The sequence below is a fragment of the Streptomyces sp. NPDC055025 genome, from assembly GCF_053608565.1.
This window is the reverse complement of sequence record NZ_JBSGVS010000013.1, coordinates 1-57,671: the sequence shown is the minus strand read 5'-3', so window position 1 is coordinate 57,671 and position 57,671 is coordinate 1. Positions and strand designations below refer to the sequence as shown.

Annotated in this window: 41 protein-coding genes and 2 tRNA genes (1 of these 43 running past the window's edge); 18 read left to right on the top strand and 25 right to left on the bottom strand. The window is 70.8% G+C overall.

Annotated features, from left to right (window positions below):
- The 11 genes from ACWGDX_RS10795 to ACWGDX_RS10745 all read right to left on the bottom strand — a co-directional run.
- Positions 1 to 1,615, bottom strand: the 5' portion of a protein-coding gene (locus ACWGDX_RS10795; RefSeq protein WP_453624256.1) for a tetratricopeptide repeat protein. 1,343 nt of this gene lie to the left of the window's left edge; only the first 1,615 of its 2,958 coding nucleotides appear in the window; it begins with the start codon at positions 1,613 to 1,615; its stop codon lies beyond the left edge, outside the window.
- A 97-nt stretch (positions 1,616 to 1,712) separates the two neighbouring features.
- Positions 1,713 to 3,056, bottom strand: a complete 1,344-nt coding sequence (locus tag ACWGDX_RS10790) for a hypothetical protein (RefSeq protein WP_453624255.1) — start codon at positions 3,054 to 3,056, stop codon at positions 1,713 to 1,715.
- 99 nt (positions 3,057 to 3,155) lie between these two features.
- Entirely contained in the window at positions 3,156 to 4,217 is a 1,062-nt protein-coding gene (locus ACWGDX_RS10785; protein ID WP_453624384.1) for a glutamate ABC transporter substrate-binding protein, read from the bottom strand.
- Between the two features lie 29 nt (positions 4,218 to 4,246).
- Positions 4,247 to 5,650: a hypothetical protein gene (locus ACWGDX_RS10780; protein WP_453624253.1), complete on the bottom strand. Its 1,404-nt coding sequence runs from the start codon at positions 5,648 to 5,650 to the stop codon at positions 4,247 to 4,249.
- Positions 5,651 to 6,047: 397 nt separating this feature from the next.
- A complete protein-coding gene (locus ACWGDX_RS10775; protein WP_453624382.1) occupies positions 6,048 to 7,037 on the bottom strand; it encodes an N-acetylglucosamine kinase in 990 nt (329 codons plus the stop codon).
- A gap of 119 nt (positions 7,038 to 7,156) precedes the next feature.
- Positions 7,157 to 8,422 (bottom strand): 6-phospho-beta-glucosidase, encoded by a 1,266-nt coding sequence (locus ACWGDX_RS10770; protein ID WP_453624251.1) that lies wholly within the window; start codon positions 8,420 to 8,422, stop codon positions 7,157 to 7,159.
- Between the two features lie 5 nt (positions 8,423 to 8,427).
- On the bottom strand, positions 8,428 to 9,387 hold the full coding sequence (locus ACWGDX_RS10765) for a carbohydrate ABC transporter permease (protein WP_453624380.1): 960 nt from the start codon (positions 9,385 to 9,387) through the stop codon (positions 8,428 to 8,430).
- A 1-nt stretch (position 9,388) separates the two neighbouring features.
- Positions 9,389 to 10,330, bottom strand: coding sequence for a carbohydrate ABC transporter permease (locus ACWGDX_RS10760; RefSeq protein ID WP_453624249.1), 942 nt, complete (start codon positions 10,328 to 10,330; stop codon positions 9,389 to 9,391).
- A gap of 19 nt (positions 10,331 to 10,349) precedes the next feature.
- Positions 10,350 to 11,684 (bottom strand): ABC transporter substrate-binding protein, encoded by a 1,335-nt coding sequence (locus tag ACWGDX_RS10755; RefSeq protein WP_453624247.1) that lies wholly within the window; start codon positions 11,682 to 11,684, stop codon positions 10,350 to 10,352.
- A 165-nt stretch (positions 11,685 to 11,849) separates the two neighbouring features.
- Positions 11,850 to 13,067, bottom strand: a complete 1,218-nt coding sequence (locus ACWGDX_RS10750; RefSeq protein WP_453624245.1) for an ROK family transcriptional regulator — start codon at positions 13,065 to 13,067, stop codon at positions 11,850 to 11,852.
- A gap of 200 nt (positions 13,068 to 13,267) precedes the next feature.
- The gene (locus tag ACWGDX_RS10745; RefSeq protein ID WP_453624244.1) at positions 13,268 to 14,335 is read right to left on the bottom strand and encodes a mechanosensitive ion channel family protein; all 1,068 of its coding nucleotides are present in this window, start codon (positions 14,333 to 14,335) and stop codon (positions 13,268 to 13,270) included.
- A 270-nt stretch (positions 14,336 to 14,605) separates the two neighbouring features.
- Between ACWGDX_RS10745 and ACWGDX_RS10740 the strand changes: the two genes are divergently transcribed.
- A complete protein-coding gene (locus ACWGDX_RS10740) occupies positions 14,606 to 15,142 on the top strand; it encodes an HNH endonuclease (protein WP_453624242.1) in 537 nt (178 codons plus the stop codon).
- 259 nt (positions 15,143 to 15,401) lie between these two features.
- On the opposite strand, the gene ACWGDX_RS10735 is transcribed toward ACWGDX_RS10740, so the two are convergent.
- Positions 15,402 to 18,377: a beta-N-acetylglucosaminidase domain-containing protein gene (locus ACWGDX_RS10735; protein WP_453624240.1), complete on the bottom strand. Its 2,976-nt coding sequence runs from the start codon at positions 18,375 to 18,377 to the stop codon at positions 15,402 to 15,404.
- A 249-nt stretch (positions 18,378 to 18,626) separates the two neighbouring features.
- Here ACWGDX_RS10735 and ACWGDX_RS10730 point away from each other — a divergent pair, with 249 nt between their 5' ends.
- The 3 genes from ACWGDX_RS10730 to ACWGDX_RS10720 are packed head-to-tail and all read left to right on the top strand — an operon-like array spanning position 18,627 to position 21,298.
- Positions 18,627 to 18,818: a hypothetical protein gene (locus ACWGDX_RS10730; protein WP_365900861.1), complete on the top strand. Its 192-nt coding sequence runs from the start codon at positions 18,627 to 18,629 to the stop codon at positions 18,816 to 18,818.
- Positions 18,819 to 18,833: 15 nt separating this feature from the next.
- Entirely contained in the window at positions 18,834 to 21,044 is a 2,211-nt protein-coding gene (gene malQ, locus ACWGDX_RS10725; protein WP_453624238.1) for a 4-alpha-glucanotransferase, read from the top strand.
- A gap of 20 nt (positions 21,045 to 21,064) precedes the next feature.
- The gene (locus tag ACWGDX_RS10720) at positions 21,065 to 21,298 is read left to right on the top strand and encodes a hypothetical protein (protein WP_365900863.1); all 234 of its coding nucleotides are present in this window, start codon (positions 21,065 to 21,067) and stop codon (positions 21,296 to 21,298) included.
- 212 nt (positions 21,299 to 21,510) lie between these two features.
- Here the strand turns inward: ACWGDX_RS10720 and pepN (ACWGDX_RS10715) are convergent, their stop codons facing one another.
- The 3 genes from pepN (ACWGDX_RS10715) to ACWGDX_RS10705 all read right to left on the bottom strand — a co-directional run bounded on the left by pepN (ACWGDX_RS10715) (position 21,511) and on the right by ACWGDX_RS10705 (position 28,759).
- Positions 21,511 to 24,087 (bottom strand): aminopeptidase N, encoded by a 2,577-nt coding sequence (gene pepN, locus ACWGDX_RS10715; RefSeq protein WP_453624236.1) that lies wholly within the window; start codon positions 24,085 to 24,087, stop codon positions 21,511 to 21,513.
- A gap of 119 nt (positions 24,088 to 24,206) precedes the next feature.
- Positions 24,207 to 25,235, bottom strand: a complete 1,029-nt coding sequence (locus ACWGDX_RS10710) for an aspartate-semialdehyde dehydrogenase (protein WP_453624234.1) — start codon at positions 25,233 to 25,235, stop codon at positions 24,207 to 24,209.
- A gap of 215 nt (positions 25,236 to 25,450) precedes the next feature.
- The gene (locus ACWGDX_RS10705; protein WP_453624232.1) at positions 25,451 to 28,759 is read right to left on the bottom strand and encodes a S8 family serine peptidase; all 3,309 of its coding nucleotides are present in this window, start codon (positions 28,757 to 28,759) and stop codon (positions 25,451 to 25,453) included.
- A 207-nt stretch (positions 28,760 to 28,966) separates the two neighbouring features.
- Here ACWGDX_RS10705 and ACWGDX_RS10700 point away from each other — a divergent pair, with 207 nt between their 5' ends.
- Both ACWGDX_RS10700 and ACWGDX_RS10695 read left to right on the top strand, forming a co-directional pair.
- Entirely contained in the window at positions 28,967 to 29,422 is a 456-nt protein-coding gene (locus ACWGDX_RS10700; RefSeq protein WP_453624230.1) for an NUDIX hydrolase, read from the top strand.
- An 89-nt stretch (positions 29,423 to 29,511) separates the two neighbouring features.
- Positions 29,512 to 30,663, top strand: a complete 1,152-nt coding sequence (locus ACWGDX_RS10695) for a serine hydrolase domain-containing protein (protein ID WP_453624228.1) — start codon at positions 29,512 to 29,514, stop codon at positions 30,661 to 30,663.
- Positions 30,664 to 30,881: 218 nt separating this feature from the next.
- On the opposite strand, the gene ACWGDX_RS10690 is transcribed toward ACWGDX_RS10695, so the two are convergent.
- Positions 30,882 to 31,970, bottom strand: a complete 1,089-nt coding sequence (locus ACWGDX_RS10690; RefSeq protein WP_453624227.1) for a hypothetical protein — start codon at positions 31,968 to 31,970, stop codon at positions 30,882 to 30,884.
- A gap of 217 nt (positions 31,971 to 32,187) precedes the next feature.
- A complete protein-coding gene (gene pepN, locus ACWGDX_RS10685; RefSeq protein WP_453624225.1) occupies positions 32,188 to 34,860 on the bottom strand; it encodes an aminopeptidase N in 2,673 nt (890 codons plus the stop codon).
- A gap of 166 nt (positions 34,861 to 35,026) precedes the next feature.
- Between pepN (ACWGDX_RS10685) and ACWGDX_RS10680 the strand changes: the two genes are divergently transcribed.
- On the top strand, positions 35,027 to 35,650 hold the full coding sequence (locus ACWGDX_RS10680; protein ID WP_382853048.1) for a mycothiol-dependent nitroreductase Rv2466c family protein: 624 nt from the start codon (positions 35,027 to 35,029) through the stop codon (positions 35,648 to 35,650).
- A 201-nt stretch (positions 35,651 to 35,851) separates the two neighbouring features.
- On the opposite strand, the gene ACWGDX_RS10675 is transcribed toward ACWGDX_RS10680, so the two are convergent.
- Entirely contained in the window at positions 35,852 to 36,493 is a 642-nt protein-coding gene (locus ACWGDX_RS10675; RefSeq protein ID WP_365900873.1) for a superoxide dismutase, read from the bottom strand.
- Between the two features lie 295 nt (positions 36,494 to 36,788).
- Between ACWGDX_RS10675 and ACWGDX_RS10670 the strand changes: the two genes are divergently transcribed.
- Positions 36,789 to 37,373, top strand: a complete 585-nt coding sequence (locus ACWGDX_RS10670) for a biotin transporter BioY (protein WP_365900874.1) — start codon at positions 36,789 to 36,791, stop codon at positions 37,371 to 37,373.
- A 105-nt stretch (positions 37,374 to 37,478) separates the two neighbouring features.
- Here the strand turns inward: ACWGDX_RS10670 and ACWGDX_RS10665 are convergent, their stop codons facing one another.
- Complete coding sequence (locus ACWGDX_RS10665; protein ID WP_453624222.1) at positions 37,479 to 39,050, bottom strand: amino acid permease; 1,572 nt, start codon at positions 39,048 to 39,050, stop codon at positions 37,479 to 37,481.
- A 128-nt stretch (positions 39,051 to 39,178) separates the two neighbouring features.
- Between ACWGDX_RS10665 and ACWGDX_RS10660 the strand changes: the two genes are divergently transcribed.
- Both ACWGDX_RS10660 and ACWGDX_RS10655 read left to right on the top strand, forming a co-directional pair.
- Complete coding sequence (locus ACWGDX_RS10660; RefSeq protein ID WP_453624220.1) at positions 39,179 to 39,667, top strand: ribose-5-phosphate isomerase; 489 nt, start codon at positions 39,179 to 39,181, stop codon at positions 39,665 to 39,667.
- A gap of 162 nt (positions 39,668 to 39,829) precedes the next feature.
- A complete protein-coding gene (locus ACWGDX_RS10655; RefSeq protein ID WP_453624218.1) occupies positions 39,830 to 40,642 on the top strand; it encodes an Fpg/Nei family DNA glycosylase in 813 nt (270 codons plus the stop codon).
- 41 nt (positions 40,643 to 40,683) lie between these two features.
- On the opposite strand, the gene ACWGDX_RS10650 is transcribed toward ACWGDX_RS10655, so the two are convergent.
- Complete coding sequence (locus ACWGDX_RS10650) at positions 40,684 to 41,919, bottom strand: GNAT family N-acetyltransferase (RefSeq protein WP_453624216.1); 1,236 nt, start codon at positions 41,917 to 41,919, stop codon at positions 40,684 to 40,686.
- 104 nt (positions 41,920 to 42,023) lie between these two features.
- Between ACWGDX_RS10650 and ACWGDX_RS10645 the strand changes: the two genes are divergently transcribed.
- On the top strand, positions 42,024 to 43,169 hold the full coding sequence (locus tag ACWGDX_RS10645; RefSeq protein ID WP_453624214.1) for a PP2C family protein-serine/threonine phosphatase: 1,146 nt from the start codon (positions 42,024 to 42,026) through the stop codon (positions 43,167 to 43,169).
- Between the two features lie 89 nt (positions 43,170 to 43,258).
- Here the strand turns inward: ACWGDX_RS10645 and ACWGDX_RS10640 are convergent, their stop codons facing one another.
- The 3 genes from ACWGDX_RS10640 to ACWGDX_RS10630 form a co-directional block, all read right to left on the bottom strand.
- On the bottom strand, positions 43,259 to 44,116 hold the full coding sequence (locus tag ACWGDX_RS10640) for an oxidoreductase (RefSeq protein ID WP_453624212.1): 858 nt from the start codon (positions 44,114 to 44,116) through the stop codon (positions 43,259 to 43,261).
- Positions 44,117 to 44,226: 110 nt separating this feature from the next.
- The gene (locus ACWGDX_RS10635) at positions 44,227 to 44,799 is read right to left on the bottom strand and encodes a winged helix-turn-helix domain-containing protein (protein ID WP_405986140.1); all 573 of its coding nucleotides are present in this window, start codon (positions 44,797 to 44,799) and stop codon (positions 44,227 to 44,229) included.
- Positions 44,800 to 44,904: 105 nt separating this feature from the next.
- On the bottom strand, positions 44,905 to 46,083 hold the full coding sequence (locus ACWGDX_RS10630) for an MFS transporter (RefSeq protein WP_453624209.1): 1,179 nt from the start codon (positions 46,081 to 46,083) through the stop codon (positions 44,905 to 44,907).
- Between the two features lie 1,791 nt (positions 46,084 to 47,874).
- Here ACWGDX_RS10630 and pstS point away from each other — a divergent pair.
- Positions 47,875 to 50,190, top strand: coding sequence for a phosphate ABC transporter substrate-binding protein PstS (gene pstS, locus ACWGDX_RS10625; RefSeq protein WP_453624207.1), 2,316 nt, complete (start codon positions 47,875 to 47,877; stop codon positions 50,188 to 50,190).
- A gap of 177 nt (positions 50,191 to 50,367) precedes the next feature.
- Here pstS and ACWGDX_RS10620 read toward each other — a convergent pair whose 3' ends face one another.
- Positions 50,368 to 51,612 carry a cation:proton antiporter gene (locus ACWGDX_RS10620; protein WP_453624205.1) on the bottom strand — a complete coding sequence of 415 codons (1,245 nt, stop codon included), beginning with the start codon at positions 51,610 to 51,612 and terminating at the stop codon, positions 50,368 to 50,370.
- 458 nt (positions 51,613 to 52,070) lie between these two features.
- Between ACWGDX_RS10620 and ACWGDX_RS10615 the strand changes: the two genes are divergently transcribed.
- Positions 52,071 to 52,265 carry a hypothetical protein gene (locus ACWGDX_RS10615; RefSeq protein ID WP_363080975.1) on the top strand — a complete coding sequence of 65 codons (195 nt, stop codon included), beginning with the start codon at positions 52,071 to 52,073 and terminating at the stop codon, positions 52,263 to 52,265.
- A gap of 138 nt (positions 52,266 to 52,403) precedes the next feature.
- Here ACWGDX_RS10615 and ACWGDX_RS10610 read toward each other — a convergent pair.
- A tRNA-Gly gene (locus tag ACWGDX_RS10610) sits at positions 52,404 to 52,477 on the bottom strand.
- A gap of 207 nt (positions 52,478 to 52,684) precedes the next feature.
- On the opposite strand from ACWGDX_RS10610, the gene ACWGDX_RS10605 reads away from it, so the two are divergent.
- The 5 genes from ACWGDX_RS10605 (at position 52,685) to clpX (ending at position 57,637) form a co-directional block, all read left to right on the top strand.
- Positions 52,685 to 52,761: transfer RNA gene (locus ACWGDX_RS10605), tRNA-Pro, on the top strand.
- Between the two features lie 177 nt (positions 52,762 to 52,938).
- Positions 52,939 to 54,345, top strand: a complete 1,407-nt coding sequence (tig, locus tag ACWGDX_RS10600) for a trigger factor (RefSeq protein WP_453624203.1) — start codon at positions 52,939 to 52,941, stop codon at positions 54,343 to 54,345.
- A 462-nt stretch (positions 54,346 to 54,807) separates the two neighbouring features.
- Positions 54,808 to 55,413: an ATP-dependent Clp protease proteolytic subunit gene (locus tag ACWGDX_RS10595; protein WP_453624378.1), complete on the top strand. Its 606-nt coding sequence runs from the start codon at positions 54,808 to 54,810 to the stop codon at positions 55,411 to 55,413.
- A 49-nt stretch (positions 55,414 to 55,462) separates the two neighbouring features.
- Entirely contained in the window at positions 55,463 to 56,143 is a 681-nt protein-coding gene (locus ACWGDX_RS10590; RefSeq protein ID WP_363086095.1) for an ATP-dependent Clp protease proteolytic subunit, read from the top strand.
- Between the two features lie 201 nt (positions 56,144 to 56,344).
- On the top strand, positions 56,345 to 57,637 hold the full coding sequence (gene clpX, locus ACWGDX_RS10585; RefSeq protein ID WP_066949776.1) for an ATP-dependent Clp protease ATP-binding subunit ClpX: 1,293 nt from the start codon (positions 56,345 to 56,347) through the stop codon (positions 57,635 to 57,637).
- Positions 57,638 to 57,671 lie beyond the last annotated feature (34 nt).

The following is a 57,671-nucleotide window of genomic DNA, read 5'->3' as shown; positions in this document are numbered from 1 at the left end:
CGCTCGTCCCGATCGCCCTGCCGCGCCGGCCGGACCGGCCGCCACGGCCCGTCGGCGCCGCCCGTACACCCAGCCGTGAGACATCCTCCGTCAGCTCCGCGAACAGCTCCGTGTCCGTGACCCGCAGCTCGGGACCGAACAGTGTCGAGAGCGCGGGACGCGGCCGGCCCGTCTGGAGCGCGACCACCTCCCGCAGCACACCCGTGAGCTGTTCGGCCATCTCCTGCGCCGAGGAGAACCGCCGCCCCGGATCGGGGTCCGTCGCCCGTATCAGCAGCCGGTAGAAGGACTCGTACGTCCGGAACACCTCGATGTTGTCCGGGTCGGGCAGCGAGTCCACGAACACATTCGTGTAGCCCTGGAAGTCGAAGGTCAGCACCGCCAGGGTGCGGGCGACCGTGTACAGGTCCGACGCCACCGACGGGCCGGCCTCGGCGACCTCCGGGGCCTGGTAGCCGACGGTGCCGTAGATCGCCGACTCCTCGTCGTCCATCCTGCGCACCGCGCCCATGTCGATGAGCTTGAGCTGATCCTCGGTCTGTATCGCGTTGTCGACCTTGAAGTCGCAGTACAGCAGGTTTCTGCTGTGGAGATGGCCGAGCGCCTCCAGCGCCTCGATGCCGTACGCGCACGCCTGCTCCACCGGCAGCGGGTCGCGTCTGCCCCCTTGGGTCCGCCGCTCGTTGGCGATCTCCTTGAGCGACTTGCCGCCGACGTACTCCATGACGATATAGCCGTCCATGGAGCCGGTCCGCTGGTCGAGATGTTCCACGAAGTTGTAGATACGGACGATGTTGGAGTGCTCGATCTCGGCGAGGAAGCGGCGCTCGGAGATCGCCGCCTCCATGGCGTCCTGGTCGCCCGTGTCGAGCAGGCCCTTGAGCACCACCCAGCGGTCCGAGACGGCCCGGTCGATCGCGAGATAGACCCACCCCAGACCGCCGTGCGCCAGACAGCCCACGACCTCGTACTGCCCGTGCACGACATTGCCGGGGTGCAGCTTCGGTACGAACGAGTACGGGTGGCCGCACTTGGTGCAGAACCCCTCCGTCCTTCCGGGGCGGTCGCCGCGCGCGCGGCCCACCGGCGCCCCGCAGTCGGAACGCGAGCAGTACCGCTTGCGCTCGGGCACCTCCGGGCGCTCCATCACCGCGGACCGCGGGTCGGGACGCGGCACGTCCGGTACGGAGACCAGTCCCGCGCCCAGCCGGTTGCGCCCCGACGCGGCCGCGGACGAACCCGAACTGCGCACCGACACCGAACGGGACGAGATCCGCCCCGAGAGCGCGCGCGACAGCCGGCCCGAGACCGAGCGCCGGGAGGTCGAGGAGCGTGAGGTGGCGGACCGTGAGGAGCGCGCCGAGGAGCGGGACGAGGCCCCGGAGGAGGAGCGTGAGCCGGAACGCGAGGAACCGCTCCCCGACCGGCTGCCGCTCTCCCCGCCGCCGCTCCCGCCGCTCCCCCCGCGCGCGATGCCCGTGGGCGGTGAGGAGAGCGATCCGTTGGGCGAGACGACGGGGGCCAGACCGCAGGTGTCGCAGTACAGCTCGCCGCCGCCCATGTCCTCGTACGAGCCCTCGCAGCCTGGGCGCTGGCACGCGTTCGTCCCGCTCATCGGTCCCCCCGTTCCCCTTCTGTTCCCTTGCTCCCGGGTGCCGTTCCCCCGCTCACGGGCCCGGCCGCCGCGCGTCCCGTCGCCGCGCGTTCCGTCCTCACCCGGTGCTCCCGCCGTCGCCGGCGCTGTCGACGGGGGCCGGTCCGCGCGGGACCAGGACGTCCGCCGCCGCCCGCTGATAGCGCAGCACCGCCTGTTCGGCGACGCGCAGATCGCAGGGCGCGCTCCACAGCATCCGGCGCGCCGCGTCGTACCGCTCCATCAGCAGCGGGTCCTCGGCCATCCCGTGCCGGGCGACCTTCGCCTTGTACGCGTCGAGACGCCCGCGCAGTTCCGCCCGGACCGCGAGCGGCGCCGTGACCGCCGTCAAGGACTCGCGGGCCCGCAGCAGTTCGTCCTCGGCTTCGCGCTCCAGCGATTCGAGGAGCGGGGACAGCCGGTGCCACTGGGCGTGTCTGCGGTACTCGGCGGCGGTCGACAGCCGCTCCTGGAGCGCGGTCGGCGGACCGCTGACCGCGGGCACCTCGGACGCCGCGATCTTCGCCAGCACCTCGCCCCGGGCCGATCTGGCCTCCGTGAGCGTACGGTCCGCGCGGGACAGCACGTCACGCAGCCGCATCAGCCGCTCCTCCGAGTCCTGGCGCACCGCGAGGACCGCCTCGATCTCGCGCCGTACGTCCTCCAGCGCGCGGGCGGCCCTGTCGTACCGCTCGGTGTCGGGACGGCCGCCGCCCGGGGCCGAACTGCCCTGCGCGGGCCGCCAGAAGGCCAGCGGATCGGAGACCACCTGGGCGCGCAGGGTGCTCAGCTCATGGGTGATCGACTCCAGATCGTCCCCGGCCGGATGCTCGCCGGGGCGTACGCCGACGGAGTGCGCCAGTGAGCGGGTGCGCTGCAACTCCGCCGAGAGCAGATCGATCCGGGCCGGCAGCGCCGACCACACCGCGTCCGCGGCCACGACCATGTCGAGCGAGCTCGCGTACAGCTCGTTCATCCGGGTGACCAGCTCCGCGAGCGTGAAGTGCTCGGAGAGCCTGGCGGGCCCGGTGAGGGACGCGAGCCGGTGTCCGGGGGTGCCCGCCACGGTGACCCCGCGCCCGCGCAGCGTCTCCGTCAGCTCCACCAGATCGTCGCGGTTGAGCCAGCGCCTTCTGGCACGGGTCCCACGGGCGCCGGCCAGCGCCGCGGTGTAGCTGTCGAAGTAGGTCCACAGCAGGGTGATCGACTGTTCCGCGGTGGCCCAGCGGTCCTTGGTGACCCCGGTCAGCTCGGCCCCTTCGAGCAGTCTGCGGCCCGCGTGGTCCTGAAGGGCGAGCAGTGAGGTCTCGATCGCCTCGTGCTCCGCTTCGAGGCGCGCCAGCGCACGGTCCACCTCGTCCCGGTCCATCACCGGTCCCGGTGGCCTCCCCGTCGAGTCGGGAAAGGAGCCCGTGCCGCCCATCGATCACCTCTCCGCTCTCGCCTCGGCCTCGCCGGGCTGTTCGGTCCTGACCGGCCCGCGCCGGCCGTCCTCGTACCCGCGCCGGCCGTCCTCGTACCTCTAGCCGTTCTTGTATCTGGGGGTCGGCGGCGCGGTGATTCCCGGCAGACCGGCCTCCAGCCACTTCCTGTACGAGGTCATCCAGGGGCTGTCGGCCCCACCGGCGCGATACCCCACCAGCACCTGGTTCACCCGGCGTACCAGATCGTCATTGCCCAGTTTCGCCGCGACGCCGTAGTACTCCGTGGTGAACGGCTTGCCCCGCAGCTCGACCGCCGGGTCCTGGGCGGCCTGGCCGGCCGCGAGCGCGTTGTCCGTCACCACCGCGTCGACCTCGCCCAACTGGAGCCTGACCAGGCAGTCGAGCTGGTTGGGCACGGTCAACCGGTCCTCGTCCTCCGGCCGCTCGTCGTGCTTGTCCTTGAACTCCGCGCCGAACGACTTCTCCTTCAGCGCCTCGTACGCCGTCGAGCCCTCCGCCGTGCAGACCCGCTTTCCGGCGAGGGAGTCGTTGTACCCCGTCACCGACGAGTTCCTGGGCGCGAGCACCTGCTGCCCGGCCTGGAAGTAGGCGGTGGAGAAAGCGACCTGCTGTATCCGGTCGCAGTTGATCGTCATCGTCCTGACGACCAGGTCCACCGTGCCGTTCTCCAGCGCCCCGACCCGCTGATTGGTCGGTATGGCACGGAAGATGATGTCGTTCGGGTCGCCGAGTATGTCCTTGGCGATGGCGCGGGCGAGATCGATGTCGAAGCCTTCGAGATCGCCGGTCTCCGGATCGCGGTAACCCCAGCGGTAGCTGTTCTGGTCGACGCCGACGATCAGCTTCCTGTTCTCCCGGGCCTTGATCTTCTGGATGGTGGGTCCGTCGGCGCCCGAGGGCGGGAGGCTGGCTTCCGGGGTCTCGCACTCGTCGGCCTGGGCGGGCACGGCCGTGGCGGTCCGCTGCGCGGCCTTCCGCGCGCCCTGGTCGACCGTGTGGGACAGCGGGAGCAGGGTGAGCGAGGCCGTCAGCACACAGGCACCGGCCATGGCCGAGACGCCGCCCCAGCCGCGGAGCCTGCCGGACGGCCGGAGCCTGCCGGACCGCCGGGGCCCGCGGGGCGGGCGGAGCCCGTCCATGGAATCCACCGGATCCATCTCTCCCCCTCTCACCGGTACTCCGAAAGCCTGCGGCCTATGCCCAGGATCGCGCCCACCGCGGCCACCAGGGCCAGCGCGCCCGCGCCGATCGCCAGTCCCGTCAGCGCGTCCCGTCCGTCCGAGGCGGAACCGGTGAACTCCACCTGCTCCTGGGCGAGTGCCCGTTCCAGCGCGATGTCCACCTGGTCGAACGACTGACCGGTGGATTCCTTGTCGCCGATGACCTTGGCGAGCGCGCCCTCGTAGTCACCGGCCTTGTCCGTACCGCTGGCCGTCGCGTGGCGCTCGCGCCACTGGGTGACCGACGAGATCGCCTCGTCCACCGGTCTGCCGCCCGCGCTGTCGTCGGCGAGCTTCCTCGCCTCGCCGAGCGCGGCGCTGAGCCTGTCCATGCCCGTGTTGTAGTCCGTCTCGTACTTGTCGTTCTTGCCGTCCGGGGTGAGGACGGCGCCCCGGGCCACCAGGGTGAGATTCTCGTTCGCACGGGCCTTGAGGGAGTTGATCCGGGCCTCGTTGAGGACCTTCAGCGACGCCTGGCCGTGCTTCTGGGCGTTGTTCAGCTCGGTCCGCGCGACGGTCTGGCCGACGGCGAGCCAGAGCAGCAGCACGGTGGAAGCGGCGGTGGCCGCGAGCAGCCCCTGGTTGAACACCCGGTTCGTCCGCAGATAGTTGCGCCGCTGGGCCAGGAGCAGACCGCCGAACGCCAGCACCCCCATCACCAGCGAGACGAAGGGCCACAGCCGCGCGTCGTCGTTGTCCCGGGCGAGCCGGTCCGTCTCCGCCGCGTACAGCCTCTCGGCCGCGGGCAGCAGCTCATTGGTCATCTGCTGGTTCGCGTACCGCAGATAGGCGCCGCCGAGCGGGAGCCCCTGGCGGTTGTTGGCGCGGGCCCGCTCGATCAGACCGGTGTAGCGCGGCAGGCCTTCGTTGAGCGTGGCTATCTGGAGGCCCGACTCGCCTGCGCCGTCCGTATGGGCGGCGGCCTTGACCAGCAGCCTGGACGCCGTCTCGATGTCGTCCCGATAGCGCTGCTGCACCGCGCGCGGCTCCTCGGCACCCGCCAGGAAGCCGCTGGCCGCGGCGGTGTCCGCGTCGGCCAGTGAGCGGTAGATGTTCGCCGCGTCCGCGCTGAGCGGCTGACTGCGGCTCACCACGTCGTCCGCGGCGGAGAACCGGTCGGCCGCCTCCCACGCGGTGACCGCTCCGAACGCCACGACCAGCAGCGCCAGGGCGGCGCCGATGATCCTCAGCCGGCCCGGCTCCGTCGTCGCCGCGGTGCGCAGCCGCTCCGTGGTCTCGGCCCACGCGCCGTGCCGTGCGGGCGGCGCCGACGGCGGCGGTCCGGCCGGCGCCGCCGGCGCACGCGTCGGAGCCGATGGTGGCGCGGTGCGCACATTCGGCGGATATGTCACGTGACCTCCCCCTCGGTCATCTGACGACGACGGCCCGCCCCCGGCGGGTCGGGGGACAACTCCCGGCCGCCAGTATGGACGCGGGGACCGGCAACCACACCAGGCTTGACTGGATCTTGTACGTATCGCCCGCACCGCTCGCGCACATACCGAATCCGTCGATCCCGACACGGCCGTCCGGCCCCGTCACCCTGTCCCTGTTCCAGAGCCTTTCCGGGCCCTGTCCGATCTCCCCACCTTGAATACGCCGCAGACCCGTGATCGGTTCCCGTTCGGGGAGTGTTGCCACCCGATCGAGCGGGGGAGCGTGCCCACTCGATCGAGCGGGACCGGCCGGGGCCGAGGGGCTACCGGGCCGAGGGGCTACCGGACCGAGGGCCGGCCGGATCCCGAGGGGCTACCGGGGACGGGGCTCCCCCCGGCGCGCGTAGTGCGCGCCCAGCCGGGTGTGCGCCTCCGTGTCCGCCCGTACATGGTCGAGACCCAGCAGCGCCGCGCCCAGCACCGGCGGCGCCGTCACGACCTCGATGACGGCCTTCGGCGCCTTGGCCGCCAGCAGCTCCGCCATCCGCAGGTCGAGCTGCGGATGACGGGCCGCCAGCACGCTGCCGCCCAGCAGCACCGGCACCTCCTCGCCCAGCAGATCGAGCCTGCCGAGCGCGACCGTCGACAGCGCGACGACCTCCTCCGCCAGCCGGTCCACGATCGACCGGGCCACGGGGTCGCCCGCCGAGGCCGTGGCGAAGAGCACCGGCGTCAGTTCATGCCGGCGCTCGAACGCCAGCCGCCCCAGGTGCAGCGCCTCGATCAGCTCGTACATCGAGCGCAGACCGAAGTGGCCGGGCAGGGTCCGTACCAGCTCCGTGGGCTCGCCGCGGCCGTCCTCCGCGCGCGCCGCGAACCAGAGCGCCTCCTCGGAGAGTCCCGAACCGCCCCCCCAGTCACCGGAGATCCGCCCGATCGCGGGGAATCTGGCCGTCCGGCCGTCCGGCAGCATCCCCACGCAGTTGATGCCCGCGCCGCAGACGACGGCCACGCCCCGGGGCGCCTCGCCGCTCGGCAGACCGGCCCGCAGGATCGCGAAGGTGTCGTTGCGTACGTCGGTGGTACGGCCCCAGCCGCGCGCCTGCACCGCCTCGGCCAACTCCCGCTCCTCGACCGGGAGATCCGCGTTGGCCAGACAGGCGGACACATGCTCGGCGACGCCGTGCTCCGGCAGTCCGGCGGCCGAGGCGGCCTCGGCGACCGCCACCGCCAGGGCGTCGATCGCCGCCTCGATCCCGACGACCGGCGGCTGGAAGCCGCCGCCGCGGGCCGTGCCCAGCACCGAACCGTCGGCGCCGATCACGGCCACATCGGTCTTGCTGTTGCCGGCGTCGACGGCCAGGACGCTCGCGCGCCCCGCCGCCGCGCCGGCCGGTCCTCCCGCCGGGCTCTCCGCCGTCGTACCGGCCGGTCTTCCCGCCGGGCTCTCCGCCGCCGTGCCGGCCGTTCTCCCCGCCCCGCTCACACCCACGCGAGATGCTCCCGGTTGTGCGCGATCAGCTTGTCGGTGAGCGCCTCGGCGTACTCGATCTGACCGATCAGGGGGTGGGACAGCAGCGCCTCGAAGACCCGGTCCCGGCCGCCGTGCAGCGCGGCCTCCAGCGCCAGATCCTCGTACGCCGTGACATGGGCGATCAGACCGGCGTACAGCGGATCCAGCGCGGGCACCGCGAGCGGCACCGCGCCGGACGTACCCACCCGGGCCTGGACCTCGATCACCGCGTCGTCAGCCAGGAACGGCAGCGTGCCGTTGTTGTACGTGTTCACCACCTGGACCGGGCTGCCGCCGCCGCGCAGCAGCGAGGCCGCCAGATCCACCGCGGCCTCCGAGTAGAAGGCACCGCCGCGCTTGGACAGCAGCTCCGGCTTCTCGTCCAGGGCCGGGTCGCCGTACATCTCCAGGAGCCGCTTCTCCATCTCGGCCACCTCGGCGGCCCGTGACGGCTTCGTCCCCAGCTCCCGTACGACCTCGTCGTGCGCGTAGAAGTAGCGCAGATAGTACGAGGGCACCACCCCGAGGCGGTCGAGCACCTCACGCGGCAGCCGCAGCGAGTCGGCGAGCTCGCCGCCGTGCTCGGCCAGCAGCTTGGGCAGCATGTCGGCGCCGTCGGGCCCGCCGACGCGCACCCCGCGCTCCCAGGTCAGATGGTTGAGCCCGACATGCTCCAGATACACCTCGGCGGGGGCGACATCCAGCAGCTTCGCGAATCTGCGCTGGAAGCCGATCGCCACATTGCACAGCCCCACGGCCCGGTGGCCGGCCTGGAGCAGCGCGCGCGTCACGATCCCCACCGGGTTGGTGAAGTCGATGATCCACGCGTCGGGGTTGGCACGGCGGACCCGCTCCGCGATGTCCAGGACCACGGGGACGGTGCGCAGCGCCTTGGCCAGACCGCCGGCGCCCGTCGTCTCCTGCCCCACACAGCCGCACTCCAGCGGCCAGGTCTCGTCCTGGTTCCGCGCGGCCTGTCCGCCGACGCGCAGCTGGAGCAGCACCGCGTCGGCGCCGGCGACGCCCGCGTCCACGTCCGAGGTGGTGGTGATACGGCCCGGGTGGCCCTGCTTGGCGAAGATCCGCCGCGCGAGTCCTCCCACCAGGTCGAGCCGGTCGGGCGCGGGGTCGACCAGCACCAGTTCCGCGATCGGCAGGGTGTCCCTCAACCGGGCGAATCCGTCGATGAGTTCGGGTGTGTAGGTGGATCCTCCGCCTACCACTGCGAGCTTCACTTTTCTCAGCCCTTCACTCCGGTCAGTGTGACTCCCTCGACGAACGCCTTCTGGGCGAAGAAGAACACGAGGATCACAGGGGCCATGACCAGTACGGTCGCGGCCATGGTCAGATTCCAGTCGGTGTGGTGCGCGCCCTTGAAGGATTCGAGGCCGTAACTGAGCGTCCAGGCGGCCGGGTTCTCCGAGGCGTAGATCTGCGGTCCGAAGTAATCGTTCCAGGCGTAGAAGAACTGGAAGAGCGCGACGGCCGCGATCCCCGGCCTGGCCATCGGGAGTACCACCCTGATCAGGGTACGGAGTTCACCGCATCCGTCGACCTTCGCGGCGTCCAGGTACTCGTCGGGGATCGTCAGCAGGAACTGGCGCAGCAGGAAGATGGAGAACGCGTCTCCGAACGCCATCGGGATGATCAGCGGCCAGAGCGAGCCCGACAGATCGAGCTGCTTCGCCCAGAACAGATACATCGGAATGATGATCACCTGGGGCGGCAGCATCATCATCGAGATGACGAGCATGAGCGAGAGCTGTCTGCCGCGGAACCGGAACTTGGCGAGCGCGTACGCCACCGGTATCGAGGAGAGCACGGAGAGCACCGTGCCGAGCCCCGCGTACAGCAGGGTGTTCTTCCACCAGGTCAGAAAGCCGGGGGTGTCGAACACCTTGGCGTAGTTGCCCCACTCCCAGGTGTCGGGGGTGAGATCCCGGGTGAGTGCCTGATGGTCGCTCATCACCGAGGTCAGGAAGAGGAAGACGAACGGCAGCACGAAGAACAGCGCCGCCGCGACACCCAGGGAGTGCACACCGATCCAGTGCAGCAGCGCCCTGCGGCGCGCGGTACGGGCGGCGGGTGAGCTGTCCCGGGCGGACTTCCGGCCGGTGCCGCCGGAGCGGCCGGTGCCGGAGGAGCCGGTGCCGGAAGGGCCGGTGCCGGAACGGTCGGTGGTGCCGAGTACGGAGGCCATCTCAGTCACCCGCTCCGATCAGACCGCCGCGCCGCCGCATCAGCAGCGCGGTGAAGGCCATGGCCAGGACGAACAGGACCAGCGCGACCACACAGGCGGCGCCGTAGTCGAAGCGCTGGAACCCCAGGTTGTAGACGAGCTGGGGCAGGGTCAGCGTGGACTTGTCCGGGTAGCCGGGCTCGAACTGCTGGCCGGAGCCGCCGATGATGCCGGAGGCGACCTTGCCCGCGACCAGCGGCTGCGCGTAGTACTGCATCGCCGAGATCACCCCGGTCACCACCGCGAACATCACGATGGGCGAGATGTTCGGCAGGGTCACGAACCGGAACCGCTGCCAGGCCGACGCGCCGTCCAGCTCCGCCGCCTCGTACTGCTCCCTGGGCACGTCGAGCAGCGCGGCCATGAAGATCACCATCAGATCGCCGATGCCCCAGACGGCCAGCAGGGTGAGGGCCGGCTTGGACCAGGCCGGGTCGTTGAACCAGCCGGGGGTCGGCAGACCCAGATCCCCGAGGATCGTGTTGACCGGCCCCGTCCCCGGGTTGAGCAGAAAGACGAAGGCGAGGGTCGCGGCGACCGGCGGCGCGAGATACGGCAGATAGAAGAGGGTGCGGAAGATCCCCGTACCCGTCTTGATCTTGGTGATCAGCAGTCCGACGCCCAGTCCGAAGACCACCCGGCAGGCCACCATGATCACCACGAGCCAGAGGGTGTTGCGCAGGGACGGCCAGAACATCGGGTAGTCGCCGAAGACATACGACCAGTTCCCGAGACCGTTCCAGACGGGCGTGTTGAAACCGTCGTACTTCATGAAGGAGAAGTACACGGTCGAGATCAGCGGATACGCGAAGAAGACGGTGAAGCCGATCAACCAGGGCGACATGAACGCCGCCGTGCGAAGCGCCGACCTGCGGCGCTTCGAACGGAGGGTGTGCGTGGACATGGGGTGACGTCCCGGCCCGCTAGCTTGCCTGCTCGATGTCACGGTCGATCTGCTGGGCGGTCTTCTCCAGACCCGCCTGGAGATCCTTCACCTTGCCCTGCTCGTACTGGTACCCGAAGTCCTGGAGCGTCTGCTGGTACGTCGCGCCGTTGACCGCGGCCGGCGGTGTGCTGGACTCCGGGTGCCGCGCGATATCGAGGAAGGTCTTGAAGCGCGGGTCGAACGTGAGGTCCGGGGACGTGAGGGCCTCCAGCGTCGACGGCACATTGCGGATGCCGTTGGCGAACTGCACGACCGCCTTGGTGTCGGTGGTCATGTACTTCACCAGCTCCCACGCCGCGTTCTGCTTCTTGCTCTGCGGGGCGATGCCCATGATCGTGCCGGAGAGGAAGCCCTTGCCGTAGCTGTCCGCCTCGTCGTCCGCCACCGGCATCGGCGCGACCCCGATCTCGAACGGGACCTTGGCGTCCTCGGCCATGCCGAGCCGCCACTCGCCGTCGAGCTGCATCGCGACCTGGCCGGTCTGGAAGGGGTGCTTGGCGCCCCACTCGTCACCGAAGGTGCTGCGGAACCTCTCCAGCTTCTCGTAGCCGCCGAGATCGTCCACCAGCTTCTTCTGGAAGGTGAACATCTTCGCGAACGCCGGGTCCTTGGCGACGTTGGACTTGCCGTTCTCGTCGAAGTAGGCGTGGTTCCAGCTCGACATGTAGTGGTCGACGACCGTCTCGTAGCCGTGGTAGGTCGGCATCAGACCGACCCGCTCATAGCTGTCGCCCTTGGTCTTCGTGAGCTTCTTGGCGTCCTCGGCCAGCTCCGACATCGTCTTCGGCGGCGCGGCGATACCGGCCTCCTTGAAGGCGTCCTTGTTGTAGTACAGCCCGTACGCGTCGCTGAGCAGCGGCAGCGCGCAGCGCTTCCCCTCGAACTGGGTGTACTCCAGCAGCACCTTCGGGAAGGTCTTCGCCAGATCGAGCCGGGACTTCTCGATGAACGGCGTCAGATCGGCGAAGGCGCCCGACGAGCAGAACTTGCCGACGTTCGAGGTGGTGAAGGAGGACACCACGTCGGGACCCTTGGAACCGCCCGCGCGCAGCGCCTGGTTCAGCTTGTCGTCGTTGATGTTGCCGACGACGTTCACCTCGATGTTCGGGTGCGCGGTCTCGAACCGGTCGATGTTGTCCTGGATCGCCTTGACCTCGGCCGGCGCGCTCCAGCCGTGCCAGAACGTGATGGTCGTCCTGGCGTTCGGATCGTCGGAGGCGGCGGAGCCCGACTGGCCCGTACAGGCGGTGGCGACGACGGATATCGCGGCCACCGCCACGGCGGAGGCGGCGAGACGGCGGTTTCTGAGCATGGCGGTACTCCCGGGGGATGGTCGGGGTTCTGGGGATCGGGATGTGTGGGGAGGGTGCTGGTGTCCGTTCGTGCGGGCGGGACCCGCGGTGGGACTCGGCGGGACGTGCGGTCGGGCGCGGCGGGACTCGGCCCGGGACTTCGGGCGGGCCTGCTGGGACAGGCCCTAACGGGAGGTGTCGAAGACCTCGTCGCGCGTGGCGGACAGGGCGCTCTCCAGAGCGCCCCGCAGTACGGGATGGCGGTGCACCTCGCCGATGAGGAGCCGGGGGCGGGAGGCGGCCAGTTCGGCCAGCTCCGCCTGGACCAGGGCGCGCAGCGGCTCACCGCCGGCGGCGGTCAGTCCGCCCGCGAGGACGATCAGTTCGGGGTCGAGTACGGCCGTCACCGAGGCGAGGCCGGTGGCGAGCCGCTGGGCGAACAGCCGCAGCAGTCCCGCCAGCCGCTCGTCCCGCTCGTGCCCGGCCGCAGCGCGGGCCAGCAGTCCGGCCGCGACCTCGGCGTACGGCTGCTCCGGGGTGTCGATGCCCAGGGACCTGGCGAGCCGGGGCACGGACTGCGCGCCCGCCAGCTCCTGGAAGCCACCGCTGTTCGCCCGGACCACCTGGCGTACCAGCGGGGTGCCGGGGACCGGCAGGAAGCCGACCTCGCCCGCGCCGCCGGTGAAGCCGCGGTGCAGCCGTCCGCCGATGACGAGGGCGGCGCCGAGGCCGTCCTCGTTCCACAGCAGGACGAAGTCCTCATGGCCGCGTGCCGCGCCGAGACGCTGCTCGGCGACCGCCGCGAGGTTCACGTCGTTCTCGTACTCGACGGGCATCGGCAGCACCGCGGCCAGCTCGTCCAGGAGCGTGGTGGAGTGCCAGCCGGGCAGATGGGACGCGTACCGCAGCCGGCCGGTCGACGGATCGAAGGCGCCCGGGGTGCCGATCACCGTCCGGTGGATGTCACCGCGCGTGAGCCCCGCGGCCTTGACGGCCCCCTCCAGGGCGTCCGTCACCTGCCGTACGACACTCACGGCCCGGCGGCCGGGGGTCGGCAGTTCGAACTCCCCGACGGTGGTCCCGGTGATGTCGGCGACGGCCGCGCGTATCCGCTGCGGGTTCACATCGAGTCCCGCGGCGAACGCGGCGCGCGCGTTGACGGCGTAGAGCTGTGCGTTGGGTCCCGGCCGTCCCTCGGTGGTCCCGGTGGCGACGACCAGACCGGCGGCTTCGAGCCGGGCCAGCAACTGTGACGCGGTCGGCTTCGACAGACCGGTCAGCTTGCCTATCCTCGTACGGGAGAGCGGCCCATGGGCCAGCAGCAGATCGAGCGCGGCCCGGTCGTTCATGGCCCGCAGCACACGCGGCGTTCCCGGTGACGGAGGGGGCGGCACATCGCTCATGGACGCGGCACCTGCCTTTCGCTGCTCGTTCTCCCACACTGTTAGGAAAGTTTCCTATTGGGGTGCGAGGAAAGTAAGCCGGACGTCAGGAAGGCGTCAATACTCTCCGGCGCGACACACCCCCGAGGCAACCAAAGCGTTACCTGCGGGGGCGGGGGCGGGGGCGGGGGCGGGGATGGGGGCGCGGGTACCGGATCGCGCTACTTCGCGAGATTCGACTGCGGGTTGAGCGGGGACGCCGCCAGGGACTGCGGGGACGTGGGGCTGGCCAGGGCCGAGGGCGCGGACACACCCGCCGTCGGGTCCGGCGCGGGCGCCTCCTCCACGGCCAGCGGCAGACCGCCCACGATCCGGATGCCGGCCTCGTCGAACGCCCGCTTGATCCGCCAGCGCAGCTCCCGCTCCACGCCCAGCGACTTGCCCGGCATCGTCTTCGCCGAGAGCCGTACGGTCATCGAGTCCAGCAGCACCGAGTCCAGACCGAGAATCTCGACCGGGCCCCACAGCCGCTCGTTCCACGGGTCGTCCTTGGCCATCCGCTCGGTGACCCCGGCGATGACCGTACGGACCCGCTCCAGGTCCTCCGACGGCCGGACCATCACATCGACCCCGGCGGTGGCCCAGCCCTGGCTCAGATTGCCGATCCGCTTGACCTCGCCGTTGCGCACGTACCAGATCTCGCCGTTGTCACCGCGCAGCTTCGTCACCCGCAGACCGACCTCGATCACCTCGCCCGAGGCCACCCCCGCGTCGATGGTGTCCCCGACGCCGTACTGGTCCTCCAGGATCATGAAGACCCCGGAGAGGAAGTCGGTGACGAGATTGCGCGCGCCGAAGCCCAGCGCCACGCCCGCGACACCGGCGGAGGCCAGCAGCGGGGCGAGATTGATGTTCAGCGCGCCGAGCATCATCAGCGCCGCCGTACCCAGGATCAGGAACGAGGTGACCGACCGCAGCACCGAACCGATCGCCTCGGAGCGCTGACGGCGCCGCTCGGCGTTGACCAGCAGCCCGCCCAGCGCGGTGCCCTCGACCGACTGGACACTGCGGTTCATCCGCTCTATCAGCTTGGTCAGGGCCCGCCGGATCACATGGCGCAGCACCAGCGCGATGATCAGGATCAGCACGATCCGCAGACCGATGCCCAGCCAGGTCGCCCAGTTCTGCTCCACCCAGCCCGCCGCGTCCGTCGCCCGAGCGGCCGCTTCGTCGAGGGTGACGGGGTCGGACGACGAGGGGCCGGCGGCCGGCAGGGCGGACCAGGACACGACAGGGACCTCCAGGTGTGCGCGGGCGGTCCCACCACACTAACGGGGCAGTGCGGCGCCTCCGGTGATGTGATCGAGGGAGAGACACGGCTCACGCGGGTCCCGGGCGGTCGCCATGGGCCCGGGAATACGGGGGAAGTGTCCGGTGTGGTCGAAAACACTCCCAGCCCGTTACCGGGACGTGGTGGCGTTTCCACCAGGCATGAGGAGAGACTGAGAGCAGATCGTCCCGGCGCGAGCCACGCGCCGCCGGCGTAATAGGAGGCATCCGTGCCGCATGTCCTGGTCCTCAACGCGTCGTACGAGCCGCTCGGCGTCGTACCGCTCCGCCGCGCGCTCGTCCTCGTCCTGGAGAACAAGGCCCTCTGCCTCGAGGAATCCGGCGCCTTCATGCACAGTGAGACCCGAGTCATCCCAGCCCCCAGCGTCGTACGGCTGAAGCGCTTCGTACGGGTCCCTTACCGGGGGCCCGTTCCACTGACACGCCGTGCGCTCTTCGCCCGCGACGGCGGTCGCTGTATGTACTGCGGTGGTGTCGCAACCAGCGTCGACCACGTCATTCCGCGCAGCCGTGGCGGACAGCACGCGTGGGACAACGTGGTGGCGGCGTGCCGCCGGTGCAACCACGTCAAGGCCGACCGCCACCTGCGGGAGCTGGGCTGGAGACTCCACCAACAACCCGCCCCGCCGTCGGGCCTCGCCTGGCGGATCATCGGGACCGGACACCGGGATCCGCGCTGGTTGCCGTACTTGCAACCGTATGGCGCGGAGGACGCGATGGCTCGGATCGACGGCATTTCAGCCTGACGATCCGGGTCTCCTCTGTTTTTTGAGGCTCGGTTCGCCTCCGGGGCGCTTTTTGTCGATGCCGACGGTCGACCGTGCTCGGGTCCCTCGTTCCTCGGGACCCTGCGCGCGCTCTCCCTTTCGGCACCGACGCGCCCCTTCGGCTCACTCGCCGGCGGCCGTGCGGGACCGGCACGTCTCCGCGGCGCGGGGCCCGGTTCGGCGTGCGGGTTGTCCTCGATCGCCGGACGGGCTTGAGTGTGTCCCCCGCGCCGCACCCCTACTCGGCCACCCCGTACGCCTCCACCGCGAACAGTGAGTAGCCGAACCGCGTTCCCCTCGTCTCTCCCTGGACGCGGACGAAGCGTGTTTCCCTCGCGTCCATGCCGATCGCCTCGCGGCCCCCCTTGCCGTCCGCCACCGTCGCCGCCGTCCGCCAGTTCCGGCCGTCCGGCGAGACCTCGATGCGGTAGCGGCTCGCGTACGCGTCCTGCCAGTGCAGCACCACCTGGCCCAGCCGCGCGGGCCGTGCCAGTTCGAGCTGCCACCAGGCGCCGTCCTCCACGGGGGAGGACCAGCGGGTGACCGGGTCGCCGTCGAGCGCGGCGGAGGCCGGGAAGTCCGGGGTCTCATCGCCGGAGGACGAGGCCGTCCCCGTACGGGCGAGGTCCGGCCCGCCCGTGCGCGGCGAGGCCCGGACCGTCAGTGTGCGCTCCTCGCCCGCGAAGGCGAGCGGCACCTCGTACGTACCGGCGGGCGTCCCCTCGGGGACACTGACCTCGACGGGAACGTGCGTACGAGAGCCGCGCGGCAGCGTCGTCTCCTTGGGCACCGTCACCCGAATGCCCGAAGGCGCCTTCGCCGTCAGCGTGCCCCGTACCGCCCCCGGCCGCTGCGCCGCCAGCCGGGCCTGGACCCGCTGCGGCTTCCCGCCGATCTGCGCGTCCGCCTCACCGCGTACGAGATCCAGCCGGGCCCGCGGCTCGTCCGCGTACCAGGGCACCACATGGCGTACGGCCGGATTCGGCGCGCCGGGACCCGCGACACCCGAGCCGGAGCCCGCGCCGGGCGAGACGATCCGTACCGCGTCGATCCGCAGCCCCTTCGCGTCCGACTGGGTCCAGCCGCTCGTCGACAGCGGTCCCAGCGCCCGCCAGCCCTGGCCGGGGACATGCGCCTCGACGGTCGCGCCGGCGCCCGTGCCGGGCTCGGACATGGTGTTCACGGCCTCGACGGGCCTGGCCGCGCCGAGATCGACGGTGTACGAGCGCCCGTCCTTGGCGACCTTCTCGGCGTCCGGGGCCCGGTCCGCGCCCGTCCACGCCGACGACTCGTCCACGGCCCGGTCCAGGAAGGGCCCCAGCACGCCCTTGCCGACCGTGGCCCGGCTCGCGCGGGCCTCCTCGCGCAGCGGCTCCAGATCCAGCAGCCCCTGCCAGGCCGCCGCGCCGTCACCGCGGTCCTGCGCCTGGAGCATGTCGACGGCCACCTCACCCGCCCTGCCGTAGCGCGCGAGCTGGTCGAGCCAGGGCCGTACCTCGTCGTCGAGACGGCCGTCCGCGATCCCCGCCAGCCGCCGCGGAGCCTCGCGCATCACCGTGAAGGCGGCTCTGAGCCTGTCCGCCGCGACGGTCCTGGTCCCGCTGTCCGCGGTCGTACGGGACCGCCAGAAGCCGGCCAGCAGCGGCTGGAGATACGCGGACTCCGACGAGCTGAGGATCGACGACGCGTCATTGCCCGCGAGCGCGGCGAGCGCCTCGCGCGCCTCGGCGTCCCCGCCCGCGAGATCGTCCATCGCGGCCCGCCAGGACTCCCGCGGCTGGTATCCACGCGGATTCCAGGCGTAGTCCGCCGCGGTGAAGAGCGGGATACGGGACGCCGACGCCTGCTCCATGGCATTGGCGAGCAGGGCGACGGAGCCGGTGGCCACGGCCGGCTCGCGGCCGGTGTACGGGCCGAGGAAGATACGGCCCTGCTCGTAGTCGTTGACCGGGTAGTTGTCCATGGTGACCAGCGGACGCCCGAACGCGGCGCGCGCGCCGGCCAGTTCCAGGCCCGTGATCGTGCGCGGTACGACCCCGACCCCCGTCCACGCCACCTGCACGCCCGCGTCGAGTGTCCCGGCGAGCGCCTCGCGGTACTCCGTCGCGCCGTCCTGGTAGTACTCCGTCGGCATCACCGTGAGCGGCTCCGCGCCGGGGTGGCGCTCCGCGAGATGCTCCGCCACCGCGTTCGCCACCCGTGCCTGCGCCTTCGCGGCGGACGCCGGGCCCGAACCGAAGGTGTCCGCGTCCCGGCCGCAGTGCCATTCGCTGTAGCTGACGTCCTGGAACTGGAGCTGGACCGCGCGTACGCCCAGCGCCCACATCGCGTCGACCTTGCGGGTCAGATCCCTGAGATCCCGCCGCGAGGTCATGCACATGGACTGGGCGGGGGCGACGGCCCAGGCCACTGTCACATGATTGCGGCGGGCACGCTCGGCCAGCTCACGGAACTCCGTCCGCCGTTCGGCCGGGTACGGCTCGCGCCAGCGCGCCTGGCGGTACGGGTCGTCGCCGGGCGCGTACAGATAGCGGTTCTGTTTGGTACGGCCCATGAAGTCGAGCTGGGCCAGCCGCCGCGCGTGGTCCCAGGGCTGCCCGTAGAACCCCTCCGCCGTCCCCCGTACGGCCGTACCGGGCCAGTCGCGTACGAGCACCCCCGGCACGGAAGCACGGCCGTTCCGTTCCACGACGAGCTGGCGCAGCGTCTGCGCGGCGTGGAAGAGACCGTCCGCACCGACGCCGTCCAGCGCGACGGTGCCCCGCCCGGCCACGGTGCCCGCGGCGATCCGGTAGCCCCCGGAGGGAAGGTCGGCGGTGTCCGGCGCGCCCAGGGCACGCAGCGCCTCCCGCGCACGGCCGCCGCCCACGAGGACGAGCGGTCCGCCGCCGGTGGCGGACGCGGCGCGTACGGTACGGACCCCCGCCGCGCGCAGTACCTCCGCCAGTGCCTCGACGGCATACGGGTCGGCGCCCGGGTCCGCGACGACGGTCACCTCCGCGCCGAGCGGCACCGGCCGCCCGGCCGCCCTGATCGTCTGCGGCCGGGGCCACACGGCGGGGACCGCGGCCCCGCCCTCGCGGTCGGGCGTGGTGGCCGAGGGGGAGCCGGGCTCGTGGGGCGCGGCCAGCGCGCCGGGCGCGGTGCCGAGGAGACCGCCGATCACGGCGACCGCGACGGCGGTCGCGGTGCCCCTTCTCCGCCCGAGCCGCATCTCTGCTCCCCTCGTGCCTTCTGGTCCCGACCCACGCGGCAACGACCCCACCACCCGCGCGGTGAAGGTGTCAATGCGCGTGGCCGTTGTGTCGTATTTGCCGGTCTGTGATAGGCAGGACGTTCAACTGCCGCACAGGGAACGGACCGTGACTCGACACACGTTTACCGGCAGTACGCGTCTGCGGCCGCGCCCGCTGGGTAGGGCTGCTGTGACCTGTCCTGTTCCCTGTCCACGGGAGGCGCCGCCATGGACGCATCCGTACAGATCCTGCCGTCCGCCCGCTCCAAACAGACAGACCCGACCCCGTTGACCAGCGAGCCCCCGCTCGCCGACGCGGCCCCTCTCACCAGTGAGCCCCCGCTCGCCGATGCCGCCCCGCTGACCAGCGAGCCGACCGCGCCCGGCACGGCGGGCGGCACGGAGTCCCCCGGCATCTGATCCACAGGAGTGCGTATGGGCCTGGCCAGGCTCGCCGAGCTGCACGGTGTCGCCACCTCGTACGCGCCGTCGCCGGGCGTCGGTGTCGCCGTCCCCGGCGCGACCGTCGTCTCGGTGCTGGCCGCGCTGGGAGTCGACGCGTCCACCCCGGAGGCGGTGGACGAGGCGCTGAGCCGCGCCGAGTCCGCGGCCGCGGGCAGGCTGCTGCCGCCGACCCTGGTGCTGTGGTCCGCACGGGGCGCGGCGCAGGGCGCGGCCGGTACGGAGCTCGTGCTGCCGCCCGCCCTGGCCGCGCTCCCGGCCGGCTCGGCGCTCGAAGTGGAGACCGAGGACGGGGAGTCGCTGGAGCTGCCGCCGTCGGGACCCGGGGCGTCCGCCGCCTGGGCGGAGCTTCCGCTCGGGGTGCACCGGCTGACCGTCCGCGCGCCCGCCTCGGCCTCGGCCGCCGCCTCCGTATCCGTATCCGTATCCGACGGCCGTCGGGAGCGGACGGAACGGACCGTGCTCGTCGTCGCGCCCGACCGGGTGCCGGGTCCCGCCGGCCGCACCCACGGCTTTCTGGTGCAGCTCTACTCCCTGCTCTCCCGCCGCTCCTGGGGCATGGGCGACCTCGGGGACCTCGCCGAACTGGCCGCCTGGTCGGGGCGGTCGCTCGGCGCCGGGTTCGTCCAGATCAACCCGCTGCACGCCGCCGTACCGGGCACACCCACCGACCCCTCGCCGTACCGCCCCTCCTCGCGCCGCTTCCCCGACCCGGTCCATCTGCGGATCGAGGCCGTCCCGGAGTACGCGTACGTCCACGGCCCCGACCGCGAGCGGCTCGACGGGCTGGTGGAGCGGGCCGCGGCCCTGCGGGAGGCCGTCCTCGACAAGACCCCGGGCAAGGCCGCGCTGATCGACCGCGACGCCGTCTGGGCACTCAAGCGCGCGGCCCTGGAGATTCTGGACACCGTCGAGCTGGGCCCCGGCCGCCGCGCCGGGTACTGCGACTTCCTGGCCGCGCAGGGCCGGGCCCTGGAGGACCACGCCACCTGGAACGCCCTCGCCGAGGTGCACGGCCCGCGCTGGCGCGACTGGCCGGCCGGGCTGCGCGATCCGCGCTCCGCCGAGACGGCCGCGGCCCGGCGGGGGCTTCTCGACCGGGTCGACTTCCACTGCCGGCTCGCCTGGCTGACGGACGAGCAGCTCGCCGCCGCCGGCCGCGCGGCCGCGGACGCGGGCATGGCCGTCGGGATCGTCCATGACCTCGCCGTAGGCGTCCACCCCGACGGCGCCGACGCCTGGGCCCAGCAGGACGCCTTCGCGGCCGGTATGTCGGTCGGCGCCCCGCCGGACGCCTTCAACGCGCTCGGACAGGACTGGGGACTGCCCCCGTGGCGCCCCGATGTCCTGGCCGCGTCGGGCTACGCCCCGTACCGAGGCCTGCTCAAGGGGCTGCTGCGGCACGCCGGGGCGCTGCGGATCGATCATGTGATGGGCCTGTTCCGGCTCTGGTGGGTACCGGAGGGCCAGGACCCCACCCGGGGAACATATGTCCGGTACGACGCCGAGGCGATGCTCGCCGTCCTCGCCCTGGAGGCCCACCGCGCGGGCGCCGCCGTCATAGGGGAGGACCTGGGCACCGTCGAGCCCGGCGTACGGGAGGCGCTGGAGCGGCGCGGTGTGCTCGGCACCTCGGTGCTCTGGTTCGAGCGCGACTGGGACGGTACGGGACGGCCCCTGCCCCCCGAGAGCTGGCGCGAGGGCTGTGTGGCCACCGCCACCACCCACGATCTGCCGTCCACGGCGGCCCGGCTCACCGGGGAGCATGTGGAGCTGCGCCACCGGCTCGGGCTGCTCACCCGCCCGCTGGAGTGTGAGCAGTCGCGGGAGCAGGCCGAGGTCGCGGAGTGGCTCGGCTCCCTGACCCGCCTCGGACTGCTGCCCGGGGACAGCGAGGAGGAGCAGATCCGCGCGGTGTACCGGTTCCTGCTGCGCACCCCGGCGCGGCTGGTCGGGGTCTGGCTGCCGGACACGGTGGGCGACCGCCGGCCGCAGAACCTCCCGGGCACCTGGGACCAGTACCCCAACTGGCGCCTGCCCGTCGCGGACGCAGAAGGCCGTCCGATGACCCTGGAGGAGCTGGCCGCCTCGCCCCGGCTGCACGCGCTGATGGAGGTGTTCCGGAGCGGTACGGCAGCTCGTACACCACCCGGTACGGCACCCCCGCCCGCGCGGCCGGTGTAGGCGTTCGCTACGTTTGCACCGTGGACAAGAAGAACGCTCTGCGCGCCGGCGCCCTGGCGGCCGGTACGACGCTGATGATGCTGCTCATGTCGTCCCCGGCGCTCGCGCTCTCCCGGGACGACGGCGACGACCCCGGCCCCGGGCTGAGCATCGCCGAGACGCTCGGTCTGTATGTGGCGGCCCCGCTGGTGATCTTCGGGATCATCGCGGGCCTGGTCATGGTCCTCGACAAGTCCCACAAGCAGCACGTCTGACCCCCTGGGCCGACAAGGCGCCGCCCCGCACCGCAGAGTGCGCCGGGCGGCGCCTCCATGCGCGCAGTGCGTGCGGTATGTGCCTTGAGCGCCGTCCACCGTGCGTGCGGTACGTGCCGCGAGGGGACGCGGGGGACGTGAAAGCACGTGGGGGGACGGTCCGGGCCCTGTCGCTGCGCTCCAGGCCCGGACCGTCCCCCCACTCGCCGTTGTTACGCGGTGGCCGCCGCCTCGTCGGCCGCCTGCGCCCTCAGCGCGCGCTCGACACCCGACCTCGACTCCGAGATCAGCCGGCGCAGCGCCGCGTTCGGACCCGCCGAGGCGAGCCAGGCGTCCGTCGCGTCCAGCGTCTCCTGGGAGACCTGGAGGGACGGGTAGAGCCCGACCGCGATCTGCTGGGCCATCTCATGGGAGCGGGACTCCCAGACATCCGCGACCGCCGCGAAGAACTTCTCCGTGTACGGCGCCAGCAGCTCACGCTGGTCGGTCTGGACGAAGCCGCTGATCACCGCCTCCTGGAGGGCGTTGGGGAGCTTGTCACTCTCCACCACCGACGCCCAGGCCTCCGCCTTGGCCTCGGGCAGCGGACGCGCCGAGCGCGCCGCCGCCGCGTGCCGCTTGCCCGCGGCCGTCCTGTCGCGCTCGTACTCGGCCGCGATCTCCTCGTCGTCGTGCAGACCCACCGCGGCCAGCCGCTGGACGAACGCCCAGCGCAGCTCGGTGTCGACGGCCAGGCCCTCGATCGTCTCCGTACCGTCGAGCAGGTTCTGCAACAGATCGAGCTGTTGAGGGGTGCGCGCGGTCGCCGCGAACGCCCGCGCCCACGCGAGCTGGTGATCGCCGCCGGGCTCGGCCGCGCGCAGATGCGCCAGCGTCGCGTCCGTCCACCGCGTCAGTCCCGCCTCGCGCCACGCGGGCGCCGCGTACAGATCGAGCGCCAGCTTCACCTGGCGGTGCAGCGACTGCACCACACCGATGTCCGACTCCTTCGTGATGCCGGAGAGCACCAGCTCCAGGTAGTCGCGGGTCGCCAGCTCGCCGTCCCGGGTCATGTCCCATGCCGACGCCCAGCTCAGCGCGCGCGGCAGCGACTCCGTGAAGTCCCCGAGATGCTCGGTGACGACCCGCAGCGACTCCTCGTCCAGCCGGACCTTCGCATAGGTCAGATCGTCCTCGTTGAGCAGGATCACCGCGGGACGCGGGGTGTTCGCGGGGAACGGCACGTCCGTGCTCTCCCCGTCCACGTCCAGCTCGATCCGGCTCGTACGGACCAGCTTGCCGCTGCCGTCCAGGTCGTAGCAGCCGATCGCGATCCGGTGCGGGCGCAGCACCGGCTCGCCCTTGGCGCCCGCGGGCAGCGCCGGCGCCTCCTGCCGCACGGAGAACGACGTCACATGGCCCGCCGCGTCCAGCTCGATCTCCGGACGCAGGACATTGATGCCGGCCGTCTCCAGCCACGCCTTCGACCAGGTCTTCAGATCACGCCCGGAGGTCTCCTCCAGCGCGCCCAGCAGATCGGAGAGCCGGGTGTTCCCGTACGCGTGCGCCTTGAAGTACGCCTGGACGCCCCGGAAGAACTCGTCCTGCCCGACATACGCGACGAGCTGCTTCAGTACGGACGCGCCCTTGGCGTAGGTGATGCCGTCGAAGTTGACCAGCACGTCGTCCAGATCGCGGATGTCCGCCATGATCGGGTGCGTGGAGGGGAGCTGGTCCTGACGGTACGCCCAGGTCTTCATGGAGTTGGCGAACGTCGTCCAGGACTGCGGCCACCGCGAGCCCGGCGCGTCGGCCAGGCAGGCGATCGAGGTGTAGGTGGCGAACGACTCGTTCAGCCACAGGTCGTTCCACCACTCCATGGTGACCAGATCGCCGAACCACATGTGCGCCAGCTCGTGCAGGATCGTCTCGGCCCGCGTCTCGTACGCCGCGTCCGTCACCTTCGAGCGGAAGACGTACTGGTCGCGGATGGTCACCGCGCCCGCGTTCTCCATCGCGCCCGCGTTGAACTCCGGCACGAAGAGCTGGTCGTACTTGGCGAAGGGATAGGCGTAGTCGAACTTCTCCTGGAACCAGTCGAAGCCCTGCCGGGTGACCTCGAAGATCGCGTCCGAGTCCAGATACCCGGCGAGCGAGGGACGGCAGTAGATGCCCAGCGGCACGGACTGCCCGTCCTTCTCGTACGAGCTGTGCACCGAGTGGTACGGACCGACGATCAGCGCCGTGATGTACGACGAGATACGCGGGGTCGGCTCGAAGCTCCAGACGTTCTCCTTGGGCTCCGGCGTCGGCGAGTTGGAGACGACGGTCCAGCCCTCGGGGGCCCTCACGGTGAACTGGAAGGTCGCCTTGAGGTCCGGCTGCTCGAACGAGGCGAAGACGCGCCGCGCGTCCGGCACCTCGAACTGCGTGTAGAGATAGGCCTGCTGGTCGACCGGGTCGACGAAGCGGTGCAGCCCCTCGCCCGTGTTGGTGTACGCGCAGTCCGCGACGACCGTCAGCTCGTTCGGGCCCTCGTGCAGACGCGGCAGCGCGATGCGCGAGTCCCGGAAGACCGCGGCGACATCCAGCGCGGTGCCGTTCAGCACGACCTCGTGCACGGAGGGTGCCACCAGATCGATGAAGGTCTCCGCCCCGGCCTCCGCGCTCTCGAAGCGCACCGTGGTCACGGACCGGTAGGTGCCGCCCTCCTGCGCGCCGCTCAGATCGAGATCGATCCCGTACGAGTCAACGGTGAGCAGGTGCGCGCGCCGCTGCGCCTCTTCGCGGGTCAGATTTGTGCCTGGCACCCGGGTCATCTCCTCGGTATGTGACGTTTCCCGCCATCCTTCCATGCGGACCGGGCCGCACGCCTGGCAGTAAACCGCGGGGGACGGAGCGGGTGCCGGGCGGTGCCGCCGCCGTCCCGTCAGCCCCTGAGCTCGGCCGCCACCAGCTCCGCGATCTGGACGGCGTTGAGCGCCGCGCCCTTGCGGAGGTTGTCGTTGGACACGAAGAGTGACAGACCGTTCTCCACGGTCTCGTCGTCGCGGATCCGGCCGACGTACGAGGCGTCCTGGCCGGCCGCCTGGAGCGGGGTGGGGATCTCGGACAGCTCCACCCCCGGCGCGTCCTTGAGCAGCTCGTACGCGCGTGCCACGCTGAGCGGACGCGCGAAGCGGGCGTTGATCTGGAGCGAGTGGCCCGTGAAGACCGGCACCCGGACACAGGTACCGGAGACCTTCAGCTCCGGGATCTCCAGGATCTTGCGCGACTCGTTGCGGAGCTTCTGCTCCTCGTCGGTCTCGAAGGAGCCGTCGTCCACGAGACTGCCCGCGAGCGGCACCACGTTGAAGGCGATCGGCCGCCGGTAGACGGCGGGCTCGGGGAAGTCGACGGCCCCGCCGTCATGGGTGAGCCGGTCCGCCTCGGCGACGACCTTCTGCGCCTGGCCGTGCAGCTCGGCGACCCCGGAGAGACCGGAGCCGGAGACGGCCTGGTAGGTGGCGGTGACCAGCGCCGTCAGCCCGGCCTCCGCGTGCAGCGGGCGCAGCACGGGCATGGCGGCCATCGTGGTGCAGTTCGGATTGGCGATGATGCCCTTGGGGCGGTTCCTGATCGCGTGCGCGTTGACCTCGGAGACGACCAGCGGGACCTCGGGGTCACGGCGCCAGGCGGAGGAGTTGTCGATCACGACGGCGCCCTGGCCGGCGACCTTCTCGGCGAGCGCCTTCGAGGTGGCGCCACCGGCCGAGAAGAGCACGATGTCGAGCCCGCTGTAGTCGGCCGCGGAGGCGTCCTCGACCGTGATCGCCCGCCCCTGCCACTCGATGACGGAGCCCGCGGACCGGGCGGAGGCGAAGAGCCGCAGTTCGGTGGCGGGGAAGTCCCGCTCGGCCAGGACGCTGCGCATGACCGTGCCGACCTGACCGGTGGCTCCGACGATTCCGACCTTCACTGGGGCTCCTCACTCGTGACCGTCCCGGGGAACGCGTTCCCCCATCATGCGTCTGTCCCGGGCCGGGTTGTCCAATCCATTGTCCAAAGGACGGAATGGTCCGGGGGACGGAGGGTCCGGGGGACGGGATGCCCGGGGGACGGCCGGGCCCCGGCGGAGGAACGCCGAAGGGGCGGGCGTCCGCCTGGACACCCGCCCCTCCATTACCGCACGGGTTACGGGGTGACGCTCGCGATGATCACACTGCCGGTGCCCGCGGCCGTGCCGCGCGCGTTCAGCAGCTGCACCTCACCGAAGAACTGCCGGCCCTCCGGCGCGGCGCTGTTCACCAGCACCTCGGCCGCGGCCTGCGCCGAGGCCCCGCTGTCGAGCTTGACCGCGCCACTGGCGCTGATCGTGCCGAGCGAGTCGGAGTAGTAGACGTCGCGGTAGTCGTACGCCGTGGTCCCGGCCGGGACCGAGTAGGCGTCCACGACGGCCGTGTACGTACCGGCGGCCGGGTTGGTCAGGCTGACCGTCTCGTCCGCGCTGGCGCTCGTGGAGGAACCGATCAGCACGCCGTTGCGGTAGACCAGGAGGTCCAGGTCCGCGTTGTTGTCCGAGGCACCGCCGATGGTGAAGTCGAGCTTCTCGACCCCCGCGCCGATGGCGACCGTGGACTCGATCTGGTCGCCGTCCGAGATGGTCGGGCGGGTGACCTTCGCCGAGCCCAGCGAACCGCCGCCGAGCTTGCCGTCGATGGCGGCGGCGCTGTTGGTGACCGTCCAGGTCACCGGCGCCGGCGTACCGATCTTCGCCTCGGGCAGCGTGGTGACCGCAGGGTTGAAGACCGCGCCGAGGATCGACACGTCCAGCCGGTACGGGTTGTCGAGCAGAGGCGACGTACGGCGGGCCTCGACCTCGATCTCCCAGACGCCGGGCTGCGGGTTCTGGTACGACCGCAGATCCGGGCGGCAGGTGTTGCTCGGGTTGTTGTAGTTCGGGTAGCAGAAGATCGTGGAGCTGTCCTCCACGGCCACACCGTACGGGTGGATGGAGATGAACCGGGTCTGGCTGCCCGTGGCCAGCCCGCCCAGCGCCACCTCCAGCGTCTTCGCGCCCTGCGGGACCGTCAGGAAGTACGACGTCGAGCTGTTGCGCTGCACGGACTCGTTCGCCGAGAAGGCGTACGAGGGCGCCCCCAGCGGCTTGGAGACGACCACGGTGGTGAGGATCTGCTTGTCCACACCCTCCGAGTCACGGTCGTCCAGCTCCAGGATGGCGCTGTGCACCCCGGCGGAACCGGGCTTCGCCTCCACGGTGACCGTGACCGGGTGGTTGAGCGGCAGCTCGACGTTGTGGCTGCCGACCAGCGCGAAGGTGGCGTCGTCGTTGTACTTCCACTTCAGCCGGTGCTCCACGCGGTCCGCGGGGCCGGTGGTCCGGGTGATGGTGATGTCGTACTTCCTGCTCTGGCCGGCCTGGAGGCCGCCGTCGCGGTCGTACAGACCCGTGCCGAAGCCGGGCGTCTTCAGGAACTCGTCGATCGTGGTGTCGACCGGGGCCTTCACCGTGTACTCGTACGAGCTGGGGTCGCGCTGGATGGACTTCCACGCCGCCAGGACGTCGATCAGACCCGCGCCCTGCTCATGCGCCTGGAGACCGTCGATCTTCTCGGCGGTGCTGGTGAGCGCCGTCCGCAGCTTGGCGGGGGTGAGGTCGATGCCGTTCTGCTTGGCGGCCGAGATCAGCAGCGCGCTCGCGCCCGCGGCCTGCGGGGAGGCCATCGAGGTGCCCTGGAGCATCGAGTAGCCGGGCGGCAGCGAGTAGCCCGCCTCGGCGACCGGGCCGCCCGGCGCCCAGGTCTGGGTGCTGTTGATGGCGGCGCCCGGGGCGGTGATGGTCGGCGTGAAGCCGCCGTCCTCGCGCGGGCCGCGGGAGGAGAACGGGAGCAGCCCGTACTCCTTCGTCACACCGGAGCCGTAGTTGGCGGCCCAGGTCTCCTTGGAGATCGACGCGGCGACGGAGATGACCTTGTCGGCCAGGGCCGGGTCACTGATGGTGTTGGTACCGGGGCCGTCGTTGCCGGCGGAGATCACCAGCTGTACGCCGTAGGTGTCGATGAGCCGTGTGTACAGCTCGGAACGGGCGTTGTTGCCGTCGTTCAGCGGGGGCAGACCGCCGATCGACATGTTGACGATGTCGACACCGCGGTTGGCGACGAGGTCGATCATGCCCTCGGTGAGCGCGATGCTGGTGCAGCCGCCGCTCCAGGAGCAGGCGCGCGAGGAGACCAGCTTGGCGCCGGGGGCGGCGCCGTTCATCTTGCCGCCGAAGAGCCCGTTGGCGGCGGTGATACCGGCGACGTGCGAACCGTGCGCGCCCTCGATGACACCGATGCTGACGAAGTCGGAGGTCGCGCCCGCCGCGTTGTAGACGACGTCCTTGCGGATCTCGACGACGAACGGGATGCGCTCGGCCACCGGGGTGGCCGGGTTGTCCGTACCGAAGTAGCCGATCTGGAAGCCGTCCTTGTACGGCTTCATCGCCACGTCGTTCGTGAAGTCGCCGTCGTTGTTCAGATCGACGCGGACGGTTCCGGCGGCCGGGTCGTAGAGCACGCCCCACACATCGGTGGTGTCACCGTCGCGGTTGAGGTCGCCCGCCATCTCGCCGCCGAGCGTGGCGTTCTCGCGGAACAGGTTGAACTTGTACGAGCCGGCCGGCGCCGTCCACGTACGTCCGCCCGCCGTGAACGACGGGCCCGCCACCGCGGCGTTCATGATGCGCCAGGTGCTGTCGGCGTCGGCGACCGGGTCGGTGGCCGTCACCCAGTCGACGATCTTGCGCTCACCGGTGGTGGTCTTCTGGAGCGCCGGGTGGGCGAGGTCGACGCCCGAGTCCAGGATGCCGATGGTCACTCCGCGGCCGTCGGCCGTCGGGTTCTTCCGGACGAAGTCCACCGCACCGGTCTCGAAGGACGGGTTGTACGGGTTCTCCGCGGCGGTCCTGCTGTCCGGCGCCGGGTACTTCTCCACGTCCGCGGCCTTGGCGGAGCCCTTCGCGCCCTGGACCGCGTCACCCGCGGGCCTCGGGTCGTCGAGCTTGATCTCCTGGTTGAGATCGATGCCGTGCACGGACGAGAGCTTCTGGGCCGCCCTGATCGCCGCGTCCGCCTTGGCGGTGGGGAGCGTCGCCCGTACGTAACCGAGCTTGTCGTACGTCTTGCCGACCACGGCGCCGGGAACGGCGTCGAGCTGGCCGGCGACCTGCTCGGTCGCCCCGGGAGCGGTGGCGACCATCAGGGATATGTTCTTCTCGCCCGAGGCCTCGGCCTTGGCGAGCAGATCGGCGTCGGCCGACCCCAGCTTGTCTGAGGACGACTTGACGGGTACGGGGGCGGCCGGGTCGTCGGCGCCTGTCGCGGAGAACGCGGGCACCGCACCGGAGGCGATCAGCGCGGCCACCAGGCCGGCCGCCGCCGCGACCCTGGCCACGCGTCTCGGTCCGGATATGGAGCGCTCGGATTCGGAGGTCATCAGCATCCCTGCTTGTGAAAGAGACAGTCCGGATTTCGGTACCGGATGACCGCTCAGCTTTTCCTAAGTGACAGGGGTTTGTGGAGAGCTGTCAGGGACGCGTTTCGGTCATGGCGCACATCCGCCAGCGCGGTGGTTGCGCCATGAAGGATCAATCGGACAGATCCTCCGGAGCCCCGGATCCCGTCGCCGTCATGGTTCTACCCTCGCGGGATGAACCAGGAGCTACGAGTCGCCGCCTACGCCGTGTGCGTTCAGGGTGAACAGATCCTTCTCGCGCGGTGGGTGGCCCGTGACGGCACCAGACGCTGGACGCTCCCGGGCGGCGGTATGGACCACGGTGAGGACCCCGTCGACGCGGCGGTCCGCGAGGTCGAGGAGGAGACCGGCTACACCGCCGAGATGACGGCGCTGCTCGGTGTGGACTCGATCCGCCGCCGCTACCCGCGCAAACTCGGCAGCTTCGCGGACTTCCAGGGACTGCGCATCATCTACGAGGCCCGGATCAACGGAGGTTCACTGCGCCCCGAGGCCGACGGCTCCACCGATCTGGCCGCCTGGTTTCCCCTGGCCGAGGTCCGGGAACTGGACCGCGTCGAACTCGTCGACACCGGCCTGGGACTGTGGCGTGAGCGACCGGCGCTCGGCCGCCTCCCCGAGAACGGCTGAAAGCGGGTCAACCCGCCAGGAGCGGAAAACCCGACCGGCGCCACGGGCGTCCTGCCTGCCGACCGCATTCGCACAACAGGGGAGTTCGCATGGCAGTACATACGGTCAGGATCGCGTGGACGGGAGCCCTGGCGGCCGTGGTCGTCGCCGGCACCGCGCTCATCGGCCCGGCGGTGGCCGCCCCGGCCCCGGACCGGTCCGCTCCCGCCCACCGCGCCGCGCAGCGGGCCCTCGACGCCGCCGTCCGGGAGGGCGTGCCGGGAGCGCTGGCCCAGGTGACCGGCCGCGAGGGCGTCTGGAACGGGAACGCGGGCGTGGCGAACCGCGCCACCGGCCGTGAACGCCTTCCGCAGGACCGTTTCCGCGTCGGGTCCATCACCAAGACCTTCGTCGCCACGGTGCTGCTCCAGCTGGAGGCGGAGGGCCGGGTCGACCTGGACGACACCGTCGACAGCGTGCTGCCCGGACTGGTGCGCGGCAACGGCCACGACGGACGCGAAATCACCCTGCGCCAGCTCCTCAACCACACCAGCGGTATCTACAACTACACCTCCGACGCGGGGTTCATCGGCAAGATCTTCGGCGACGGCTTCTTCCAGCACCGCTACGACACCTGGAGCCCCCGTGACCTGGTCGGAGTCGCCCTCGCCCACCGGCCCGCGTTCGAGCCCGGCACGGACTGGAGCTACTCCAACACCAACTACGTCCTCGCCGGGCTGGTCATCGAGAAGCTGACGGGCCGTCCGTACGCCACCGAGATCGACCGCCGCATCCTGCGCCCGCTGGGCCTGCGCGCCACCAGCGTGCCCGGCACCGACGCCCGGATGCCCCGCCCGGCGGGCCGCGCCTACTCGATGTTCTCCCCGGACCCGGCGGCCCCGGTCCACGACGTCACCGAACTCAACCCGACGGTCGCGGGCGCGTCGGGCGCCATGATCTCCACCACCGGCGATCTGAACCGCTTCTACAGCGCGCTGCTCACGGGCGAGCTGCTGCCGAAGCGGCAACTCGACGAGATGAAGACCACCGTCCCGCTGAGCGACGGCTACGCCTACGGCCTCGGCCTCCAGTCCCACGAACTCCCCTGCGGCACGGAGGTCTGGGGCCACGACGGCGGCATCCACGGCTCCTCGTCCGCCGCCGCGACCACCGCGGACGGCAGGCACTCGATCGCCCTGAACTACAACGGCGACTGGACGGGCTCCACGGACGCGGTGGTCGAAGCGGAGTTCTGTGGTTAGGAACGGTGCGCCTCCGGGGCCGGAACGCTGCCCCCGCCCCGTCCCGTCCGGCGAGTGTGTCCTCAATCGCCGGACGGGCTTGATGCGGACCCGCGCCCACCACCGGCCCCCGCGCCGCCGGGCGCGTATGAAGGGCAGCGGGCGACCACCCGCACACGACAACCGGCCGCCGCCAAAACGCACCCCGAACCACGGTGCCCAGCCGGGAGGCGTAAGGGTTATCTCGGGAGTACCAGCACCCGCGCCGCCGGGTCCCGGTCGTCCGCCGCCATCAGGGCCGTGCGGACCACCGTCGCCTGTTGTTCCAGCGACTCCCGGAGCTTCCTCGGGGTCAGGTGGACGACCGTGATGCCGAGCCGCTCCAGGTGCTCGCGCTTGCGGACGGCCTCCGACCACTCCGCCTCCTCGTCCGCCGCGCCGGCGCCGCCGTTTTCCCGGTGCGGGGCCCTCGTGTCGAGTTCGACCGCGACCGCGAACTCCGGCCAGTACGCGTCCACACTGCCGAGCGCGGGCCCGCCGGGGAGGCGCAGGTCGACGTTCCATACCGGCTCGGACAGTTCGTACGTCCGCACCATCTCGTACAGCCGCCTCTCCGCCAGCGCCCGCCCCTCCGTGAGCAGCGAGTCGACCGCCTCCACCACATGGGGCCGTGCCAGCAGGCCGGACAGATTCAGTTCCCGCACCACCGCGGCCGGTTCGCACCGGCCGCCGCGTACCGCTTCGGTCAGCAGCTCGACCACCGTGCGCGCGTCGGTCAGTTCCGCGACCGCGTCGGCCACCGCACGGGCCACGGGCGCCACCGGCAGGCCGGTGACCTGCTCGGGCGGGGGCAGCGAGTGCGTACGGATCAGCCGGGCGCACCCCGTCGACCGCAGCCGCCGGGTGCGCGGGACCAGGACATCGATCTGTTCCAGCGAGAGCAGCCCCGGCGTGGCGGAGAAGCCGTACAGCGCCAGCGCCGCGAGTCCTGTGATCATCACGGAGTCGTACGGCGAGCAGGACGGAGCCGGGGACGGCGGCGACGACGGGCCCGGCTGCACCGGTACGGCCTTCGCGCTCGGCCGACCCGCGTACAGCAGTACCGCGTGCAGCCGCTCCTCGCTCGTCGGCGTCCCCGAGTGCAGCAGATAGACCCCCGGCAGCAGTTGCTGCCAGGGGCCGTCGGGGCGGGACTGCGCGGCGGCCCGGCCCGCCGCCACCCCGTGCTCGCGCAACTGCGCGAGCGAGAGCACGCGGTGCCGTACGTCACCGGAGCCGGCGAGGTCGCTGAGGGGGCAGGGGAAGAGGGGGGTGGTGTTGTTGTTCATGCCCCGGTCCTGCCCGCGCTCCGCCACCCCTCTAACCCCTGTTACGAGTTCGTCGACAAAATTGGACAAGCTCGGCCTAAAGTACGGGCGTTCGACTGCCGATTACGCGAGACTCTTCGTACGAATCACACAGGCAAAGCCGTGAGGCTCTTCGTATGATCGGCCCCGCGCATACGGGTGCGGCCCGCCCCCGACCGGCCCGCCCCAGCTCGACCGGTCAGCCCCGCCCCGGCCACACCGGGACCGAGTCGGGCCCCGTCCACCCGCCGCGCCCCGCCTCCGTGTCGCACGCCTGGCCGCGCAGCGCCCGCGCCAGATCGTCCCCCGCCTCCAGCACCAGCCTGCGCAGCGCCGGCGCCGCGTCCGGGTGCGCGTCGAGCCAGGCCTCCGTGGCGTCCAGGGTCGTACGGTCGCCCTGGAGCCCCGGATACAGCCCCCGCACCACATGCATGGCGATCTGGATCGAACGCTCCGCCCACACCCGCTCGATGACCTCGAAGTACTTCGCCGCGTACGGAGCGATCAGCTCCCGCTGCCCCGGCTGGGCGAAACCGGCGATCACCGCTTCGACGAGCGCGTTCGAGAGCGCGTCCGACTCGACGACCCGCGCCCAGTCCTGCGCCTTGACCGCCGCCGAGGGCCGCGCCGCCAGACACCGCACCTGGTGACGCTTGCCCGACGCCGTGTCGTCCAGGGCCAGTTCCGCGTCGATGACCGACTCGTCCGCCGCCCCGTGCGCGGCCAGCGGCTCCAGGAACGCCCAGCGCAGCTCCTGGTCGACATGGAGACCGTCGATCTTCGCCGTACCGTCCAGCAGCCCGCGCAGCAGCTGGAGATCCTCCTCCGCCGCCGCGACCGTGGCGAAGAACCGCGCCCAGGTGAGCTGGTGCTCACTGCCCGGCCCGGCCGCGCGCAGCTCCCGCAGCGCGTTCCCGGCCAGCAGCCACCGGCCGTGCTCACGCCAATCCGGCGCCGCGTAGTGGCTGAGCGCGGACCGTGCCCAGGCGTGCACCATCTGGAGCACACCGATGTCCGTCTCCCGGCCCGCGTGGGTGAGCACCAGCACGATGAAGTCCCGGGCGGGCATCAGCGCGTCCCGGGTGAGATTCCACGCCGCCGACCAGCACAGGGCGCGGGCGAGCGGGTCGGTGAGATCGCTGAGGCGGGCGCGCAGGGTGTCCAGCGACTCCGCGTCGAAGCGGATCTTGCAGTACGTCAGATCGTCGTCGTTGACCAGGATCAGATCGGGGTGCTCGGCCCCCGCCAGCTCGGTGACGACCGTACGCGGCCCGGCGACATCCGTCTCGGCGCGCGCGTACCGTACGAGTTCGCCCTCCGGCGTGCGCCGGTACAGGCCCACGGCCACCCGGTGCGGACGCAGCTCGGGGTGCGACTCCGGGGCGTCCTGCACCACGGCCAGCTCGACGATTCGCCCGTCGCCGCGATACGTCGCCTGCGGGGTGAGGGAGTTGACCCCGGCCGTCTGGAGCCAGGAGCGGGCCCAGCCCGCCATGTCGCGCCCGGACGTCTCCGCCAGCGCGGAGAGCAGATCGCCCAGCTCCGTGTTCCCGTACTCGTTCCGCTTGAAGTAGCGCCTGGCGCCCTCCAGGAACGCCTCCTGGCCGACGTACGCCACGAGCTGCTTGAGCACCGACGCGCCCTTGGCGTACGTGATGCCGTCGAAGTTCAGCTTGGCGTCCTCCAGGTCCCGGATGTCGGCCGTGACGGGATGGGTGGAGGGCAGCTGGTCGGCGCGGTACGCCCACGCCTTGCGGTTGTTGGCGAAGGTGATCCAGCCGTTGGTGAAACGGGTCGCCCCGACCAGCGAGAACGAGCCCATGAAGTCGGCGAAGGACTCCTTCAGCCAGAGGTCGTCCCACCACCGCATGGTGACCAGATCGCCGAACCACATGTGCGCCATCTCGTGCAGGATCGTGTTCGCCCTGCGCTCGTACGACGCCCGGGTCACATAGCCCCGGAAGATGTACTCCTCGCGGAAGGTCACCAGGCCCGGGTTCTCCATCGCGCCGAGGTTGTACTCGGGCACGAACGCCTGGTCGTACTTCCCGAACGGATACGGGTAGTCGACGTGGTCGTGGAAGAAGTCCAGGCCCTGCTTGGTGATCAGGAAGATGTCGTCCGCGTCGAAGTGCCGGGCGAGCCCCTTGCGGCACATCGCGCCGAGCGGGATCTCCAGCACCGTGCCGTCCTCGAACGTACGGCGGTAGGAGTCGGTCACATAGTGGTAAGGACCGGCGACGACGGCCGTGATGTACGTCGAGATCGGCTTCGTCTCCGCGAAGTGCCACACCCCGTCGGTCAGTGTGCCCTCGCCGTTGCTCCAGACCGTCCAGCCCTCGGGCGCGGTCACCTCGAAGCGGTACGGGGCCTTCAGATCGGGCTGCTCGAAGTTGACGAAGACACGGCGGGCGTCGGCCGGCTCGTACTGCGTGTAGAGATAGACCTCGCCGTCCTCCGGATCGACGAAGCGGTGCAGGCCCTCGCCGGTGCGGCTGTACGCGCATTGCGCGTCCACGGTCAGTACGTTCTCGGCCCGCAGGCCGCGCAGGGCGATCCGCGAGCCGTCGAAGACGGTGGCGGGGTCCAGCTCCGTCCCGTTGAGCGTCACCGCGTTCACGCCCGGCGCGATCAGATCCGCGAAGGTCGAGGCGCCCGGCCGCGCGCAGCGGAACCGGATCGTCGTCACGGAGCGGAAGGTCCGCGGGGAGGCCGGCGCGGCGGGCGCGTCCTGGGCGGCCTCCGGCGCGGGGAGCGCGTCCGGCGTCCCGTCCACCGCGGAGCGCAGGTCGAGGCGGACCTCGTACCCGTCTACGGACAGCAGTCCGGCCCGCTCACGGGCCTCGTCGCGGGACAGGTTCTCACCGGGCACGGTCACTCCTTCGTGGCTCGCCTCATGGCTGGTCTGGCTTGTCGGAATCGCAGCGATCCTCCCATGTGCCCACGAGGGACGGCATCGGGGAATGCTCCCGACCGTCCTGGACGTTGGTCCAATGAGGTGTGTCCGAGGTGTGTTCACCGCCCTTACGAGGAGAGTCATGTCCGACAAGACCCCCGTTGACTTCTGGTTCGACCCGCTGTGCCCCTGGGCCTGGATGACCTCGCGCTGGGTCCTCGAAGTCGAGAAGGTCCGCGACATCGAGGTGCGCTGGCATGTGATGAGCCTGGCTGTCCTCAACGAGGACAAGGACATTCCCGAGGAGTACCGCGAGGGCCTCGCCAAGGCCTGGGCCCCCGTCCGTGTGGTGATCGCCGCCCAGCAGAAGCACGGCGACGAGGTCATCGGCAAGCTCTACACGGCGCTCGGCACCCGCATCCACAACCGGGGCGAGGGCGCGACCCGCGAGGCGATCGCCGGTGCGCTGGACGAGGTCGGCCTGCCCGCGGATCTGATCGACTACGCCGACACCGACACGTACGACACGGAGCTGCGCGCCTCCCACAAGGAGGGCATCGACAAGGTCGGCCAGGAGGTGGGCACCCCCGTCATCGCCGTCCCCGGCGAGAACGGCGAGCAGGTCGCCTTCTTCGGCCCGGTCGTCACCCCGGCCCCCAAGGGCGAGGCGGCCGCGAAGCTCTGGGACGGCACGCTGCTGGTGGCGTCGATCCCCGGGTTCTACGAGATCAAGAGGACGCGGACCCAGGGCCCGATTTTCGACTGAGTTCGCTTTCGACTTTCGACTGAGTCCGATTTCGGCCGAGTCCGCGCGGAAGCGCGTCTCCGCGTGACACAGAAGGACCCCCGCGAGTCATGTCCTCGCGGGGGTCCTTCCTCTTTCCGCCCGCGCGTGAAGGGTGAGAAGACGATCACGAGCAGGACGCGTACGGCCCCGGCTGGGGGGGGAGGCTCGGGGCTCAGGGCGTCAGGGCGCGAGCAGCAGGTTGTTCGCGCGTTCCCTGGCCGCGGTGTAACGCTTCGCCACGTCCTGCCAGTTGACGACCCGCCACATCGCCTCGACGAAGTCCACCTTCTGGTTCTTGTACTGGAGGTAGAAGGCGTGCTCCCAGGCGTCGAAGACCAGGATCGGCACCGACCCCTGGCCCACATTGCCCTGGTGGTCGTAGATCTGCTCGACGATCAGCCGTCCGCCGACCGGCTCGTACGCGAGCACCCCCCACCCGGAGCCCTGGGTCGTCGCCGCGGCCTTGGTGAGCTGGGACTTGAAGCCGGCGAACGAGCCGAAGGACGCGGCCAGCGCGTCCGCCAGCTCACCGAGCCCGTCCTCGGCGAGCGGCTCACCGCCGCCGTCACCGGTCATGTTGTGCCAGTAGATCGAGTGCAGGATGTGGCCGGAGAGATGGAACGCGAGGCTCTTCTCCAGCCCGTTGATCGCACCCCAGGACTCCTTGTCGCGCGCTTCCGCGAGCTGCTCCAGGGTGTCGTTGGCGCCCTTGACGTAGGCGGCGTGGTGCTTGTCGTGGTGCAGCTCGACGATCTGCGGATTGATGACCGGTTCGAGCGCCGCGTAGTCGTACGGGAGTTCAGGAAGCGTGTACGTGGCCATGTGTCCGAGCCCTCCGACCTCTTATTGCAAGTCTTATGCAAGTGCACGCTAGCAGCAATACGGCACGTCCGTCGTTTTCGTCGCCGCCGCCGTCTTCCTCTGTCGTCCCCTCTGTCGTCCCCTTCGTCGTCCCGTCCGGCTCCCTGCGAGACATGGCACCATGTGCCACCTCCCACAAGCCTCTGACCTTCGCTTTGTGGACAGTCGACGGTGAAACGGCATGAACCTGCGGGTTACCGTCGGGCTGTCCCTGCGCTTCCTGTGTTTTCTGCGCCCCCTCGACCGCGGAGTCCCCATGACCACTGCCGCCGCAGCCCCCCGTACCGGAGCGGTCCTCGCCGATCTGCTCCCCGCCACCCGCGTCCGGGACATCGCCCTGGTCCTCGGCGGCGCCGTACTCACCGGTCTCGCGGCGCAGATCTCCGTACCGGTCCCCGGCTCCCCGGTCCCCGTCACCGGCCAGACCTTCGCCGCGCTGCTCGTGGGCACCTCCCTCGGCGCCCGGCGGGGCTTCCTCTCCCTCGCCGTCTACGCGCTGCTCGGATCGGCCGGGATGCCGTGGTTCTCGGCGGGCTCCTCCGGCCCCGGCGGCGCCTCCTTCGGCTATGTCCTGGGCATGCTGCTCGCCGCCACGGCGGTGGGTGCGCTGGCCCGCCGTGGCGGCGACCGTTCCGTACTCCGTACGGCGGGGACGATGGTGGCGGGCTCCGTGATCATCTACGCGGTCGGCGTCCCCTACCTGGCCGTCTACGCCGGGATGTCACCGGGTGCCGCGATCTCGGCGGGCCTGGTGCCCTTCCTGCTCGGTGACGCGCTCAAGGCCGCGCTGGCGATGGGCGCGCTGCCGGCGGCCTGGAAGCTCATCGGCCGTCGCGGCTGACCTGATCGCCGGGACCGGTCCGGCCGCCGGGGCCGATGTCACCGCCCCGGCCACCCGGCCACCGGGACTGGCGCGGCAGGCGCCGGCCGCGCCGCTCCCGCCGGCTCAGTCGGCCGTATCGGCCGCGTCGGCTGCCTCGCCCTTCGGGACACCCGCCGGTGTCCGCCGCCCGCGTGCGTTCCGTACCAGCGCGATGCCCACCACGACCGCCGCCACCAGCAGCGAGAGCAGCACCTGCTCCCGCGCGGTGTCGTCGGTGAGCATATAGACGAGCACGAACACGATCATCGCGATCGTCGCCCAGGTCAGATACGGGAAGAGCCACATCCGTACGACCAGTTTCCCGGGCGACTCGCGCAGGATGATCCCGCGCATCCTGAGCTGGGTGCAGCAGATGACCAGCCAGACGAACAGCGCCACCGCTCCGGACGAGTTGAGCAGGAACGCGAAGACCGTGTCCGGCCACCGGTAGTTGAAGAAGACGGCCACGAAGCCGAAGAGGACGGACGACAGGATCGCGGCGCGCGGCACGCCCCGCGCGTTCGTCCGCGCGAAGGACCTGGGCGCGTCGCCGCGCCGGCCGAGCGAGAACGCCATCCGGGACGCCGTGTAGAGACCGGAGTTGAGACAGGACAGCACGGCCGTCAGCACGATGACGTTCATCACCTGTCCGGCGTGCGGGATGCCGATCGAGTTCAGGGCCGCGACGTACGAGCCGTCCTTGACGATCGAGGGATCATTCCAGGGGAGCAGGGTCAGGACGACGAAGACCGAGCCGAGATAGAAGACGGCGATCCGCCAGATCACACTGTTGGTGGCCTTGGAGACGGCCCGCTGCGGATCGGCGGACTCACCGGCGGCGAGCGTGACGATCTCGCTGCCCATGAACGAGAAGACCACCATCAGCACACCGGTCAGGATCGCGCCGGGCCCCTCGGGCAGAAAGCCGCCGGTGTCACCGAGATGGGCGAAACCGGCGCCCGGGTTGTCGGAGCCGGGCAGCAGCCCGAACACGGCCAGCAGACCGACCACGACGAACGCCGCGATCGCCACCACCTTGATCCCGGCGAACCAGAACTCGAACTCCCCGTACGACGCGACGGAGACGAGGTTCGTGGCCGTCAGCACGACCATCACGATCAGCGCCCAGGCCCACTGCGGCACGGCCGGTACCCAGCCCTCCAGGATCCGCGCGCCCGCGGTGGCCTCGACCGCCAGCACCACGACCCAGAAGAACCAGTACAGCCAGCCGATCGAGAAACCCGCCCAGCGGCCGAGCGCGCGGTCCGCGTACGCCGAGAAGGAGCCGGACGTCGGCCGCGCCGCGGCCATCTCGCCGAGCATTCGCATCACGAGGACGACCATCAGGCCGACCAGCGCGTACGACAGCAGGATGGCGGGTCCGGCGGCGGCGATACCGGCACCGGAGCCCACGAAGAGCCCGGCGCCGATCACCCCGCCGATCGCGATCATGGAGAGATGGCGGTTCTTGAGTCCGGCCTGAAGGCCGTCCCCGCCCTCCCCGCCCTCTCCGGGTTCTCCGGGTTCTCCGGGTCCTCCTGCTTCTCCGGGGTCTCCGACTTCTCCGTTGTTGGCGTTGCCGGATGTGGGGGAGTGTGAGTTCCCAGGTTCACCGGGGTCTCCGCCTGCCTTTATGGGGGATGGCAGCGAGGTCATTCATCAATCCTTAAGGAAAGCCGCAGTTCCGGATCTTTCTCCGGATCTTCTGTCCGGGGACGCGGCACCGGTGCCGGGCCGCGACCCCGCTGACCGCTACCCGGCGTCGCGCGTGCCACACTCGGAGCATGCGCGTGTATCTCGGTTCCGACCATGCCGGCTTCGAACTCAAGAACCATCTCGTCGAGTGGCTCACCGCACACGGCCACGAGCCCGTCGACTGCGGTCCGCACATCTATGACGCCGAGGACGACTACCCGCCGTTCTGCCTGCGCGCCGCGGAGCGCACCGCCGCGGACCCGGACAGCCTCGGCATCGTCATCGGCGGTTCGGGCAACGGCGAGCAGATCGCCGCGAACAAGGTCAGGGGAGTACGGGCCGTGCTCGCCTGGAGCGAGCAGACGGCGGCGCTCGGCCGCGAGCACAACAACGCGAACGTGATCTCCGTCGGCGGGCGTATGCACACCCGCGACGAGGCGGTCTCGTTCATCGAGGTGTTCCTCAAGACGCCGTACTCGGGCGCGGAGCGGCACTCGCGCCGGATCGACATGCTCACGGAGTACGAGGCGACCCGCGAACTGCCGCCCATTCCGGCCCACCACCCGCAGCAGGACTGACCGACCGCGTGCCGCCGGGCGGATTCCGGCGGCACAGCCATGCCGTGGCTCGGTAGAGCCACGCAGTGGCCCCGTAGAGCCACGCGTGGACCCGCGCGGGGCGGGGTCCGCCCGGCCCCGCCGATCCCGTACCCGCCCGACCTGTACCGATCAGGAGAAACCGTGCCCGAGGGGCATACGATCCACCGTCTCGCCGAGGACCATCTCGACCGTTTCGGGGGCGCCGCGGTACGGGTCACCAGTCCGCAGGGCAAGTTCTCCGACAGCGCGGCCCTGCTCGACGGCGGGGTCTTCGAGGACGTGGACGCCCACGGCAAACACCTCTTCCTCGGCTTCGGCGAGGACGTCGGCTGGGTCCATATCCATCTCGGGCTCTTCGGCAAGGTCGCCTTCGGTGACGCGCCCGCCCCGCCGTCCACCGACACCGTCCGGCTCCGGATCGCCTCCGCCACGGCGTACATGGATCTGCGCGGTCCCACCACCTGCGCTCTGATCACCGCCCCGGAGAAGCGCGCGATACACGACCGCCTCGGCCCGGACCCGCTGCGCCCCGCCGACGACGGCGAGAAGGCCTGGGCCCGGATCTCCCGCTCGCGTACGACCGTCGCCGCCCTGCTCATGGATCAGAAGGTGATCGCCGGCGTCGGCAACGTCTATCGCGCGGAGGTCCTCTTCCGGCACGGCATCGACCCGTACCGCGCGGGCAGGGACGTCACCCGCCGCGAGTGGGACGCGATCTGGGCGGATCTGGTGGCCCTGATGCGCGAGGGCGTACGCGACAACCGCATCGACACCGTCCGCCCCGAACACACCCCCGAGGCGATGAACCGCCCCCCGCGCGTGGACGACCACGGCGGCGAGGTCTACGTCTACCGCCGCGCCCGGCTCCCCTGCCACCTCTGCGCCACCGAGATCCGCACGGCCCCCCTCGCCGCCCGCAATCTCTTCTGGTGCCCCACCTGCCAGCGGCGCTGAACAGACGGGCCCGGGAGGCACTCGGAAGCCGCCGGAGGCGCTCAGAAGCCGTGGGAGAGCCAGGGGGCCAGGTCCGAGGTGAAGGCCGTGGAGGCTTCCGCGAGGGCCCCGGGGCGGGCCTCGCGGACCCGGGCGGCGCGGGACAGGGACGCCAGGGAGACCCCGCCCAGATAGGCCGCGCCCAGTTCGGTGGATGTCAGGACCAGATCGGCTTCGTCGGCGGTGCGTTCGCAGGACGCGCCCTTGGTGTCGCCCGTCAGCCGCCAACGGCCCTCGTTCCAGGGGCAGAAGGCGTCCTCCACCTCCAGCACGACATCGACGGGCGTCCGGTATGTACGGGCCTCCAGCGCCGCCCCCACCTCCACCAGCCGTACGTACAGCGCGTCCCGCACCGCCAGACCGCAGCGGCGTACATCGGAGACGAGATGCTGGAACGGGTCGTCCACCGGGCGGTTGCGGACGCGGAGCGTCGACGTCAGATCGATCTCGGAGACGAAGCGCCAGAGCGAGGCGTACGCCAACGGGTCCGACGCGTACAGATCCTGGAGTTCAATCGTCCCCTTGGGTCCTGACTTATCCCATTCGGGGCGGTTTCGAAACAGTGTGAATCCCACCACCTCGCCGTCCCGTTCGGCCAGTACGCACTGGAGCGCCGACATCCCGTCCATCGCCTTCTCGCCGTCGATCACCGGCACCCGTTCCCAGCCGGGCCGGCGGGCCAGCATCCCCGGGCGCGTGGCGACCTCCGCCGCGTACACGGCCTCGCACGCCTCCTGTACGGCCGGATCGTGCGGCTCCGCCCGGCGAAGGCGTATCCCGTCGGCGCCCTCGGGCACCGAGATCCGCACCCGCGACGTGTCGATCTCGGCCCGCAGCTCCTGTGTGGCGGCGCCGTATCCGTACCGTCCGTAGATTGCCGGCTCGGACGCCGTCAACACGGCGAGTGATTCTCCCCACGTCCTCACATCGTCGAGCTGGCGCCGCATCATCGACGTGAGCGTCCCGCGCCTGCGGTGGGTCGCCGCGACGCTCACCATCGTGACCCCCGCCGCGGCCACCAGCGGGCCGCCGGGGACCGCCACTCGGAAACTGAACGCCCCTGCCGTACCTACGCATTGATCCCCGTCCCAGACGCCGAGCGACCGCTCGTGCTCGGTCAGCGACTCCATCAGCGCGCGCTTCTCCGGCGTCTCCAGGACACCACCGAAGGCGACCTCCAGCGTCCCGTACCAGTGGTCCCATTCGGCCGGGGTCAGCACCCGGAGATCAGTAGCCATATGCCATCAGTACCAGGGCGATGTCGACGAAGCGACCCGATTTCGAACGCAATGTCACGGGGTCCCCCTGCACGGTTGCCGACCGGATCGGTAGGGTCCACACGATGGCCGGTATCGCGCGAGCGGAGTCGTATTCGGCCCGGTTGCGCAGGAAGCTGCACCGGGTCCGCAACGGCGTGCGCAAATCCGGCGTCGACTACTTCCGCGGGGACGGCTCCGACTGGATCGCCCTCGCCGGTCTGCTGCTCACGATCCCGGCCATCGCGCTCACCACGATCGCCGTGCCGGTCTGGTGCTCGCCCTCCGCGCTGGTCCTGCCGATCGTGGCGGGCGGGCTGATCCTGCGGCCCTCCAGTCTGCTCAGCCTGTACGCCGCGGCCGCCGCGGCGCTGATCGTCGAGTCGATGGTCCTCGGCCCGTATCCGGACGGCCCGGCACGCGTCACCCCGGGCACGGTCCTGGTGGTGGCCGCCTGTGGCCTCTTCGGGCTCCTGATCGCCCAGTTCAGGGCGCGCGTCGGGGTGCCCTGGCGACGCGGCGGAACGATGCTCTTCGACCTGCGCGAACGCATCCGGGTGCAGAGCGCTTTGCCGCCTCTGCCCAAGGGGTGGCACCGTGAGATGGCGCTGCGCCCGGCGGGCGGCCAGTCGTTCTCCGGCGACTTCGTCGTGGCGGCCCGTACGAACGGCGGGCGCACCCTCGAAGTCGTCCTCACCGATGTCTCGGGCAAGGGCATGGACGCGGGCTCCCGCGCCCTGCTGCTCTCCGGCGCCTTCGGCGGACTGCTCGGCTCCCTCCCGCCGCACGGCTTCCTCCCGGCCGCCAACGGCTATCTGCTCCGCCAGGACTGGGACGAGGGCTTCGCCACCTCCATCCATCTCGTCCTCGACCTGGACTCGGGCGACTACGAACTTCTCTCCGCGGGCCACCTCCCCGCGCTCCAACTCCACGCGGGTAGCGGCCGCTGGGAGGAGAAGTCGGGCGAGGGCCCGCTGCTCGGGGTGTACGACGGGGCACAGTTCGATTCGGCCAAGGGATCGCTGCGGCCGGGCGATGTGCTGATGCTCTTCACGGACGGCCTGGTCGAGGCCCCGGGCCGCGATCTCGGCGAGGGCATCGACCGCCTGACGGGCGAGGCGGACCGGTATGTGGCACCGGGCTTCCAGGGCGCGGCGTGGCACCTCATCGAGGCGGTGGCGAAGGACGTGAACGACGACAGGGCGCTGCTGCTGATCTGCCGGGAGGGGTAGGGGGTAGGGAGGGCTGGGAAGAGGGCGGGCGTTGGGGATTTCCCGGGGCGCCGGGGGTTTCTCAGGGCGTCGGGGGCTTCCGGGAGGCGTTACGAGGTCCCGGTCCCGGTCCCGGTGTCCGCGTGGTCGGTCGCGAGCGCGACGGCGCGCCACTTGTCGAGGTCCTCCCGTACCTGGTCGAGCTTGGCGGAGACCCGCGTCACGGAGTCGGCCCCGAGCTGGAGCCGCATCGGCGGTTCGGCCGCCTCCGACAGATCCACGATCGCCGCCGCGGCCTTGGCCGGATCGCCGGGCTGGGCGTGGTTGTACGCGGCGGGAACCCCGCGGGTCGCGCCCGAGGTCGTCGCGTAGTCCTCGATCGTGTACGGCTCGGTGTGCAGGCTCGAAGGGTCGAGGAAGTCCGTACGGAACCCGCCCGGCTGAACGATGGTGACGCGAACACCGAGAGGCGCCAGTTCGGCCCGCAGCGACTCGGACATGCCCTCCAGGGCGAACTTCGTCGCCGCGTACAGGCCCCACCCCGGGGAGCCGGTGAAACCGCCCACCGAGCTGATGTTGATCACGTGCCCCGAGCGCTGGGCGCGCAGGACGGGCAGTACGGCCCGCTGGGTGGTGAGCACACCGAAGAAGTTGGTGTCGAACACCGCGCGGGCGGCCTCGTCCGACGCCTCCTCGACGGCTCCGATCAGCCCACGTCCCGCGTTGTTGACGAGAACGTCGATCCGCCCGAACCGGGCGAGGGCGGCGTCGACGGCGGCGCGGACGCTCGCCTCGTCGGTGACATCGGCGGCGAGGGGGAGCAGCGCGCCGACAGTGCCGGGGAAGGTCCGGTGGAGGGCGTCGAGGTCGCGTCCGGTGGCGACGACCTGGTGACCGCGCGCCAGCGCCGCCCGCGCGGTCTCGGCGCCGAGGCCCCGCGAGGCACCGGTGATGAACCACACGCTCATGTTCGTTTCTTCTTTCTGTCTGTCTGTTGGCGATTTGCCTGTTGACGATTTCTGTCGGTCGACGACCGGCCTGTCTGTTGGTGACCGGCCTCTTTGCTGACGGCCGGAGTTCAGGGTCGGCCGGGCACGGCGCGTGTGAAGGTGAAGACAGTGCCGCGCTCCTGGCCGTCGTCCGGTAGCTCGCGCTCGGCCCATCGGTCGACCACCGCGCCGATCTCGGCGGCGAACTGGGCGAGTTCGGCGTCGGTGACCCGCAGCCATGCCTCGTTCGAGAACGGTCCGAGCGGCCACCGCGCCTGCTCGGACTGCGGCCGGTCCGCCCAGCGCCGTACATGCCCGGTCTGCCGCTCCAGATTGAGCGAGTCGACGGCGTGGGCGACGGCCTCACCGGCGGCGTCCTCGGCGAAGTCGGCTGAGGACCAGCACAGCTTGGGCGTCGTACGCCGCCACCACCGCTCCCGCCGGTCCCGAGCCAGCTCGGGCGCCTCCTCGATCAGTCCGGCCTCGGCGAGCGCCCGCAGATGGTGACTGACATTCCCGACCGCCTCCTCCGTCTGCTGCGCCAGCACACTCGCGGTGGCGGGTCCGTCGAGCTTGAGCAGATCGAGCAGCCGCCGGCGCACGGGATGGGCCATGGCGGCGAGTACGCGGGAGTCGGTGATGGAACGGTCGTCGTCAGACATGCCGGCGAGACTATATCCACAAGAGATATTGCACAATGTTTCTTGTGCAATGACGGCGCGTCCTCCCCAGGGCCGTCGGTGGCCGAGCTGTCAGCGGCGGAGCTGTCAGCCGCGGCGGAGTCTGAGGGATAGCAGTGCCATCGCGGCCATCAGCGCCGGCAGAACGAGCATGGCGGCCCGCAGATGCACCGCCTCGGCGATGCCTCCGATGATGGGAGGCCCGGCCAGGAACCCGGCGTACCCGACCGCGGAGACCGCGGCGATCGCCGGACCGGGACGTTCCGGCCGGAGCTGGGCGGCGTGGCTGAAGATCACGGGGATGACGGCCGCCATGCCCAGCCCGAGCAGCGTGTAGCCGGCCAGCCCGCCACCGGTGGTGGGGACGGAGATCGAGACCACCGCGCCGAGGGCGGCGACGAGGGCGCAGCCGAGGGTGAAGCGTACGGTGCCGGTGCGGGCACGGATCCGGTCGGCCGAGAGCCGTCCGACGACCATCCCGGCGGAGAAGAGAGCGAATCCGGCACCTGCCGCGCCGGGCGATGCGCCGGTCACATCGTGGAGATAGACCGCGCCCCAGTCGTTCATGACGCCTTCTCCCATCAGGGCACAGAAGGCGACGAGTCCGGGGATCCACAACCCGGCGCTGGGGAGGGCGAAGAGGGGGGCCGGGTCTTCGGCGTCTGCGGCGTCTTTGGCCCGGCGGTCCGAGTCCTGGCTCAGGCGGTTCGATCGTTGGGCTCGGCCCGGCGGGTCGGGGATCAGGGCGGTCGTCGCCACAGCGGCCGCTACGTACAGGACCAGTGCGGTGATCACGAAGTGCGGGCCCGTACCCACGCCCGCGGAGGCCGCCAGACCGCTGGCCACCGCGCCCACGATCCCGCCGAGGCTGAACACGGCGTGGAATCCGCCCAATATGTTGCGTCCGTAGGCGCGTTCGACCAGCACGCCCTGGGTGTTCATAGCAACATCGATGGCGGTGTTGCCGCAGGCGAACAGTGCCAGGGTCACGGTCAGCATCGGGAGGCTGGGGGCGAACGCCAGGCCGGGCAGAGCCGCCAGATAGACGGTCATACCGGTGAACAGCACCGGCCGACTGCCGTATCTGGCGACCAGACCGCCGACGAGAGGAAGGCCGAGAAACGCTCCGCTGCTCAGACCTACCAGCGCCACGGCGAGCTGCCCCTCGGACAGTCCGAGCCGGTCCTGGATCGCTGGGACCCGCGCGGCCCAGGCGGCGAAGGCCGCTCCGGTGATGAAGAACATCGTGCACACGGCCACGCGCATGGAGCGAAGCCGCGCGGGTGTCCAGGAGGTGGGGGAGGCGGGGGATGGGGAAGTCGAAGGGGCGGAGGATGAGGCGGGGGAGGCGGACGAGGCGGGGGATGGAGGACCGGACCGCTCGGTCCGTGTCCCGGATGCCGCCGCTCGCGTACCGGGTCGCGCCGTCCCCGGGTCTGTCACGTCCGAGGCCCGGCCGTCTGCTGCATCCGGTGCATGCGGTGCGTGCGGTGCATCCGCTGCGTCCGCTGCATCCGGCTTGTTCCCCATGGATCCGTGAGTCCTTCCGTTCGGTTCCGATCGTTCCGGCCTACCTTCGGAAGTCTTCACCGCCGGGAGAGTCCCATGCGCCGGGGGAGTCCCGGTGCCGGTTCGCGTATGGAGGTGCGGGCCGGCGGGGTGTGCGCGGGAGTGGAGTGGGGTGGTGGCGGCACCGGCTCAGCGGCAGACCGTCCGCTGTCTGCTGGGGTTCAGTCCCGTGCTGGGGGTGGGGTTGTTGTCTGCGGGTGAGGGCCGAGGGGTAGTCGGGGTGGGCCGGGTGGTTTCGTGCCACGTGGGGGCCGCCCCTCTGGTTTGAGTTTCGCGGGGCCGTGCCGGGCGTCAAGGGCGCTCCTTCGTCGCGTCGGCAAGCCGATTCCGCTGCGCTCCACCCTTGACCCCCGTCCCGCCCCCGCAAGTGCGGGTGATGGGAGGGGCGGCCCGGGGGAAGGGGTCCCCGGGGGGCTCAGTTAGGGGTGTCTGTTTCTTGCCCGGCCTGTGGGCCGGTGGGCCCTGCGGGGCTGCGCGGCAGTGGAGTGGGGCGGTGGCGGCACCGGCTCGGCGGCTTTCTGTTCTTGCTTGTTGGGGTTCAGTCCCGTGCCTGGGCTGGGTGGTTGGTGGGGTGGGCGTGTCCGTGGCGGGTGCGGGTGGGCCGGTTGGAGGCCTGTTTGTGCTCTGGGACCCGCCTAGAGCAACTGAGGACACATGACCGCCGCATGGGACTCCCCAACATCCTTCCAAATGTGGGCATATAGGGCACCAGTGGGGGTTGGTGAGCGCCTTTTCCCGGGGGCCGGGCGGCGATGGGTCCTGCGATGTCCTTCGGACGTCTCTTGCGTCCTAGTGACGCAGGAAGTGTCCTCACAGGTCCCCGACCGGCAAAAAGGACACACGCATCGGCCCGTTCGGGCCCTTGAGGGGACGCCGGCTCGTCCGCCTCGCGCTTGGGGTGCCACGTGATCACGAATCCCAGAAACGGGACTGAACCCCAGCAAGCAACGGACGGTCTGTCGCTGAGCCGGTGTCGTCACCGCCCCATTCCACTGCCGCGCAGCCCCGCAGGGCCCACCAACCCGAGGCCGGGGAGGAAACCGGGACCCTCAACGGATCTCCCCGGGGACCCCTTCCCCCGGGCCGCCCCTCCCACTGATCCGCACTTGCGATGGAGGGACGGGAGTCAAGGGTGGAGCGCAGCGGAATCGGCTTGCCGACGCGACGAAGGAGCGCCCTTGACGCCCGGCCCGGAATCGCGAAACTCAAACCCAGAGGGGCGGCCCCCGCGTGGCACGGGACCTACCGGCCCACCCCGACTACCCCTCGGTCCTCACCCGCAGCCGACGGGAAATGACGAGATCCTCCAGGCCGGCTGCGCCCACGTTCTCGACCGAGGCGGCACGGACGCCCCGCCGGTACGCGGACGCCCCGCCCGGTATGCCGATGCCCCGCCTGGTGCGCGGGCGCCCCGGCCGGTACGCGGGCGCCTCGCCCGGTACGCTCTCGGGCGCAAGGGAGCGGCGAGTTGGGGGAGTGCGGGCTGTGATGAAGGCTCTGACGGCCGACGATCCGGAACAGGTCGGGCCGTACCGGATCACGGGCCGGCTGGGCGTCGGCGGGATGGGGCGGGTCTATCTCGCGGCCTCCCCCGGCGGGCGGCAGGTGGCCGTGAAGGTCATCCGGCCGGAGCTGGCCGACGAGCCGGGCTTCCGGGAACGGTTCGCCCGCGAGGCGTCCGCCGCGCGGGCCGTCAGCGGGGCCTTCACCGCCGCCGTCGTCGGCGTCGACGCGGACGGCGAGGCGCCCTGGCTGGCCACGCTGTACGTACCCGGCCTCTCGCTCGCCGAGGCGGTCGGGCAGCACGGCACCCTGCCCGAACGGTCGGTGTACGCCCTGGGCGCCGGGCTCGCCGAAGCCTTGCAGGCCATCCACGCCGCCGGGCTGATCCACCGTGACCTCAAGCCCTCGAATGTCCTGCTGGCCCCCGACGGACCCCGCGTCATCGACTTCGGCATCGCCATGGAGGCCGGCGCCGACGCCCTCACCAGTACCGGACTGATCATCGGCACCCCGGGCTTCATGGCGCCCGAACAGTTCACCCGCCGGACCGTCGGACCCGCCGCCGACGTGTTCTGCCTGGGCACGGTACTGGCCTTCGCGGCCACCGGGCACGGCCCCTTCGGGACCGGCTCCGCTCACGCCATGGGCTACCGCGTCGTCCACGAGGAACCGGATCTGGCCGGCCTCCCCGTACGCGTACGGGACATCGTGGCGCGCTGCCTGGCCAAGGACCCCGACGTCCGGCCGACCGTTCCCCAACTCCTCCATGAACTGGCCGCACTTGTCGCGGCGGACCCCCGGACCGGCCCGGACGCGGCGGCGACGGCGGCGGTGACCGCGGACGACCGCGCCCGGACGCTCGCCCTCGCCCTCAGACAGTCCCCCTGGCTCCCGTCCCCCCTCGCCGCCGCCGTCGGCCGCGTCGACCACTCGGTTACGGCCCCGGCCGGCCCCGGGCCCGAGGCCCCGGCCGACCCCAGGATCGTCCCGCCCGAGCCGGAGCCGGAGCCCGCCCCGGCCGGTCCCGAGCCCGTTCCAGCAGCTCCCGGGCCCGTCCGGCCCGCGCCCGCTTCCGCTGCCGTCCCCCACCCGCCCGCCACCCCGGCCCGCCCCCCGTCCTGGGCCCGCAAGCACCGCACCAAGATGCTGATCGGCGGCCTCGCCGTCGCCGCCGTCGCCTCCCTCACCCCGCTCGCCAACGACGCGATCTCCGGCCGGAACGACACCGACGAGCCCACCTTCAAGAACCCGGGCGCCCAGACCTCCGGTTCCGGCACCCCCGACGTCTCAGGGGCCCTGTCGTTCGCCCCCGTGTGCGACGACAGCGGCGGGAGTCTCGTGGCCTCCGGCTCGTCCGTCCAGCAGAACGCCATGGACATCTGGATCAAGAACTACACCGCGGACTGTCCCGACACCCGGATCACCTACACGCCTTCCGGCTCCGGAGCCGGTGTCTCCGACTTCGTCCGGGGCCTCACCGCCTTCTCGGGCTCCGACACCGCGCTCAAGCCGGCCGAGGTCGAGCAGTCCAGGAACATCTGCCAGGGCGGTGGCAGAGGCATCGATCTGCCCATGCTCGGCAACCCCGTCGCCCTTGTCCACAACCTCCCCGGCGTGGACGACCTCGTCCTCGACGCCCCGGCCGTCGCCAAGATCTACGCGGGGAAGATCACGCGGTGGAACGACGCCGCCATCAGGGAGTTGAACCCGGACGTCGACCTGCCCGCCACCTCCGTCCAGGCGTTCCACCGCTCCTCCGCCTCCGGCGTCAACCAGACACTCAGCAGATACCTGTCCGCCACCGCCGGGCCTGACGACTGGCCCTACACCCCCGGCGTCGACTGGCTCGCCCCCGGCGGCCTGGGGGCGCAGACTTCCTCCGCCGTGGTCGAACAGCTGAAGCAGGTGGACGGTTCGATCGGTTACGTCGAACTGACCTACGCGATCAGTGGCGGCCTGGACACCGTCAGTCTCCGCACCGGCGCCGCCCAGCCCGTCGAACCCACCGTGGACACCGCCTCCCAGGGCATCGCGGCTTCCCGAGAGGTCGGTACGGGCAAGGACCTGGCGATCGACCTCGACTACACGACCAGCGCCGAGGGCGCGTACCCCCTCCTGCTCGTCACGTACGAGATCGTCTGCGACAAGGGCAACCTGCCCGGCACGCTCGGCGCCCTGAAGTCCTTCCTGACCTACACCGCGGGCGAGGAGGGCCAGCAGGCCATCCGCGAAAGGGGATACGCCCCGCTGCCCGCCGAACTCGCCGCCAGGGTCAGGGAGACGGTCAGCACGATCGCCTGACGCGGAGGCCGGGCCCTGGGGGTCTTCGAGTCGCGTACGGCGACGGCGGCGCAGACCGAGCGCGGGCGGGGGCCGCTGCTGGTCGAGGCCATGACCGACCGGTGGGGGGTGACTCCGCGGACGGGCGGCGGGGAGACGGTCCGGTTCGCGCGCGAGGCGAAGGCGCGGGAGCCGGATTCAGCGCACGGCTGATGCCTCCGGGACCTCCGGGACCTCTTCCGAGCGGCCGGATTCCCCCGGCAGTCCACCGCCACGGCCACCGGCGCCGCCACGGCCCCCTGCACCCCGTCCGCCCGGCAGCACGCGGGCCAGCCAGTGCGAACGGCCGGCCGCCAGGGGGCCCAGTACCGCCAGGATCAGCACGTAACCCGCGATGAAGGGGGCGAGCCGCGCGTCGAGGCCCGCCCCGGCGGCCATGGTGGCGAGGATCAGGGCGAACTCGCCGCGCGCCAGCAGGGTGGTGGAGATATTGGCCGCCGGTCCGGCGCCGAATCCGTTGATCCTGGCGGCGGAGATGCCCGCCACGATGTTCATGACCAGCGTCACCGCCACGGCGGCCAGCACCGGCCACAGGACGGTCGGCAGATCGCCCGGGTTGATCGACAGGCCGAAGGCGAAGAAGAAGATCGCGCCGAAGGCGTCGCGCAGGGGGTGGACGAGTCCGCGTATCCGGTCGCCCGAGGTCGTACCGCCGAGCATCAGGCCGACCATGAACGCGCCGATGGCGTCCGCGACCCCGAACCACTCCGACACGCCCGCCACGAAGACCGCGATGCCGAGGAAGGAGATGACGAGCAGTTCGTCGTCCTTGGTGGCGATGAACCGGCCCACCAGCTTTGTGCCGTACCGCGCGGCGGCCGCGAGGGCGAGCAGGAAGCCGAAGGCCTTCGCGCCGTCCATCACCGCGGCCGAGAGGCTGTCGGCGCCCGACAGGATCGGTTGCAGGGCCGCGAGATAGAGCGCCAGGAAGATGTCCTCGACGACGATGATGCCGAGGATGGGCTTGGTCTCGGGGTTGCCGATCCGGCCGAGGTCGACCAGGACCTTGGTGACGATGGCGGACGAGGAGATACCGAGCACTCCGGCGAGGACCAGCGCCTCGCTCGTGCCCCAGCCGAGCGCGAAGCCGAAACCGAGGCCGGCGCCGACGTTCAGGGCCAGATAGGTGCCGCCGGCGAGGGCCATCTTCCGGCCACCCGCCTTGAGGTCGTCCAGATGGAATTCGAGGCCCAGGTAGAAGAGCAGCAGGACCAGGCCCAGGGCGCTGAGCATCTCCAGGTCGTGCGGGTCCGAGACCAGCACGATGCCGGGGGTGTGAGGGCCGAGGAGTATCCCGGCCAGGATGAACAGGGGGATCGTGGGCAGCTCGATCCGGCTGCCGAGGCGGGCGAGCACGGCGGCGGCCAGGAAGGCGCCGCCCATGGCTATGAGGGTCTCCGCGTGTCCGATGGGATCGCTCCTCCGTCTTCAGGTCCGTCTTGGGATCCGTCTTCGGTCGGTCAAGTAAGTGTCAAGAAATCGTCAGTAATTAGTTTACCAAACGATTTACTGAGCAACTTTTGGCTGCCGGTGGACGTCCGGAGGTGGTGGTTTGGCTGGTGATCGCCGGTCGGGTCTCGGCGTGTCGGCCACTGCGGACGGCGGGGTGTTTTGTTCCGGTGGTCCACCGTGAGCTGGGAATCCGGGTGGCGTGAGGGGCGGTACGAGTGCGACGCGCCAGGCGCGCGAATGGCGCGATTCCGATGGCGATGAACCGTCACCCGACGCCATCCATACGGAGGTTGATGGCACCATGGTCGGGCGGGTGTGAGGCGAGGTGTGAGGTGTCGCGCGCTCCCGCGCGGCAGGGCTAGGCGGACCGACCGAGGGTGTGATCAGTTGTGGCCATTTCGCTGTCAGTGGTGCTTCTCTTGGCGATCATCATGGTGGTGCTGATCCGCGGCGGCTCACTCAAGGCCGGCCCGGCGGTCGTGGCGATCCTCTTCGGCTTCTTCCTCGCGTCCACCAATATGGCGCCGTCGGTGAACCGGTTCCTCAACTCGATAGCCGACACGATCAACCAGATCAGCTTCTAGCGCCCCGAACGCCTCGCCCCGAACGCCTCGCGCCTGGCACGCACGTGATCCCGCGTACCCGTATCTGAAGCCCCGTCGTGCCCAAAAACGCCTCCGGCCCGACCGGTGGCGTACGCACACGGTCGGGCCGGAGGCCTATGGAGCGGGCGACGGGAATCGAACCCGCGTAGCTAGTTTGGAAGACTAGGGCTCTACCATTGAGCTACGCCCGCACAGCGTGTGCCGCAAGCCCGTGGGACCCCGGCACGGACAACATCGTAGCGGGTCCGGGCTGTTCGCCGCACACCAGGCGTACGGCAGGCGTACAGCAGTCGCGCACCGGCCGCGGCACTGGGCACGCATCAGGCTCACCTCGGGCTTACGCCGGGCAAAGGGGCCGACGCGGTGCCCGCGGGCATGTACCCTACGTGTCGCACCGACGGGGTGTGGCGCAGCTTGGTAGCGCGTCCGCTTTGGGAGCGGAAGGTCGTCGGTTCGAATCCGGCCACCCCGACCATTCAGACAAGATCGCAGCGCCGAAGCGCATTGTGGGGGCCTTCCCGCTTGCGGTTACTATGCAAGCTGCGTGCCCGTGTGTCTGAAGAGTCTCTGATGAGCCGGGCCGATCCGCTGGGCCGCCGGAGAGCGGCGGACACAGCAGAACCCCAGAATCAGCCACCAAGGAGACCGAACCGTGAAGAGCGCCGTGGAGACCCTGAACCCGACTCGGGTTCGGCTCACTGTCGAGGTGCCCTTCGAGGAGCTCAAGGACAGCCTCGACGCGGCGTACAAGAAGATCAACCAGCAGGTCACGGTGAAGGGCTTCCGCAAGGGCAAGATCCCGGCCCGGATCATCGACCAGCGGTTCGGGCGTGGTGCTGTGCTGGAGGAGGCCGTCAACGACGCCCTCCCGAAGTTCTACACCGACGCGGTCAACGAGGGTGAGCTGAATGTCCTCGGCCAGCCCGACGTCGACATCACCGAGCTGAAGGACGGCGAGCTGCTGGCCTTCACCGCCGAGGTGGACGTCCGCCCGGTCATCGAGATCCCGGACTACTCCGGCATCGAGGTCACCGTCGACTCCGTCGAGGTCACCGAAGAGGACGTGGACAAGGCCGTCGAGGCGCTCCGCGACCGCTTCGCCTCCACCGACCCGGTCGAGCGCGCCGCCGCCGACGGCGATGTCGTGACGGTCGACCTGGAGGCCAAGGTCGACGGCGAGGTGCTGCCCGACGGTGTCGCGAGCGGTGTGCAGTACACCATCGGCTCCGGCGAGCTGCTCGACGGCATCGACGAGGCCGTCATCGGCCTGGAGGCCGGCGGCGAGGCCACCTTCACCTCCGAGCTCAAGGGCGGCGCCGCCGAGGGCAAGGAGGCCGAGGTCACCGTCAAGGTCAGCCAGGTCGCCTCGCGCGAGCTGCCCGAGCTGGACGACGACTTCGCGCAGATGGCGAGCGAGTTCGACACGCTGGAGGAGCTGCGCGCGGACAGCCGCAAGCGGCTGGAGAGCAACCGCCAGTACGACCAGGCCACCCAGGCCCAGGAGCGGGTCCTGGAAGAGCTGCTGAAGCTGGCCGAGGTGCCGATCCCCGAGAAGCTGCTCGCGGACGAGATCAACACCCGTAAGCACAACCTGGAGCACCACCAGCTCGGCCAGATGGGACTCGACCTCGCGAAGTACCTGGAGATCCAGGGCAAGACCGAGGAGGAGTTCGAGACCGAGACCAAGGAGCAGGCGGAGAAGGGCATCCGGACGCAGTTCATCCTCGATGAGCTGGTCAACAAGGAGAAGCTGAACGTCAACCAGGAGGAGCTCACCGAGCACCTCATGCGGCGCGCGCAGTCCTCCGGGATGTCCCCCGACGAGTTCGCCAAGGCGGTCGTCGAGGGTGGCCAGGTGCCGATGCTCGTGGGTGAGGTCGCGCGCGGCAAGGCGCTCGCCGTGGTGGTCGAGGCCGCCAAGGTGACCGACACCAACGGTGTGCTGGTCGACCTGAGCGACGAGGACGAGGACGACGAGGCCGCCGGGACCGAGACCGGGACGGTGGAGGCCGCCGCCGAGGACAAGGGCGAGGACAAGGGCGACAAGACCGAGGCCTGAGCCGTACCGCTCCGAGCCGTACGGCCCGGCCGGTCGGCTGAGACCCGGCCGGGCCGTGCCGCTCCGGCGTCCTGACCGACGCCGGACGGCCGACACGACGGCCGGGCGGAAGGGGCGGAGGGACAGCCGGTCGGTCCCGGCGCTCCCGAGGTCCGGCGGTCCTGATGTCCCTCCGGACACCGCCCCGCGCACCGCTCCGAACGTCAGGAAGGGCCCCGGACGCGCCACGCGACCCCGGGGCCCTTCCCGTCCGTGCCCAGGCCCGTACAGAGCCGTACAGAGCCCCGCGACCTTCAACTACCTTGCGCTCCCAGCGAACAGCCACGGAACCGGGATGGCGCCCGCCGACCAGCGCGTTAGGGTCCATGAATACGAGGGCTGGGGAGTCTCCCGTCCCCGGTACGAAGACGCTGAGACGGCCAAAGCCGTCAGAGACGAGCAGGTGTATACGTGACGAATCTGATGCCTTACGCCGCCGGTGAGCCGTCCCTCGGTGGTGGCCTCGGCGACCAGGTCTACAGCCGGCTGCTCGGAGAGCGGATCATCTTCCTCGGCCAGCAGGTCGACGACGACATCGCGAACAAGATCACGGCGCAGCTCCTCCTCCTCGCGGCCGAGCCCGAGAAGGACATCTTCCTTTACATCAACAGCCCCGGCGGGTCCGTGACGGCCGGTATGGCCGTCTACGACACCATGCAGTACATCCCGAACGACGTGGTGACCATCGGTATGGGTCTCGCCGCCTCGATGGGCCAGTTCCTGCTGACCGGTGGCACGGCGGGCAAGCGCTTCGCGCTGCCGCACACCGACATCCTCATGCACCAGGGCTCCGCGGGCCTCGGTGGCACCGCCTCCGACATCAAGATCCAGGCCGAGCAGCTTCTGCGTACCAAGAGGCGCATGGCCGAGATCACCGCCCACCACACCGGGCAGTCGGAGGAGACGATCATCCGCGACGGTGACCGCGACCGCTGGTTCACCGCCGAGGAGGCCAAGGACTACGGCATCATCGACGAGATCATCTCCGCTGCTTCGGGCGTTCCGGGCGGCGGCGGCACCGGGGCCTGAGCAGCACCGCGCCCCGTACCAGCCGGCCAAGACCACCGAACGCCACAGGATGGTGAACACCCACATGCACATGAACAACTACTCCGCGAGCGGCCTCTACACCGGCCCTCAGGTGGACAACCGTTACGTCGTCCCGCGCTTCGTGGAGCGCACCTCGCAGGGCGTGCGGGAGTACGACCCGTACGCGAAGCTCTTCGAGGAGCGAGTGATCTTCCTCGGTGTGCAGATCGACGACGCCTCCGCCAACGACGTCATGGCGCAGCTCCTCTGCCTGGAGTCGATGGACCCCGACCGGGACATCTCGATCTACATCAACAGCCCCGGTGGCTCGATGACGGCCCTCACGGCCATCTACGACACCATGCAGTTCGTGAAGCCCGACATCCAGACCGTGTGCATGGGCCAGGCCGCCTCGGCCGCCGCCGTCCTGCTCGCCGCCGGTACCGCCGGCAAGCGGCTCGCCCTGCCCAACGCGCGCGTGCTGATCCACCAGCCGTCCAGCCAGACCGGCCGTGAGCAGCTCTCCGACCTGGAGATCGCGGCCAACGAGATCCTGCGGATGCGTGCCCAGCTCGAAGACATGCTGGCCAAGCACTCCACCACGCCGATCGAGAAGGTCCGCGACGACATCGAGCGCGACAAGATCCTCACCGCCGAGGACGCGCTCGCGTACGGCCTGGTCGACCAGATCGTGTCGACCCGCAAGACCACGGCCGCTGCGGCCGCCTGACACACCCGGCGCCCTTGGCGCGGTGCGCGCATGAGTTCTGTCGGATCGTCCCGTCGAGTCCGTACGAGACCGGGACGAGACCCCTCGACCATGTGAACCGCGCCAAGGGGGGCCCGAACGGGGGCCCGAGCAAGGTACCGTCGGATATGAGGCACAGGAGCCGCTGAACCAAGCTGCTCCCAGGCGAAGGGGAAGCACCTCGTGGCACGCATCGGTGATGGCGGCGATCTGCTCAAGTGCTCGTTCTGCGGGAAGAGCCAGAAGCAGGTGAAGAAGCTCATCGCGGGTCCCGGTGTGTACATCTGCGACGAGTGCATCGATCTCTGCAACGAGATCATCGAGGAGGAGCTGGCGGAGACCTCCGAGGTGCGGTGGGAGGAACTGCCCAAGCCTCGTGAGATCTACGAGTTCCTGGAGGGCTATGTCGTCGGCCAGGAGCCGGCGAAGAAGGCCCTCTCGGTGGCGGTGTACAACCACTACAAGCGTGTGCAGGCCGGGGAGACCGGTGGCGCGTCCGGACGTGAGGACGCGATCGAGCTGGCGAAGTCGAACATCCTGCTGCTGGGCCCGACCGGCTCCGGCAAGACGCTCCTCGCCCAGACGCTCGCCCGCATGCTGAACGTACCGTTCGCCATCGCGGACGCGACGGCGCTCACGGAGGCCGGCTATGTCGGCGAGGACGTCGAGAACATTCTGCTGAAGCTGATCCAGGCGGCCGACTACGACGTCAAGAAGGCCGAGACCGGGATCATCTACATCGACGAGATCGACAAGGTCGCCCGCAAGAGCGAGAACCCGTCGATCACCCGTGATGTGTCGGGTGAGGGTGTCCAGCAGGCGCTGCTGAAGATCCTGGAGGGCACGACGGCCTCCGTACCGCCGCAGGGCGGACGCAAGCACCCGCACCAGGAGTTCATCCAGATCGACACGACGAACGTGCTCTTCATCGTGGGCGGCGCCTTCGCCGGTCTGGAGAAGATCATCGAGTCGCGGGCGGGCGCGAAGGGGATCGGCTTCGGGGCGACGATCCGCTCGAAGCGGGAGATCGAGGCGAGCGACCAGTTCCAGGAGGTCATGCCGGAGGACCTGGTGAAGTTCGGGATGATCCCGGAGTTCATCGGCCGTCTGCCCGTGCTGACCTCCGTCCACAACCTGGACCGCGAGGCGCTGCTCCAGATCCTGGTCGAGCCGCGCAACGCGCTGGTGAAGCAGTATCAGCGGCTCTTCGAACTCGACGGTGTGGAACTGGACTTCGACCGCCCGGCCCTGGAGGCGATCGCCGACCAGGCGATCCTGCGCGGCACGGGCGCGCGCGGTCTGCGCGCGATCCTCGAAGAGGTGCTCCAGTCGGTGATGTACGAGGTCCCGTCCCGCAAGGACGTGGCCCGGGTCGTCATCACGGCGGAGGTCGTCCGGGACAATGTGAACCCGACGCTGGTTCCGCGGGAGCCGAGGATCGTGAAGAACGACGGCCGCCACGAGAAGTCGGCGTAGCCGCCCAGCGCGGCGGACGGACACGATACGCGGG

Coding starts and splice junctions, on each gene's coding strand:
- ACWGDX_RS10790 (WP_453624255.1), bottom strand. CDS start 3,056: ATGGGCGGCACGGGCTCCTTTCCCGACTCGACGGGGAGGCCACCGGGA.
- ACWGDX_RS10785 (WP_453624384.1), bottom strand. CDS start 4,217: ATGGACGGGCTCCGCCCGCCCCGCGGGCCCCGGCGGTCCGGCAGGCTC.
- ACWGDX_RS10765 (WP_453624380.1), bottom strand. CDS start 9,387: ATGGCCTCCGTACTCGGCACCACCGACCGTTCCGGCACCGGCCCTTCC.
- ACWGDX_RS10760 (WP_453624249.1), bottom strand. CDS start 10,330: ATGTCCACGCACACCCTCCGTTCGAAGCGCCGCAGGTCGGCGCTTCGC.
- ACWGDX_RS10755 (WP_453624247.1), bottom strand. CDS start 11,684: ATGCTCAGAAACCGCCGTCTCGCCGCCTCCGCCGTGGCGGTGGCCGCG.
- ACWGDX_RS10750 (WP_453624245.1), bottom strand. CDS start 13,067: ATGAGCGATGTGCCGCCCCCTCCGTCACCGGGAACGCCGCGTGTGCTG.
- ACWGDX_RS10735 (WP_453624240.1), bottom strand. CDS start 18,377: ATGCGGCTCGGGCGGAGAAGGGGCACCGCGACCGCCGTCGCGGTCGCC.
- ACWGDX_RS10730 (WP_365900861.1), top strand. CDS start 18,627: ATGGACGCATCCGTACAGATCCTGCCGTCCGCCCGCTCCAAACAGACA.
- malQ (WP_453624238.1), top strand. CDS start 18,834: ATGGGCCTGGCCAGGCTCGCCGAGCTGCACGGTGTCGCCACCTCGTAC.
- ACWGDX_RS10705 (WP_453624232.1), bottom strand. CDS start 28,759: ATGCTGATGACCTCCGAATCCGAGCGCTCCATATCCGGACCGAGACGC.
- ACWGDX_RS10700 (WP_453624230.1), top strand. CDS start 28,967: ATGAACCAGGAGCTACGAGTCGCCGCCTACGCCGTGTGCGTTCAGGGT.
- ACWGDX_RS10695 (WP_453624228.1), top strand. CDS start 29,512: ATGGCAGTACATACGGTCAGGATCGCGTGGACGGGAGCCCTGGCGGCC.
- ACWGDX_RS10690 (WP_453624227.1), bottom strand. CDS start 31,970: ATGAACAACAACACCACCCCCCTCTTCCCCTGCCCCCTCAGCGACCTC.
- ACWGDX_RS10680 (WP_382853048.1), top strand. CDS start 35,027: ATGTCCGACAAGACCCCCGTTGACTTCTGGTTCGACCCGCTGTGCCCC.
- ACWGDX_RS10675 (WP_365900873.1), bottom strand. CDS start 36,493: ATGGCCACGTACACGCTTCCTGAACTCCCGTACGACTACGCGGCGCTC.
- ACWGDX_RS10670 (WP_365900874.1), top strand. CDS start 36,789: ATGACCACTGCCGCCGCAGCCCCCCGTACCGGAGCGGTCCTCGCCGAT.
- ACWGDX_RS10665 (WP_453624222.1), bottom strand. CDS start 39,050: ATGACCTCGCTGCCATCCCCCATAAAGGCAGGCGGAGACCCCGGTGAA.
- ACWGDX_RS10660 (WP_453624220.1), top strand. CDS start 39,179: ATGCGCGTGTATCTCGGTTCCGACCATGCCGGCTTCGAACTCAAGAAC.
- ACWGDX_RS10650 (WP_453624216.1), bottom strand. CDS start 41,919: ATGGCTACTGATCTCCGGGTGCTGACCCCGGCCGAATGGGACCACTGG.
- ACWGDX_RS10645 (WP_453624214.1), top strand. CDS start 42,024: ATGGCCGGTATCGCGCGAGCGGAGTCGTATTCGGCCCGGTTGCGCAGG.
- ACWGDX_RS10640 (WP_453624212.1), bottom strand. CDS start 44,116: ATGAGCGTGTGGTTCATCACCGGTGCCTCGCGGGGCCTCGGCGCCGAG.
- ACWGDX_RS10635 (WP_405986140.1), bottom strand. CDS start 44,799: ATGTCTGACGACGACCGTTCCATCACCGACTCCCGCGTACTCGCCGCC.
- ACWGDX_RS10630 (WP_453624209.1), bottom strand. CDS start 46,083: ATGCGCGTGGCCGTGTGCACGATGTTCTTCATCACCGGAGCGGCCTTC.
- pstS (WP_453624207.1), top strand. CDS start 47,875: ATGAAGGCTCTGACGGCCGACGATCCGGAACAGGTCGGGCCGTACCGG.
- ACWGDX_RS10620 (WP_453624205.1), bottom strand. CDS start 51,612: ATGGGCGGCGCCTTCCTGGCCGCCGCCGTGCTCGCCCGCCTCGGCAGC.
- ACWGDX_RS10595 (WP_453624378.1), top strand. CDS start 54,808: ATGCCTTACGCCGCCGGTGAGCCGTCCCTCGGTGGTGGCCTCGGCGAC.
- ACWGDX_RS10590 (WP_363086095.1), top strand. CDS start 55,463: ATGGTGAACACCCACATGCACATGAACAACTACTCCGCGAGCGGCCTC.